The organism is Gordonia ajococcus (assembly GCF_012974285.1).
In the GTDB taxonomy this organism is placed as follows: domain Bacteria; phylum Actinomycetota; class Actinomycetes; order Mycobacteriales; family Mycobacteriaceae; genus Gordonia; species Gordonia amicalis.
The window spans coordinates 3,220,856-3,278,526 of record NZ_CP052884.1; the positions used below are offsets into that span (position 1 = coordinate 3,220,856).

A 57,671-nucleotide genomic window follows, 5' to 3' on the forward strand; every position below is an offset into this window, starting at 1 on the left:
GAGGCCGCTTACGTTCCCGCCGAAGCCTGTTGGAACTCGTTTCGCGATCCCTCGTGTCCCGACGTAATGGAGACCGTCTGGCAGGATCTCCAGGGGCCTTACAAGGAGCTCCAGCGGCAGGGGAACCGAGAAGAGTCCGTGCGGGAGATCGCTAAGGTCCATGCGGGTTGGGAGGAATGGTTGAGGCTCTGCATGGACGACCTGTCTGCAATCCGCCAGGGCATGTGGTGTCTCGAAGAAGCTCCGGGCTCGCGCGACCTTGCCCCCGCGGTCAAGCTTGTTCGTGAGGGGAAATAATGGAATGGCATCACGCACGTTGCGGCCGCAGACGGGCGACGCAACACGATCTGTCGATGCCCCGGTGCTAGTGTCCTCACTGAAAGTACTGGGGGCATAAGTGCTTAGCGGCGTCTTGCGCCGGGTCGGTTGATAGACCCACTCCTGCGGAGAAGTTGACACACGCGGATAAGCCGTTGTCGAAGAGGACCCAGTACGGATACTTGCGATTGTTGTCGATCGCCCGTTGCTTGACGGGCTTAAGCATATCCGGTGTGCTGGTCGCACTAAGTCCGGCAACTAGGTACTTGCAGGAGACGCGCCGGGCCTCGCTCACTCCCTGATTCGGAATCCTTCCCGTCACCTCCTCTGCGAGAGGGTGATTGAGATAGTCCTTCTTTGTCTGAAGCTGATCCTCGATGGCGGCGCTGTAGGCATCAGTCGAACCATCGCTCCCGGGTCCGGCGAGGAGCATCTGGGCTCGGTACGCCGCTTCGTATTCTGGCCATACTCTTCGAAGCTCGCCAACGGTCGGAATAGGGACGTCGGGGAGGTTGCACTGGTCGGTTTCCGCTCCTTGGCTACTGGCAGTTGCGGGTGGCTCACCGTCGTTGTGGCTGCCCGTCACGTCTGCGCTTGAACTGCACCCTGCAAACGCTACCGAGAAGAGTAGAAGTCCGGTGGTGATGCAACTGTGCCGCGTAGTCAAGTGGTCCGCCTTCTTTCAGCTTGTCCTCGTTCGGACCGAACTCTAGGACCAGCCGAGCTGAGTGGTGGCCCGACCGACGGCATTTCCCAGGTGGCAGAGTCACAATCGTTCGATCAGACGACTGGCCCGATAGTGCACCCTCGCTGTCCGTTTCCCGCGGGCGATTATCCGAGCGATGCAACCTGGTCTTCCCCGGGTCCCACTGCCAGCTTGCGTTTCTCCGGCGCACAGCTTGAACCGCATGTGCACCATCAGCCGCCGCCCAGCTCGGCGGCAGCGCTGTCGAGTGCAGTCGCGAGCTCGGCGCGGGTTGGCGCGTCCAACCCGTCGGCGAACCGGGTGCGCCCGATCGCGTCCCAGAGCGCAGCGAGCAACTGGGCGCCGGTAGTCCGGAGAGCGCTGACCGTGCTCGGGTGATCGAGCGGGTCCAGGACGACGCCGGAGGCGATGCCGTGGTCGATTGCGAAGGTGACTCCCTGCAGGTCGTGGTAACGCGCCGTCAACTCGGCCCCGGTTGCGGTGGCCGGCACCACCCTGTTGGGCTTGTACTCGGCGTTCTCGGCGATCAGGGCGCCGACCGCGGCGACGGCGTCAGCTAGCTGACTCATTGGTCCTCCCTCGGTGATGGGTGCGGATCTGCTCGAACAAGTCGGACAACATCGACCTCTTGTCCTCGGTGCCCGACTCCGCGGCGTCGGCGGCATGCTCGGCCACCCTCGTGAGTTTCTCGATGGCGCTCGCAAGGTCGGACACCATGCGCGCGGTGGGCAGATCCAGGGGCACCTGCTCTACCCCGTCCTTGGTGACAACGTTCTCCATTGTGTTGTCCCACAACCGTTCACGTAAATGGAGCGCGTCAGCTAGAGCCTGCTCGGCCAAGTGCTGCCGTTGTGCGCGCAACCGCTCGGCCTGGCTTGCCGCGCCGGCGGGCGTTGGACCCCACAGCAGACCGTGACGCTTGGACCACCGACTCAGCGACGGGCGGTCGAGTCCGAGTTCGCGAGCGGTCTGGCCCTGACTCAAGCCCTCGGCGTGGAGACGCCGGATCTCGGGCTCGTCGTCATCGACGGGCACGCGCGCGGACAGGTGGCGCGCCTCGGGCAGGTCCGGGTCAGCCGAGTCCGACACGGTGACCCCACTTCGCCTGTCGCGTCCAGAACACATCGACGAGCCGCCAGAACTCAGCGCGTGCCGCAGGGGCGCCGCTGGACTTGATGCGCGCATACGCCGCGGCCGCCTCCTCGACGGTGGCGTCCTGGGCGGCGAGGTACTCCTCGGCGGTCACGCACCCCACCGCCCGCCGTGGACCTTGCGCAAGCCCTCGCGGGCGACCGCGCGCTGACGGTTGCCGTCGGCGAGCTCGTCGCGGCTCTTGCGGCTCTTGCGCTCCCGGATCTCGTCGACGGCGCCCTCGGTGGCCTGCTGGCGACTGCGGGCCAGCATCCGCTTGCCCAGCGTGCTCAGCTTGGACTCGTTGACCGCGACGCGCTCAGAGCGGCACGTGGGGCACTGATCATCACCGGCATGGGGCTCGACCTCGAAGGCCTCGTCGCGGACCTCGCCGGCGACCTGGCGCAGGCGCAAACCCTTCTCGATGTCGCCGCTGCGACGGGCACGCCGCTGCAACCGCATCGCGTCGATCTCGGGGTCACTGACGGCCGCGGTGACCATCGAGGGATTGATGTCGGCGGCCGGGACGACGGTGGCGCACGCGGGGCACGGCCGCGTCGGGGTCGCGGGTTTGGTGGGCTTCTTCTTCGGGGTGGTCGGGTTGGTCATCGGATCTCCTTCGGGGTGGGGCGGGTAGTGTGGGGCGAGGGCGGTCACAAGAGTTCTTCGGCTACGTCGGTCAAAGTGTTTGTGAGGCAGCAGATCTCATCTGCGGTGAGGAACACGACCTGTCCGTCGACCTCGATCGAGACGCGGTCGGTGAGGCGGTGGACGATGATCGCCGCGGGATGGCCGTCCTCGTGCTCGCAGGCGATACGGCACCGACCTAGCGGAGTCATGACGTCCCCGCGAGTAAATCAGCGAGTTCGTTTGCGAGCGCGAGCGCCTCCTGTTTGGTCAACAGCCAGCGAGTGCCACTGGACGTCAGGCTGACGGGGTGCAGCTGGTCCCTCGGTTCGCGCGCAACGATGATGCGCGGACGCCCTGTCGGTCGGATCTTCACAGCTTGGCCTCTCTATCGAAAGTGTGTGTTCGCGTATGTGTTCGCGTGATTGGGATGCGGCCTCAGGCGACCACCCGCAACAACGTCGGGCGCAGGAGCGCCGCGGCCTCCTCGGACCGTCGTTCCACTCCCCGACCGTCGTCGGCCAGCAGGGTCAGCCGATTCACAACGTCGTCGTCAGCCTTGGCGAGAATCGACAACAGATCGGAGAACAGCACTGGTCGACCTGCTCGCGAGAGTTTGGGTGCGGTGTCCACGGCCAGCGGGTAGCAGCGATCGCAGTACGCCTTGTCGGCATGATCCATCGATGCCGAGCACCAGGCGCAGACGTCTGAGCCCTCGGCGCAATGCGAGTGCACCGATGCCCCCGCCGGTACGTCGGGCTTTCCGCATACGCGGCAGACGTACGCAGAACCACTTTCCCCGTACTGGCCAGAACCTGTCCTGCCTGCCCTGTCCCTTTCGGTTTTCGGATCGCTTACCGACTGGGTTTTCGAGTCGCTAACCGACTCGGTTTCCGTCCAGGTCTCGCGCGGCGGGCCAGCACTCGACTTCTTCGGACGTCCGCCCATGCGTCCGTTCTGCGCGTTGGCTGTCTGCTGGGCTATGACCTGCTCGCGAGTGCGCTGATACCCGGCGTGGTGCCGGATCACATAGGCGTCGCCATCCTCGGCCCAGTAGCCCGCGGCCACCAGTTCGCTCGCCGCCTCAGGGTGAGTCGCCCACTTGCCCATCCTGGCCTTGGGCAGTCGCAGATTAAACAGCTTGCGGTTGCTCCAGCACAGCCCCTCGACGTGTAGCCGGAACGCGTGATCCGACAGCCCATCGCAATCGTCGCTGAAATCGTCGCTCAACTTGGTCCAGGTCACGTGCCGCGCCCATCGTGCGCCGGCTTAGGCTCGCACAGGACGTGATCGTTAAGCGCGTCGCGGCGCCTCTGGTCCGACACTGGCCGCGACCTCAGGCTCAGCAGGCTCAGCTCGCCACAGGAGGCCGAAACGGCATCGACGGCATAGCGGAGAGCCAGGGCGGTCACGATGCGGCCCTGGGCGTCGGCTGAACAACGCGAGCGGCTATCCAAGCGTCGACGTCGGCGCGGCGGTAGCGAACGCGCCGGCCGTCCCGAACGAACGGAGGTCCCTGCCCGCGCCACCGCTCGGTATCCACGGCCTGACGGCTCATCCCGCGGTACGCCGCCAGCTCGTCGGTCGTCATCAGTCCTTGGTCGGCCATCGACCGCCCCTCTCTCGCCATCGGTTGTGATGACAAGAGTGGACCCGGAAACCATTGTGATGCAACGCTATCTGCGAGAACTACCGAGACGGAGTATGTGAGGCAAGCGGTAACCAACGTGACACCGGCGGCATCCAACATGAGCCGCCACACCTTCCGATCCAGCCTCAAAATGTGATGTATTTCATAACTAGCGTCAGCACTTCGATCGGCCCACTTGGTCGACGAATATTTGACGCTTAGGTGGAGATCTGGTGCGAGATCCGGTGATCCCGCGAGCGCTCCAGAGCGCCGAGTCTCTCTGCACCAGTGAGCGGTTGAGAGTTTGCGAAAGCTGTTGCGAGACCGGGCCTTCTAATCCCTAGGTCGCAGGTTCGAGTCCTGCCGGGGGCACTGTGACATCGTTCAGATGCCGAACGGTGCCGCATAGCGGACCATCCCAGACGGGATGTCGCTCCCGTCGAGGCTGAGCACCATCAGGGCCTCGTCGGGCACCTCGATGCTCAGCCGGACGCCGTGGTCGACGGCTCGTCGGAAGCCGAAACGCGGGTAGTAGTCGGCGTGGCCGAGCACGACGACGGTGCTCTCCCCCATCTCGCGGGCCGCGTCGAGGGCGGCGGTGATCGCGGCCGAACCGGCGCCCGTCCGCTGCAATGCGGTGACCACCGCGCACGGTGCGAGGCAGAGCGCCGGGGCATCACCGATGTGGCAGCGCGTCAGCAGTGCGTAGCCGACCGGTCGATCGTCGTCGTCGACGGAGACCATGGACAGTCCGTCGATCCATGCCGGGTCCGTCCGGAGCGCATCGACCAGCTCGGCCTCCGCCGGCGCCCCGAAGGCGTCGGCGTTGATCTCGTGGACGCGCGTGACGTCGTCGGCCCGCTCCGCCCGCGTACGCCAGGCCTGCTGCGGCATCGGTGTCTCCCTGTCCGGTGTGGCTGAGTGTCCCCAACGTAGCCCGCGGACACTTTCGCGGCGAAACCCTTTTCGGAACCGGCGAGGCGCGCCGCGCGTCCAAGAATCGCACCACCTCTCCGGGTGGTCGCAGTCCTCGAGGATCACGCCACGGAGGATCATGACGCTCCCGTTCACCATTCCCACTCTCCCACTTCGGATTCCATCCTCCGACCGCGGATACCGGTCGCCCGACGACACTTTCGGACTGTCGCCGGCCGAGATCGAGGGAGTCGTCACCGCGTGGCGCGCCAACGGCATCGCCGTCCACGCGATCGACACCGCTGCCATCGGCGACGCCCGGGGCTCGTCGAGTCGGGTCGCGCATGCACTTCGCGACACCGCCGAACCCGCACGACGCGCCGTCGAGTCGATCGGAAACCGCCTGACCGCGATGAGCGAGATCCTCGACGCATTCGTGTCGACGACGATCACCACCGACACCCGAGCCGCGTCGAAGCTCGACTCGCTGCGGAATCGCTGATGCGCCCGACGATCTCGGCGTTGCGCAGGTGGAACCCGCAGTCCTTCTGCGACGCGGGAACGGCGGCCGCAGTCACCGCCGAGGCCCTCGACACCGGACTCGACCGCGCCGTCGCGAGGTTCGATTCCGCCGCGGCGTGGCGTGGCCGAACCCACGACGCCGCGCATCGACGGATCTGGCAGGAGCACGATCACGCCGGCGAGGTCCGCAACGTCCTGCAGATGATCGCCGACGAGGCCTCCGACGCCGGGACCGATCTCACCCATGCCCGCGATCACGTCCTGCGACTCGTCGACGCCGCGACCGATGACGGGTTCCTCGTCGCCGACGACGGGACCGTCACCCATCCCGATCCCGTCCGCGACCCGACCGCCGCCGAGCTCACCGCCAGCATCGACTCGGGACTCATCACGATCGACACCCTCGACGAACGCTACGGCGCCCGACTCGTCGGGTTCGCCGCCGATCTCGCATCGATGGTCGACGGCCAACCCGAGGTCACCCTGCCCGGCAACCGGACGATGGACGCCGACGCCGCGGTGCGCACCCTCGAGAGCCTGACGCCGTCCCAGATCCGCACCGTTCTCGAACGGATGGCACCCGATGACGTACGCCGCCTGGTGCAGGCGAATCCACATGTGATGGGCAACCTTCCGGGCGTTCCCTTCGACCTCCGTATCCAAGCCAACGAGATCAACATCCGCAACGCCCTCGTCGACGAGATCCAGGCCGGCCGGGGCGAAGGCCGTCGAGCACGAACGCTGCGAGACATGTTGACGCAGACAAGCGATCCGACCGCTCCGGCGCCTCACGCCGGTGACGACGGCCTGGTCGAGCGGCAGTTCGTGACCTTCGTGAACACACCACAGGGTCGCGCCGTCGAGATGATCGGATCTCTGCGCCCCGGCATCAGGAACGTCGCCACGTACGTCCCGGGAACGGGCACCACCGTCGACACCGCCGGCGGCGACAACCGTCGTGCCGCAGCCGAACTCACCGCCCAGACCAACGGCCCGGTGTTCCTCTACCTCGACGGTGATCTGCCGAGAGACCTTCGCGCCGCCACGAGTCCGGCCTTCGCCGCCGCCATGGCGCATCGGCTCGCGCTGTTCGGATCCGAACTCGACGCCGAGATCGCCCACCACGCGCCCGGGGCGAGCACCACCTACATCGGCCATTCGTACGGCGGATCGGTCGTCGGCACGGCCGAACAACTCGGACTGACACCGGATCGCGTCATCTATGCGTCGTCGGCCGGCACCGGAGTGCACGATCTGCCCCACCCGGGCGGCGTCGAACGTTATTCACTGACCTTCCCGGGCGATCCGATCCACTATGTGCAATCCCTACCCGGCAACCCACATGGCTCCGACCCCGATTCCGCACCCGGCGTGCGGCGGTTGGACACCGGCACCGTCGAGATCGACGGCCGCCGGTATGACAGCGGGGTCAAGACCCATGGCGGCTACTGGAACGACCCGGACTCGACGGCCTTCCGGAACATGGTGAAGGTCATCACCGGTCAACCGCCCGAACTCTATGTCCCGCGTAAACCCGATGTGCCCGAGCTCCCGCCACCTCCACCCGGTGCCGCGTTCGCCCCGCTGTGGTGGCTGTATCTGCTCAACGACCGCGCCGACGGTGACGTGGACGTGCCGGGCCCCATCCCCGACATACCGCTGCGACTGCCGTGGTGACCGGCGACTACCAGACTTCGGTCGATCAGCTCTTGTCGGGGACCACTGTCCCCCGCCAGCCACCGATGATGCGCATGGAGTGATAGATCACCAGTGCGGCCACCGAACCCAGCGAGATCCCCGCGAACACGAGATCGCCGATCTGCCAGGTGTAGTCGGCGATGCCGATGATGAGCGGGATCGCGGCGGTGAACTGGTTGATCGGCTTGGAGAAGTCGACCTTGTTGCTCACCCAGATCTGGACGCCGATGATGCCGACCAGACCGTAGAGCGCGGTGGTGACGCCGCCCAGGACGCCCGGCGGGATGGCGGCGATCACGGCGCCGATCTTCGGCGAGAGGCCGAGCAGGATCGCGGCCGCACCGGCCACCCAGTAGGCCGCCGTCGAATACACCTTGGTCGCCGACATCACGCCGATGTTCTCGGCGTAGGTGGTCGTCGCCGACCCGCCACCGCTGCCCGCGAGCATCGTTGCCAGACCGTCGGCGGCGAGCGCACGGCCCATCGTGTCGTCGTAGTCCTTGCCGGTCATCATCGCCACCGACTTCACGTGACCGATGTTCTCCACCACGAGCACCAGGACCACGGGCAGGAACAGCGGCAGCACACCGAGATCGAAGGTCGGGGTCTGGAAGTCGGGCAGGCCGATCCACGCGGCGTCGGCGATCCCGGAGGTGTCGATGTAGTCGTTGTCGGAGTCGACCCAGTCGAGCAGGAGTGCCAGCAGATAACCGACGGCGACACTGAGGAAGATCGCGAGACGACCGAGCAACCCGCGGAACAACACCGCCGACGCCACGAGCAGGACGAGCACGATGGTCGCGAGGACGGGGTCGGCGACGAAATTGTTCTTCGCGGCCGGAGCGAGATTGAGTCCGATCAATGCCACGATCGCGCCGGTCACCACTGGCGGCATCAGCGTCTCGATCCACTTCACACCGGCGAAGTGGCTGATCAGGCCGATGATGACGAGCAGAGCGCCGACGGCGACGAGGCCACCGAGAGCCGACGACGCACCGTCGGAGGCGACCGCGGCCGTGACCGGAGCGATGATCGCGAAGCTCGAGCCGAGGTAGCTGGGCAGCCGATTGCGGGTGATCAGCAGGAAGAGGATGGTGCCGACACCCGAGAAGAACAGGGTCGTCGACGGCGGGAACCCGGTCAGCACCGGAACCAGGAAGGTCGCGCCGAACATCGCGACCACGTGCTGCAGTCCGATGCTCACGGTCCGCGGCCACGTCAGGCGTTCCTCCGGTGCCACCACGGTGTTCGTCGTGAGCGTCCACGACAGCAAGTTCTGGGATCTCGTCCCCGGTTCGGTCATGCGCAATAGTTTGCGGTACTCACGGCTCGCCCGCTCTCCTCACCCCGGCCGCGACTCCCGCGCATATGCAACAAGACTCATATACACCTTGTTGCATAGTGCACTGTTGCAGTGTTAGCGTGCCCACATGGCGCTCGAACATGCGATCCTCGTGTCGCTGGCGGAGCGGCCCGGCACGGGTTACGAGATCGGTCAGCAATTCGACCGATCCATCGGCTACTTCTGGTCGGCCACCCACCAGCAGATCTACCGGACGCTCAAGAAGCTCCTCGACGACGGACTGGTCAGCGTCGAGTCGATCAGCCAGGACGGCCGTCCGGACAAGAAGGTCTACACCATCTCCGATACCGGCCGGGATGCGTTGGCGCAGTGGGCGATGAGTCCGACTCCCATGCAGGCGCTGCGCTCCGACATCGGGGTGAAGCTTCGCGCCGCGGAGTTCGGCGACCTCGCCGCCATCATCGGCGAGTTCAAGGCACACCGCGACGAACACCTCGCGCTGCTGAAGCTGTACAGGGGTTTCCAGGCGGACTACTACCCCGAGCCCGATGCCCTGACGGGCCGCAAGCTGCACCGGTACCTCGTCTTGCGCGGCGGCATCCGCCAGGAGGAGAGCTACATCGATTGGTGCGACGAGGTCATCCCCGCACTCGAACGCGAACTCGCCGGCAGGTGAATCACGTCACCCGACGGCAACTGCACGACAGCAACACCCACCCGAAGCGATACGACGACACCGAGATGAAAGGTCGCGCCATGTCAGCCCACACGGCACAACCCAATCAGCACTACCCACATCTGTTCACCCCGCTGCAGATCGGCGGCATGACCATCGAGAACCGCCTCGTGATGGGGTCGATGCACACGGGTCTCGAGGATCGCCTCTGGGACACCGACAAGTTGGCCGCCTACTTCGCCGAGCGCGCCAAAGGCGGTGCAGGACTGATTATCACGGGCGGCTTCGGTACCAGCCGCACCGGTCTGCTCGCCTTCGCCGGCGGCAAGATGACCAACGTCGTCGACATGACCCGGCACAAGCGCGTGACCAAGGCCGTGCACGACGAGGGCGGCAAGATCGCCATGCAGCTGATCCACGCCGGCCGCTACGGCTACACGCCGTTCAAGGTCGCGCCGGGCAAAGAGCCGTCGCCGATCCACCCGTTCAAGCACCTGCGGATGACCGAGCCGATCATCAAGCACGTGATCAAGTCCTTCGGACAGTCGGCGAAGCTGGCCCGCCAGGCGGGTTACGACGCGATCGAGATCATGGGCGGCGAGGGCTACCTGATCAACCAGTTCCTGTGCCCGCACACCAACGACCGCACCGACAAGTGGGGCGGCAACACCGAGAACCGGCAGCGCTTCCTGGTCGAGGTCATCAAGGAGATCCGCCGCCAGGTCCCCCGCGACTTCCCGATCATCCTGCGCCAGTCCATCGCCGACCTGATCCGCAAGGGCCAGACCTGGGACGAGATCGCCCTGATGGCCCGCAAGGCCGAGGAGTACGGCGTCGACGCGATCAACACCGACATCGGCTGGCACGAGGCACAGGTTCCCACGATCGTGACCTCGGTCCCGCGTGGCGCCTTCGTGAAGTTCACCGAGCGGCTGCGCGACGAGGTGTCCATCCCGCTGATCGCCGCCAACCGCATCAACACCGCGGAGTTCGCCGAGGAGATCCTCGCCAACGGCCGCGTCGACGCTATCCAGATGGCCCGCCCGTTCCTCGCCGACCCGCATCTGGCGAACAAGGCCCGCGAGGGACGCGCCGACGAGATCAACACCTGCATCGGCTGCAACCAGGCCTGCCTCGACCACGCGTTCGTCGGCAAGAAGGTGTCGTGCCTGGTCAATCCGCGCGCCGGGCGTGAGACCACGCTGGTTCTCAGCCCGACGCGCAAGGCCAAGCGCGTGGCGGTCGTCGGCGCCGGTCCGGCCGGCCTGTCGGCTGCTGTGGCGAGCGCCGAACGCGGGCACAAGGTGACGCTGTTCGAGGGCGGCAAGTCCATCGGCGGCCAGTTCTCCATCGCTGCCCGCATCCCGGGCAAGGAGGAGTTCAACGAGACGATCCGCTACTTCACCCGCAAGCTCGAGGTCCTCGGCGTCGACGTCAGACTCAACACCCGGGTCGACGCGGACACGATCATCGCCGAGAAGTTCGACGACGTCATCGTCGCCACCGGTGTCGTGCCGCGGATCCCGACCTTCCCCGGCGTCGACCACCCGATGGCGATGTCCTACGCCGACGCCGTGCTCGGCCACCGCGAGATCGGCAAGCGCGTCGCCGTCATCGGTGCCGGCGGTATCGGCTTCGACGTCAGCGAATTCCTCACCACCGATGAGTCGCCGACGCTGAATCTGAAGGAATGGGAACAGGAATGGGGCGTCACCGACGATCCGGAGAAGCCCGGTTTCGTCACCAAGCCCCGTCCCCTGCCCGCCGTGCGTCAGGTGTACATGGTGCAGCGCAAGTCCGGTAAGCAGGGCAAGACGCTCGGCAAGACGACCGGCTGGGTGCACCGCGCCACGATGAAGATGAAGGGCGTCGAGCAGATCAGCGGCGCAACCTACGACAAGATCGACGACCAGGGACTACACCTCAGCTTCCGCGACGACGAGGGCAACGTGAAGGAGACCCGGGTCCTCGAGGTCGACAACGTGGTGATCTGCGCCGGCCAGGAATCGGTGCGCGAGCTCATCGATCCGCTGACCCTCGCCGGGGTCACGACCCATGTGATCGGCGGCGCCGACTACGCGGGCGAGCTCGACGCCAAGCGCGCGATCCGGCAGGGCACCGAGGTCGCCGCCGGTATCGACTGACCTCGCACGACATCGACGTCGCTGTGCTCCGGCTCTCCGGGCCGGAGCACAGCGACGGCTACGATTGGCCCCATGCCGGTACCGCCGCCTTCAGCAAACGCCCGCGCCGTCGTCACCGGAGCCTCGTCGGGCATCGGCCGCGAGCTCGCCCGGGCACTGGCCGCCCGCGGCCATTCGGTCATCCTCGTCGCCCGTCGCGGCGACCTCCTCGAAGAACTCGCCGGCGAGTTGCGCACAGCGCATCAGGTGGCCGTCGAGGTACGCGCCGTCGATCTGTCCGACCCCACCAATGTCGCGGTCCTCGCCGCGGAATTCGCCGTCCGCGAGATCTCGATCCTGTGCAACAACGCCGGCATCGCCACCTTCGGCCCCGTCGCCGACCTCGACGCCGAATACGAACGGGCCCAGGTCCTGCTGAACGTCAACGCCGTTCACGACCTGACACTCGCAGTGCTCCCCCAGATGGTCAAGCGCGGTTCCGGCGGCATCCTCATGGTGGGCTCGGCAGCCGGCAACATGCCGATCCCCAACAACGCCACCTATGCGGCGACGAAGGCCTTCGTGAACACCTTCAGCGAGTCGCTGCGCGGCGAGGTCTCCTCGCAGGGCGTCCACGTCACGCTTCTCGCACCCGGACCCGTCCGCACTCACACCCCGTCGCCCGACGAGGCGTCGATCGTGGACAAGGTCGTCCCCGATTTCCTCTGGCACTCGTCGGCCAAGGTCGCGGAGATGAGCCTGGACGCATTGGCGCACAACAAGATGCGTATCGTGCCGGGAACGCTGTCCAAGGCGATGTCGGTCGCCGGTGGGTACACCCCGCGCGCCGTCGTCGCACCCATCGTCGGCGGTTTCTACCGGAAGTTCAGCGCCGAGTAGCGAGACTCCTCACCGCCGGCGACGTCGACCCGTACCGAAGATCGCGCGACTGAACTCGCGTCCCGCGGCACTGGCCGCCGAACGCAGGAAGCTCTGGACCGGCTTGCTGGTCAGCACCTCGGTGATGATGTCCGGCTCCTCGGGTGCCGGCTTCGGTGCCTGCGTCGGTGCCGGAGCCCGCTTCGGTGCAGGGGCGGGTGACGGTACCGGCACGGGGGCCGGTGCGTCGGCGGACTCCCCGGGTGACAGGGTGTTCGCGGCGAGCACCTCGTAGGCCGACTCGCGATCTGTCGACTGCCCGTACTTGGCGTACAACGGACTCGTCGTGGCCGCAGCCGTGATCGCCTCCGCCCCGATGGCATCCATCGACGAACGCGGCGGGCGCACCACCGTCCACGCGACCGGTGTCGGCGCACCCTTCTCCGACAGCACCGTCACCACGGCCTCGCCCGTACCCAGCGACGTGAGGACCTGCTCGAGCTGGTAGATCTCCGAGACCGGATAGGTCTTGACCGTCTTCTTCAGCGCCTTCTGATCGTCAGGGGTGAAGGCGCGCAACGCATGCTGGATGCGGGCGCCGAGCTGCGAGAGCACCTCGTTGGGGATGTCGGTGGGCAGCTGAGAGCAGAAGAACACGCCCACGCCCTTCGAGCGGATCAGCTTCACCGTCTGCACGAGCTGATCGACGAACGCCTTGGACGCGTCGTCGAACAGCAGATGCGACTCGTCGAAGATGAAGACCAGCTTCGGCTTGTCGAGGTCGCCGACCTCCGGCAGGAACTCGAAGAGGTCGGCCAGAATCCACATGAGAAACGTCGAGAACAGGGCCGGGCGGGTGGCCTGCGCACTGAGTTCGAACAGCGTGATGATGCCGCGGCCGTCGGCCGCGAGCCGGATCAGATCGGCGGGTTCCACCTCGGGCTCACCGAAGAAGGTGTCGCCGCCGCCGGCCTCGAGATTGGTGAGCGCACGCAGGATCACGCCCGCGGTCTGGCGGGACACCCCGCCGATGTTCTTCAACTCCGCCTTGCCCTCGTCGCCGGTGAGGAAGGCGATGACCGACCGCAGATCCTTCAGGTCGAGCAGCGGCAGGCCCTTCTTGTCCGCCCAATGGAAGATGAGCCCGAGAGTGGACTCCTGGGTGTCGTTGAGTCCCAACACCTTCGAGAGCAGGATCGGACCGAACGACGTGATCGTCGCCCGGATGGGCACACCGATGCCGGTGGACCCGAGCGAGACGAACTCCACCGGATGGGAGGCCGGCCGCCAGGCATCGCCGGTCTGCTGTGCGCGTTCGACGATCTTGTCGCTGCCGACGCCCTCGCGACTCAGTCCTGACAGGTCGCCCTTGATGTCGGCCATCACCACGGGCACCCCGTTGGTGGAGAGCTGTTCGGCCAGCAACTGCAGCGTTTTCGTCTTGCCGGTACCCGTGGCCCCGGCGACCAGGCCGTGCCGGTTCATCATCGCGAGCGGGATGCGCACCGAGGCGGTGGCGTCGACCTGTCCGTCCACCGACACCGTCCCCAGTTCGAGCGAGGTCGAGGTGAAGGCGTAGCCGGCGGCGATCGTCTGAGCAGGGCTGAGGGCTTCGGTCACGAGGGACACGATAGCCCGGGTCGGTTCGCTGTTCCGCGTCTCACGCGGGCTTGTCGTGACGGTTGGCTAAGGTTGTCGGGTGCAGGACAAACTGGTGTGGATAGATTGCGAGATGACCGGCCTCCGACTCGAATCGGACAAGCTGATCGAGATCGCGGCCCTGGTCACCGACGGTGACCTCAACATCCTGGGTGACGGCGTCGACGTCGTCATCCACGCCGACGACGAGGCTCTCGCGTCGATGCCCGACGTCGTGACCAAGATGCATGCGGACTCCGGCCTCACCGACGAGGTACGCAAGTCCACCGTCACGCTCGCCGAGGCCGAGAAGATGGTCCTCGACTACATCCGCAAACACGTGACGACGCCCGGAGCCGTCCCGCTGGCCGGCAACTCGATCGCCACCGACCGCGGCTTCATCGCCCGCGACATGCCCGAACTCGACGCCTACCTGCACTATCGGATGGTCGACGTCAGTTCCATCAAGGAACTGTGCCGCCGCTGGTACCCGCGCGTGTACTTCGGCCAGCCCGAGAAGGGCCTCGCCCACCGCGCGCTCGCCGACATCCGCGAGTCGATCCGCGAGCTCCGTTACTACCGCGCGGCGGCGTTCGTGCCGACGCCCGGCCCCGACGTCGACACGTTGGCGAACATCGTCAAGGATCTCGGACCCGCCTGAAAGCCCAGGTCAGAAAACCGATTGGAGTTCTGAGGCATCGACCCGCTAGAGTGTTCTTGGCTCTGAGGCCCGGGCGAAAACCCAGGTTTCCGGCGCCGATGGTGGATGTAGTTCAGTTGGTAGAGCACCAGGTTGTGATCCTGGCTGTCGCGGGTTCGAGTCCCGTCATCCACCCCGACGAGTGGGAGGTCCGTTTTCGGACCTCCCACTTCTCGTTTCACAGGTCGCTGCGTCGGGAGCCGGTCCGTCGGGAAAACCAGTTGTCTGCGGCTGTCGATATCCGAGTCATCCGTACGTCACCATGGTGTCGGGCCACTCCGGTCCGGCGGCAGATGACTGGGGGAACGATGAAGTCGTGACCCGTCGAGCGGTGGAGGAAACCCACGATCCGGGACCGGTTGTGCGGGTGGGACGAGCCGTCGCCGTCGGCCGGGCGTTCGGTCCGACGCGCGGACTGGCGATGCTCGACCGCCTGGCGTCGAACCCCGCGCTCGACCGGTATCGCCCGTTCCACTCGCACGCGCGCTCACGCTCGAAGAGCTGGACGACCATGACTGTGCGGCCGACGCCTACCGACGCGCACTCGACCTGCCCGGCAACGAGGCCGAAGACGACTATCTGGCAAGCGCTCTCGCCGTGTTGGTGCAGACGGACCATCCTGGAGACGACTCACGGTGACAGCGAATCCCGTTGCGTGTCGGCCCGGTTCGCGAGTCAAGGCGCGACGGGACGGAACCGGCTACTCGGCGTCCGCCGAGTCCTCGGAACCCGACCGTGAGCCGGCCTTCTCCGCGGTGGGTACCGGGTCGGAGTCCTCGGGCTCGGACGCGTCGGCCTCCGGGGCGTCGGCGGTCAGCTCACTCGTTTCCGGTGCGCTCGTCTCTGGTGCCTCGGCAACGGGTGCGGGCTGCGAGGTCGTCGACGTCACCGGAACCGTGGGCTCCGGTAGAACGAACGTGAATCCCGATGTGCCCGAGGGCGTCCAGATGGCGCTACCCGCAGCGCTCGGCGCCGTGAACGCGACCCATCCGGTGTAGGTCCCGCCCGGCTCGAGGTGCGCCGGTAGCGGCGGCCCCTCGGCAGTGGCTTGTCCGGCCGCCTGTTGCACTCCCCCGACCAGCGGGGCGAAGTCGTCCCAGGCGATCGACGACAACCGTCCGTCGCCCTTGGCGTCGGATGTGGTGACCGTCATCTCGACCGCGATCGTCGCCTGAGCCCCGTCCGACGGTGCGGTGGACTCTATCTTCTGGAGGGTCGCCGTACCGAGATCGGCGCCGTCGGTGGCGATCACCGGGAAACGACTCCCTATCTCGACGACGGTCGGTGTTGTCGTCCCCTCCTTCAGAACCGGGGCATCTGCACTCTCGCCGGTGGAGGGTGTCGCCGACGAAGACCCCTTGGACTCCGAGTCGGCTGCCGAGGAACTCTCCGACCCTGAGGACGCGGATTCACTGTCGGGACTCGCCGGTTCCGAACTCTCCACACTGGAACTCGCCGCCGATTCCGAGGTTTCTGTGCTCGACGAACTCGGGGCGAGGCGGGCCATCCGTGCCGCCGCACTCTGGACGCCGGCGCTCGGAAGCGGTTCACCGATGCCGCATTCGGCGCGGACGAACTGGACAGTGACCGTCCACACGGTGGTCAGTGTGATCGCGGTCTTGATGTCCACGTCGAGGATCAGGGTGGACAGTGCATGCTTCGCGGTTGTAGTCACCACGCTCTTGAGGGTTCCCTGCACCCGAAATCCGACGGCGAGCGAATCGATGGTGGTGGTCTGGTTCGCGGACGGAACAGCGTAGGAGTTGGTGAGCCCGACCCGGAAGTTGCCCCCGGCCGGGGCCACTGCATTGGTGGAGACGGTCCCGCCCCAGTTGTTGGACGAGCAGCTCACCGAGGCCGAATACTGGCTGTTGTCGGTGTTCAGCACAGAGGCGAAGCCGGTCGGGAAGAGCTCGATGTTCTTGGCGTTCGACGCAGAGGTAGCCGTCACGACACTGCCGTTCATCGTGTACGTCGCCGACGACCGGCCGTCCGCCGCCACCGTTCCCAACAGCAGGATTCCGGTACTCGAGGCGTGGGTCCAGCCGGTCGCGCTGGGAACCAGGCTGGAGCCGGGATTCACGTGGGTGTGGGTGGCGTTTGTCGCCGTGAACTCGCCACTGGTGATCGCACGGTCTGTGTATGCGTGTGCGGTCGTCGACCGTGCATACCCCTCGAGATTGGCGGCCCGCGTGAAACTCGAGTTGCCCCAGACCTTGTCGTTCCACGCGGCCAGGACGCCGGTGGCCTGCGCGATGACGCCGAGGATCGCGACGACGCCGACTATGGCGACAAGGATCTTGCTGCGCTTGGTGAGATGCATGCTCATACGCCGTTGTGTTTCTGTGTTTGTGGTGTGCCGGTGAGGCGCCGGTCAGTGTTTGCGTCGAGCGGCCTCGGCTCTCGGCCAGAAGGCCCAGAGCACGAGGAGCGCGGCGCCCAGGGTGATGCCGCCCAGAACGTAGGGGTGCGACAACCAGACGACCTGCTTCGCGAGACCCGGTATGTGCCAGACGACTTTGCGCACCGTGCTCTCGCGGTACGGCTCCGGATCGGGATTGGGATTGGCGTCGCCCTGCATCGAGATGAGCGCCTCGCCGCCGCCCAGTTGCTCGACCGCGATCACGCGGTGGGTGATCGGCTTCAGGCCGGGTTCACGATCGACAGTGATGATGTCGCCGACCTTCACCTCGGTGGCCGGAATCTCGTGGACGACAGCGACCGACCCCTGCGGGATCGTCGGATCCATCGAGCCGGTCTTGAACAGGATGATCGTGTAGTTGCCGGCGAAGGCGAGCACGGTCAGCGCAATGCACAGGACGCCGAACACCGCGAGGATGTTCAGCACCCAATCTCCGAGCTTGGCGATCGCCGAGTGCGCGCCGGACCGGGGAACGGTAGCGGCGACCGGTGTTTCGGCAGTCTCCCCCGGGACCGCTGTCGGCGGGGATGTGACGGGAGAAAGCGGCTGGGTGACCGCGTCCGACGCGGGGATGAACATCCGAGGAGTCGACGGCCAGGCCGCGTTCGAATCGGGTGTCCCGATCCGCCTCGGGTCGGTCACGTTCCACGACTCGCGTATTCCGGTCTCCGGGGACTGGTCGGGTCGTGGGGTCGCGGTCGTCGTCATCGGACTGTCTCTCTGAAGTGTTTGCGGGTCGCGCCGACCCGAGATCGGTTGCGGGCGAGTCGGCCCCGGCCGGCGGAGGCCGAGGGGGAGCGCTCCGCCGGCTCGGGGCCGGTTCATCAGCCCCCGACGCTCTGTGCCCTCATTTCCCAGATCGCATTCACGCTGGTGTCAGCGATGGCGTTCGGGTTGGCATTCGCCGGGAGGGTCACCTCGAAGTCGATCTTCTTGGTGGCGCCCGCCGCGACCTGGAAGGTGGTCGCGGCCGTGGTGCTGCTCAGCGGCTGATCGCTGATCAAGTTCGTGGTCCCGTCCTTGACGGTCACCCGCAACGCCTGCCCGAGCGTGTTGGTGGCGTTGGACGGATGGATGGTGATGTCGGCAGCCAGGTTGCCCTTGGTCTCCTTCAGCCAGAAGCTGCCCTTGGTGGTTTGACCGGGCATCAGGTTTGCCGGGTCGACCCCGAGCTCCACCGGGAACGCGACGGTGCCACCGGGGCTGGTCTCGTACTCCAGGAAGTCCGTCCCGTTGACGCTGCCCTGCACGTTCCAGGCGGTGTCGCCGATACCGAACGTCCCGTTGCTGAACACGGTGTCGTTCCACGCGGCGAGGGTGACCACGGCGCCGATGCCGAGGACCGCGCCCGAGGCGAGGATGGCCTTGCGCTTCCGGTTCTTTCGGTTGCGCTCGTCGGCCAGAGGGGCACTGGTGGGGGTCTGGTTGTCAGTCATCTTCCGTCCATCGTTCTGCAGGAAGGCAGCCCATTGCTGCCGAGGAGAAATTTAGATCGTCTGGCGATTGTTATTGCCGGTTTCTCGACAATAGCCACGTGAAGTCGATCACCGCATCTAGGTCATTCGTTCCACTATTTCGGATACATCTGTCGCCCTTTTTGTAGATCGTTCGAACTAATCACCCAATGGACATTCGACCCAGTTCGTCAGTGGCCCAAAATTTGCGACAACACCCATTGCAATGATGACAACGCACAATGAAGAAGAGGCAATAAAACGTTGTGATCCATCTCCGTGACCATGGGTGAAATCGAGACAAAGGCCCCGAAAGATCGGGCCGAAGGGCCCACGCGGGCGCCTCCGGCCCGTGCCGATCCCTAGCCGGAACCGGCTCGCGACTTCGAGCCGGCCTTGTCGATGGCCTCCGCGAGCCATACCCCGAGCCAACCGATCGCGCTGCGACCGACCTCGTCCACGACCAACTTCGCGTAGTTCGTGTGCACGTTGCCCGAGTAGAAGTCCTTCGCCGTGACGGCGTCACGGATCAACGACGCCGGGTCGGTAAGAGCTTGCCTCGTGATGATCGCGGCCAGCTCCTTACCCAGTTTCTTGAACTCGGGCGAGATCAGCTCGGACAACACCCCGGTGTCCGACGCGCCGTCGTTCACCCCGTTGCCGGATACCTCGACCGACGAGTCCGAGACCAGCGACACCAACTCCTTCCCCAGGCCCAGGACCTGCTCGACCGAGACCTCGGATGTGGGCAGCGACGCGGCACCGACTCGTGCCCCCACCGCCCCTGCCGCAGTCCAGGTGAGCTCCTGAACCTCGCCGACGAGGTCCGCGGCACGCACGAAGTCGACGCGATCGAGCACCCGGCAGATCGAGGCGCCGACCTTCGCGAGACCGGTCTGGTCCGGGATGAGGTCGAGGACCCGTGCCGTTCGCGCGTAGTCAACCATGTCCGCGAGCTTGACGAACGGACGCATCCGAGTATTCAGACGGCCCGCCACCCGGTGGGCCCGACGGAGGTCTCCCATCCCGATGAGCTGCGGCAATCGGCCGATCTCGGCCCCGAGTGCGGCGTAGTCGATCCTCGTGATCGTGCCGATGACGTCGATGGCGGTCTCGACCGCGTCCGCAACCTCCTCCGCCCCCTCACTGAGAACCGTGCCGATCTTCCCCAGGACGGGATGCCGTCGCTTGTCTATCGAGCAGTACAGGTCGGCCGGGGCACAGATACTCGTCACCCTGCCGGACAGGTCCCCCATCCCTCTCGGGCGCGGGTCGGCGATCCCCGTGCCGCGAGCCGTCGGGCCGACCGTCTCCTGACCGGCGGTTCCGTTACCCGGGTCGGCCAGGAGACCGACTGCAAGAACCCGGTCGGCAGGGATCGGTCCTTCGCCATTGCCGATGGCCTCGGCCAGGTCGCCGGCGGCGTCGGCACCCTGGCTGTAGCCGCTGATCGTGAACTTCAGATCCGGGTCGGCCTCCGCACGGTCGGCGAGCACCCGCGATGCATTCGCGATCGCCGTGGCCTTGCTGTCACCGTATGTCCGCCCGTTGTCGAAGGCGCGCGCCATGTACGGCAGGAAGTAGATGGTGGCCGAGTCGCCGTGGCGGCGCGAGATCGAGTCGGCGACCGCTGCCAGCGCGCCGGTGGCGCGGGTCGGATCAGCAGCAGCATCCGTTTCCCATGTCCCGGGAATGAACAGATTGAAAGTGGGAACGGTCGGCGACGCGAGCGCAGCGCCGACGCCGCCGAATCCGGTCACCACGACGCTCGCGGTCATGGTCACCCCGATCAAGGCCGACGACAATTGTTTGATGGTGCCGCCTCGACGACGCCGCGACACATTTGCTGATGTGCCACATGCGTGAGGTGTGGCGTGGGTAGGGAAGCTGCAATTCATGAGTAGATGTCACAAATCTTCGCATCGATGAGTAGGAACGGGGCGGGTGCCCGAAGACGAGACATTTTCAACCTCCTATTTCTCGTCGTGTCACCGGCCAGCAAATATCAATTTGCGCGTCTTGCGGCACGATTCCAGGAATCGACAATTGCGGTTTCGGCATCCGAAACGCCCGCTGTCATATATGAAATCGAAACCCACTGCCACACAACGGGTCTCATCACCGACTAAACGGGTGCACACCTTGGACAAATGACCCCATGTGAGTGACATCACTTGAGTAATCTCGTCATTTCGGATGGCGAACCTGCGGTCGGAGCCATCCCGGCCGACGACGAAGGGCCCGGATCCCGCCGGTGGACAGCGGGTCCGGGCCCTCAGAGGAAGCGCTCGGTCAGTTCATCAGTCGCAGTTCACCGGGACGGTTGCCCACCTGGGGACAGATCGAGTCGGCGGAGCAATTGAGCGTTGAGCGCGACGACGACCGTCGACACCGACATCAGGATCGCGCCGACGCCCATGGGCAGCACGAATCCGACCGGCGCGAGGACGCCCGCGGCGAGCGGAACCGAGATCAGGTTGTACCCGGCTGCCCACCACAGGTTCTGCACCATCTTCCGGTAGCTCGCCCGCGACAGTTCGATCACCGACAGCACCGACCGAGGGTCCGAGGACGCCAGGATCACACCCGCGGAGGCGATGGCGACGTCGGTACCCGCGCCGATGGCAATACCCACGTCAGCCTGCGCAAGTGCCGGAGCGTCGTTCACCCCGTCCCCGACCATCGCGACCCGCTTGCCCTCGCGCTGCAATTCGGCCACCTTCTCGGCCTTGTCCTCGGGCCGGACACCCGCGTAGACGCGCTCGATCCCCAGATGGCGAGCCACGTCGTCGGCCACGGCACGGGCGTCCCCGGTGACCATCACCGCCTCGATCCCACGCCGACGCAGGCCGTCGACGGCGTCCCGCGATTCCGGACGCACCTCGTCGGTCAGCGCGAGGGCGCCGACAACCTCACCGTCGGCGACGACGTGCAGGATGATCGCCCCGTCGTTCCGCCAGGTCCCGGCGACCGGGAGTTCCACAGCCGCGTAACTGTCGAGCAATCTCGGCCCGCCGACCGCCACGACGACTCCGTCCACTCGTGCCGAGACACCCACGGCCGGTGACGAAGCGAAATCCTGTGCCGGCGAGACGATCAATCCCCGATCTCGTGCGGCCTTGACGATCGCGACAGCGAGCGGATGCTCACTGTCGGCCTCCGCCGACGCGGCCAGCGCCAGGACTTCGTCGGCCGTGCGGCCGTCGGCGGGTTCGACGTCGCGGACCGTCGGGGTTCCGCGGGTCAAGGTCCCGGTCTTGTCGAACAGAACGGCGTCGACCGACCGCATGCTCTCGAGGGCGAGCCGGTCGGAGATCAGCACTCCCCCACGCGCGGCACGCTCTGTCGCGATCGACACCACCAAGGGGATGGCAAGACCCAGCGCGTGTGGACAGGCGATGACGAGCACCGTGATCACACGTACGACCGCCGAGTCCGGCATTCCGACCGCGGTCCAGACCACGGCGGTGGCAGCCGCCGCCGCGACGGCGAACCAGAAAAGCCACCCGGCGGCGCGATCGGCAAGTCGTTGGGCACGCGACGATGAGGCCTGGGCCAGAGCGACGAGCCGTTCGATCCCGGCCAGCGCCGTGTCGTCACCAATTGCGGTGACCTGCACCCGAACCGCCGAATCGGTGGCTACCGTCCCGGCGACCACGTGCTCCCCGACCGATCGTCGCACCGGGCGCGACTCACCGGTGATCATCGACTCGTCGATGTCGGCGGCACCGTCGAGGATCTCACCGTCGGCCGGGATGGAAGCGCCCGGCCGGACCAGCACCACATCGCCCACCACCAGCTCGTCGACGGCGACGGCGACCGTTCCGGCGCCGTCGACCTTCTCTGCCTTGTCGGGCAGCAACGCGGCCAGCGAGTCGAGAGCCGATGTCGTCTGTGCCAGCGCACGCATCTCGACCCAATGCCCCAGCAGCATGATCACGACGAGGAGCGCCAACTCCCACCAGAAGTTCAGCTCGGCGGACAGCAGGTCCAGACTCGCACCCCACGACGCCACGAACGCGACGGTGATGGCCAGCCCGATCAGCAGCATCATCCCCGGGGCGCGGGAACGTATCTCTCCTACCGCGCCCATGAGGAACGGGCGACCGCCCCAGAGATAGATGACCGTGCCCAGCACCGGTGAGATCCACATGACCCACCCGTGATGCGGTAACGAGTAGCCGATCAGATGGGCGAACATCTCGTTGAACGCCACCGTCGGTACCGCGAGGACCAGCATGATCCAGAACAGTCGGCGGAACTGCCCGACATGGTCGGCGTGACCGCCGTGTTCGCCACCAGCATGCTGGTGACCTTCGTGCATCTTCGCTTCACGCCCGGAATGGGTCATCGTTGCACTCATGCCGTCGACTATATACCCCCTACCGGTATACCGTAAGGGTCATTTTTCTCGAGCCACTGGTCGGACACCTCCGACCCGGATGGGGATGCCCATATCACGCACCACCGACAATGCGGGATGGCTGGAATGGCGGCGATAGTCGTTGCACGGCAGCGTGATTGCGCGTACAGTCGAACACACATGGTCCTCTTGACGTTTTCGTGGGCCACTATTGGTGCGGCAGAACGGGACATGCACCGCCTCGGGTGAGGGTGGCCATGGCTGTGAGAGCTTCTGGGGAGTGAAATCCGTAGGCTCGTTTGGTCAGCGCTCTCAGGTGGGTGTTGGTGGCTTCGGCCCGGGCGTTCGATAAGCCCACGACAACCGAGTTGTAGATCTGGACCTGCTGCTGTCGTACCGATTTTGATAGACCGACGAATTCGATGATTCGACTGTGTTCTGCCCGATGCAGCCAGAGTTCGAGCCGTCGCCACGCACCAGAATGGGTCCCGGTGACGATGTGGCGGAGTTCCTCTTTCAGCTGGTAGGCGCGGGCGAGTTCGCTATTGGCGCGTTTGACGACCAGCTCGCATGTCCGCTGTTGAGCTGGCGTGAGGTTTTCGGGGTTCTTCAACAACGCCCATCTCAGATGCCGACGATCGGTGTTCGAGAGTCCGCGGACACGGTGGAGGACTCGGCTGCGGCACCGGTCCACGGCCCGCGTCGCCCACTGGACGACATGAAACGGATCCATGCATCGGATAGCGTCGGGAACACGTTCTGCGACAACAGTTTCGATGTATTGACCTGCGTCGGCACTCACGTGGGTCAGCTCTGCGCTGCGTGTGACGCCGAGCTCGTCGAAGAACTGGCGAAGAGTCTTCTTGGTTGCCCCCTCGCGTGCCCACACCAATCTTCCGGTGTCGTGATCGATGATCACCGTCATATAGCGTCGGCCCTTCCGATAGGCGATCTCATCGATCCCGATCCTGCGCAAGCCATTCAGCCGATCGGTGCGTCCGGTGTGATCGGCGACGACACGAGCGATGATGCGCTGTACCGTACGCCACGAGACCCGCATGTACTCACACACCGCTGAGGCCGGGCTGTGCGCAGCAAGCCAGGCGACCGTGTCGTCGAAGGCTCGGGTCATCTTGGCGGCGGGCCGTGCCCATGGCACGTGCTCAGTGACCACGCCATGGTGTGCGCAGTCCACGCGGTGAACATATCCCTGCAGGTAGCAGCGTGTTCCGCCCAGGTCGAGATGCCGCCAACGCCGGGGTTGGGTCCCACGGTCATAGCCCGGCCGGCGCCGTCGGCAGTGCGGGCACCGCGAGCTTTGTGCGCGATGTGCACGCACCGAGACAACTAATAGCCGGCCGTCATCATCGTCTTCAAAGGCAACGTCGAGCACCACCAGGTGCTCGATCTTCAGTAACTTCTGCAGTAGTCTGGTACCACGCAACGCCCTGCTCCTCGGTTTAGTCTTCGCAAACCAAACCTTATGTGAGACAGGGCGTTGCGCCCTTTAGGCGCACCGGAAAGCACCCACAGAACCGTCAAGAGTGCCACACACATTCGCATCAACGAGTTCCGGGGGTGACCGTCTTGACCGATATCTCCGAGTCCGGTGTCGCCGACGGCCCGCCCTCGCGCGCAAAGGAACTGGTGAGTGAACTCCATCGGATCACCGCCGAACTACAGACCGTCGACCTGACGCAGTGCTCGGATGCCGAACTGGTCGATGTCGCCGCCGACACCGAACGCGCCATCGCCCGACTCACTTTCGCCGGCGACCGGCAGATCGTCGAGATCGCCGACCGCGACCTGCCCCACAAAACCGGGCACCGCAGCATCACCCAGTTCATGACCCACCGCCTGCGCGTGGCCGACCCCATGCGCCGCACCAAACAACGCCACGCAACCGCCACCCACCTCAGCCCGACCGGCGAACCACTCGAACCCGAACACCCCGCTCTGGCAGAGGCATTGGCCGACGGCAAGATCAACACCTCCCACATCCGGGCGGTACTCGACGTGCTCGACCAGATCCCGCACGCCGTCGACCACGACGTGAAGCTCGCCGCCGAACGACAGATGACCGAAATCGCCGTCGACCACACCCCCGCCGACATCACCGCCCTCGGCGCCCGCCTGTTGGCCCACCTCGACCCCGACGGAACACTCGCCGACGACACCGACCGCAAACGCCGTCGCAAACTGTCGGTCAACCGGCAACGCGCCGACGGCACCGCCAAGATGTCCGCCGACCTCACCCCCGAACTCCTCGCGCGGATCACCATGCTGCTCGCGGTCTGGGCCAAACCCGGCATGAACAACCCCGACGACCCCGAATCACCGCACGGGTCGATCGAGAATGCCGACCCCGAGATGGTCGAAGCCGCTGCCGCACGTGATGATCGCAGCGATGCGCAGCGCAACCACGACGCGTTCAACGCCTTGCTGAAGGCTGTGCTCGAGGACGGCCTGCTCGGCAAGAGTCACCGCGGGTTGCCGATACAGGTGATCGTCAAAGCCGACCTCAACGATCTGATCCGCGAAGCCGGGTTCGCCACCACCGCCACCGGCACCCTGATCCCCATCCCCGATCTAATCGACATGGCCGCCGACGCCCAATCCTGGCTGGCGGTGTTCAAAGACGCCACCGCCGTCCCGCTGTACTTCGGGCGCGGCAAACGCCTGGCCACCCGCGAACAGCGACTGGTGTCCTTCGCCCGTCCCGACGGCGAGGCCTGCTCCACACCCGACTGCGACCTATCCGCCGCACACGTGGAAATGCACCACGCGCAACTGGATTGGGGTCTCGGTGGCCTCACCGACATCACCGACCTCGCCCCCGCATGCCCGAAACACAACCGCATGGTCGGCGATCAACCCGGACAATACACCACCCGCATGGTGCGGGAAGGACCCGATGAGGGCCGCTGCGTCTGGCGGCTCAACGCCGAACCCGGCGCACCCCCGAATCCCGAACGCATCAACCGGCGACCCGACCTACCCCGACGGTTCGCCGAGCACCTTGAACAGGTGCGCACCGAAATCCACGGACCCACAACGGCGTCCGGCGATCAGCCGCGCCTGCACCTGCGCCAGATCATCGACCTACGCAACGCCTCCGACGCCGAAGCCACCCTCGCCTCGATAATGCTCGCCGCCGCATACCCGCGCGCCTGAGAATCACGCTCGGGAAGAAATGGTGGACCGCCTTCGAAGATCACGTGCGATTCTGGAGCAAGCATGACCACGGACACCCCGCACGACGTCGAGGACTTCTTCGCAGGCTCGCCGGAGGGCCTGTCGATCCATGGCGCGGTCGAGGAAGCCATCCGTGATCTGGGAGACGACATCGCTGTCCGAGTCACCAAGAGCCAGATAGCTTTCCGACGCCGGACCGGCTTCGCCTACGTGTGGCGCCCCGGCATGTACGTGCGATCCGATGTGCCGGCGGTGTTGTCGATCGCCCTTCGGCACCGCGTCGACTCTGCTCGTTTCAAGGAGGTCGCGCACCCGTCACCGCACGTGTGGATGCATCATCTGGAGATGCGTGCCAGGGCGGACGTGGACGCGGAGGTCCGCCGGTGGCTCGGCGAGGCCTACGACGCCGCGGGCTGACCGTCGATCAGACCTGCGGCGCGGGGACGTCCAGCCCGAGGTCGAGCACCGTGACCGAATGCGTCAGTGCACCGACGGCGAGGTAGTCGACGCCGGTACGGGCATAGTCCTCGGCGACGTCGAGGGTCAGGCCGCCGGAGCTCTCCAGCTTGGTATGCGGCGAACGAGTGTTGCGTCGCTGCACGGCCATCTGGGTTTCCCACGGCTCGAAGTTGTCGAGAAGCACCAGCTGCGGTTCGAGGGGAAGGACCTCGTCGAGCTGGGCGAGCGAGTCGACCTCGACCTCTACGGGCAGACCCGGAGCCGCCGCACGAACGGCTTCCAACGCAGCCGCGACCGAACCGGCGGCGACGACGTGGTTGTCCTTGATCAGGGCGGCATCGCCGAGACCCATCCGGTGGTTGACTCCGCCACCGGCGCGCACCGCGTACTTCTGCAGCAGACGCAGACCTGGCAGCGTCTTACGCGAGTCACGGATCTGAGCGGACGTACCGGAGACCGCATCGACCCACGCCCGGGTCGCAGTCGCGATCCCGGACAGGTGGCAGATGAGGTTCAGCGCAGTGCGTTCGGCCGTCAGCAGAGCGGCCGTCGGAGCGTGGACGCGCAGGACGGTGTCGCCGGGTTGGACGACACTGCCGTCGGCGACAACGTCCGTCACCTCGAAATTGCCCTCGCCGATGACCTCGTCGAACACCGCGATCACCACCGGAACGCCGGCGATGACGCCATGTGCACGACTGACGATCGCGGCGTCGACGACGGAGCCGGCCGGGACGGTCGACGCGGTCGTGATGTCCGGTCCGTACCGCAGGTCCTCGTCGAGCGCGGTCCTGATCAGCGCACGGATCTCGTCGTCGACAACCAGTTCCAGCGCGCCGCCGGCCGACGCCTGACCGATGAAACCGTCACTCACCGCAGAGCTTCCGGTCACTCGCCCGAACCCGGGTTACCGATCGCGATCATCCGCTCGACGCTCTTCCGGGCCTTCTCCGCGACGTCGGTGTCGACGAACACCTCGTCGCGACCCTCACGCAGGCACCGCAGCAGCGCAGCCGGCGTGATCATCTTCATGTAGGGGCACGACGCGCGGTCGTTCACCGCCTGGAAGTCGACCCCGGGCGCGGCCTTGCGCAGCTGGTGCAGCATGCCGACCTCGGTGGCGACGAGAACCTGCTTGGCGCCGGTCTCGCGAGCAGCGTCGAGCATGCCGCCGGTCGACAGGATCTTGACTCGATCCTCGGGCACGGCACCCTCACCCGCCAGGTAGAGAGCCGAGGTCGCACAACCGCATTCGGGGTGGATGAAAAGGTCGGCATCGGGGTGCGACGCGGCCTGATCGGCCAGCTCGTCACCGTTGATGCCGGCGTGCACGTGGCACTCACCCGCCCAGATGTGGATGTTGTCGCGGCCGGTCTCACGCTTGACGTGCGCACCGAGGAACTGGTCCGGAAGGAACAGGACGTCGCGATCGGGGTCGATCGACGCGACGACGTCGACGGCGTTCGACGAGGTGCAGCAGATGTCGGTCAGACCCTTCACCTCGGCGGTGGTGTTCACGTAGGACACCACGACCGCATCGGGGAACTCGGCCTTCCAGGCGCGCAGTTCGTCGGCGGTGATCGAGTCGGCCAGCGAGCAACCGGCGCGCTCGTCCGGGATGAGGACGCGTTTCTCGGGGCTGAGGATCTTGGCGGTCTCCGCCATGAAGTGGACGCCGCAGAAGATGATCTCGTCGGAGTCGACCTCGGCCGCAATACGCGACAGGGCGAGAGAGTCACCGACGTGGTCGGCGACATCCTGGATGGCGGGAAGCTGATAGTTGTGCGCGAGCAGGGTCGCGTTGCGGGCACGTGCGAGGCGTCGGACCTCGTCCGCCCACTCCTGAGTCGGCTCCACACCGGCGTAGCCACCCGGTGCGTCGAACCATTCGGCATCGAGGAGCCCGGCTGCTGGCGCGGTCACGGCCGCCGGGCGATCACTGGTGATGCTCATTGCCACTCCTCTGGCTGTCCCGGGGGGCGTCTACGACCCCGGGTCATCGGGTCCCCGGAGCACGGGCCGTGTGTCCGAGGCATGGTTTTCGACTCATGGTCGAAAACACTATGCATCGTAACATTCACCACACCGGGTTCATTCCCGTCACCCTCGCGGCAGATCACGCACCCTCAGGCGCACATCAGGGCATCGAGGTAGCGTTCGGCGATCCGCGACTGCACCACTCGCCCGATCGGGCCGCCGATCCGCGTGAACCAACGACCTGGCCGGGAGAAGGCGACGACGTGCGCGATCACGGAATCGTCCGGAAGTCGCTGAACCCAGAACCGCTCCTCCCCGATCTCGGGATGCCCCGACAAGGTGCCGTACGCGAAGCCGCGTTCGGTCCCCGCATCGCTCGAGACCGAGTCGATCACCTCGATGACCCGGCACGCGGCGGAGATGCCCACCGGACCCAGCCCCAGACGCATCGTCACCACCGAGCCGACCGCGGCACGCGGGGTCGAGGCATCGACGCCCACTCCGGCACGACGATGCATGTCCCAGTTCAGGATTCGTTGCGCGGCCAGGTCGAAACATCCCTCGCCGGCACCGATCACACGCGAGCGGCGCAGATGGTGATAGCCCGCCGGTAGCTCTCCGGCGGTCGCACCGACCTCCTCGTAGGTGAGGTCCGACGGGCGCGGGGTCACCCGGCGCGCACCACCGCGGAGTCGAGTCCGGCGGCGTCGAGGACCGTGTCGGTGAACACCAGGGCCAGGTCGTCGAGGGAGGTGTTCAGCGACCGCGCGAGTGCAGCGATCGTGGCGAACGCGGGAGTCGGCATCCGGCCCGTCTCGATCTTGCGCAGCGTCTCCGGAGAGATGCCGGCGCTGACGGCGACCTCACCGAGGGACCGGTCGGCGCGGAGTTCGCGCAGCCGCGCGCCCAGACGGCGGCCGGCGGCGATCTGTTCCGGGGTCAACGGGTTGCGGACCATGCACAGAGCCTAGCGGATCTCCGGTATACATATACCGATTGCTGGTATTTCTATACCAGTCCACTCATCCGATCGCGAAGGGAACGAGAATGGTCGAGCTGAAGTCACCATCCGAGATAGGTGCCATGGGGGTGACCGGTGCGTTCATCGCCGATCTGCTCGCCGACCTCGCCGAACGAGCCGATGTCGGCGTCAACCTGCTCGATCTCGAGCAGCGCGCCCGTGACCTCATCGCCGAACGCGGCGCGCAGTCCTGCTACTGGGACTATTCCCCGTCCTTCGGCCGCGGCCCCTTCCGCAACGTCATCTGCCTGTCCGTGAACGACGCCGTGCTGCACGGGCTGCCCCACGACTACGTCCTGGCCGACGGCGATCTGCTGTCCATGGACATCGCGGTCTCGATCGACGGTTGGGTGGCCGACTCGGCCCGCAGCGTCATCGTCGGCACGCCCCGCCCCGAGGACCGGCGACTCGTACAGGCAACCGAGGAAGCGTTGGAAGCAGCCATCGACGCCGCCCGGCCCGACGCCCGGCTCGGCGACATCTCCGCGGCGATCGGGGCCATCGCCAAGTCGTACGGATACCGCGTCAACACCGAGTTCGGTGGCCACGGACTCGGCCGCACGATGCACGAGGACCCGCATGTCGCGAACATCGGCAAGGCCGGTCGCGGAATGAAACTGCAGCCCGGGTTGACGCTGGCGCTCGAGCCCTGGTTCACGCTCGGCTCCGAGCGGGTCAAGTTCGACGCCGACGGCTGGACGATCCGATCGTTCGACGGCTCTCGCGGCGCGCACAGCGAACACACCATCGCGATCACCGACGGCGCGGCGCGCGTGTTGACGTCTCCGATTGGCCGGTCGCCGGGCGTCTGACCCATACAATCGACGCCATGCCAGCCGCCGGGTCCGACCCCTCCAGCTCCGACGGCCCAGAAGTGGTCAACGGCCCCGAAGCGTTCAGTGGCCCCGAAGCGTTCAGTGGCCCCGAAGCGTTCAGTGGCTCCGGCGTTCTGCGGGTCGAGGTCCTCAGCGTCGTCTTCCAGGTCCGCACTCCGCCCTCTGCCGACGGCTCCGACGTCCGCCCCGCGCTCTGCGTCCTGCTCTCTCGGGCCGGTACCGACGCCGAGCCCGGCCGGTGGTCTCTTCCGGGCGGCGACGTCGCCGGTGACGAGAAGCTGTCGGTCGTCGCTCGACGCCTCGTCGCCGACAAGATGGACGTCCGCGACATCGCTCACCTCGAACAGCTGTCGGTCTTCTCCGATCCCGGACGCGTTCCCGGCATCCGCACGATCGCCTCGACGTACATGGGCCTCGTCCGCTCGGACAGCCCGGTGACCCTTCCCGACGGCGCGGCCTGGTTCGACGTGGACGCACTGCCCCCGGTGGCCTTCGACCACGCCGAGATCATCGACACCGCCCGGCACCGGCTGGCCGCCAAGCTCTCCTACACCAACATCGCCTTCGCGCTGGCACCGAAGCAGTTCCCGATGTCGGAGCTGTCGGAGATCTATTGCGCCGCACTCGGCTACGCGGTGGACACGACCAACCTGCTACGCATCCTGAGTCGACGCGCCGTGGTGGTGTCGACCGGCACCGTCGGCAAGACCGGGCGATCCGGCGGGCGGCCGCCGGCGCTCTATGCCTTCGCCGACAACGAGTTACGCGTCACGGATGAGTTCGCGACACTGCGTCCACCGATGTGACCTCGGACCCTGACGGATCGTCACCGGCACGGTGATCGACGTCGAGATCGCCGACGCCGAGGTCCGCCGTGCGTGAGGACAACACGCAGACCAGGTAGACCATCGCGAAGGCGAACGGCGCGCAGATGAGCAGGGTCCAGGGTGCGCTGTGTCCGGCGCGCGTACCGCCGTCGAGCCAGAGTTCGGGCAGCACGCGGTACACCGATTCGAGCGGGAGCCCGGCGATGTCGTCGTCGAATCGCAGGCCGGCCAACCACATTCCGACCTGCGCACCGATCGCGGACCCGGCCACCGTACCGAGCGCGGGGACGAGGAATCCGGTGACGCCGCGCCACGGCCGCGCCGCCGCCCATGCGACGAGTGCGGCGATGCCACCGTAGGCGAACATGATCAGCGCGAAGGCGCCGACAGCGTCGAATCCAGTCGGGATGTCCTCACGGGTCAGGCCCTTGACGACGACGCCGGTCGTGGGCGGTGTCACCAGCGCCCAGATCGCGCCGGCGACCGCGCCGAGCACGATCACCGCCGCGGTCGCGGTGAGCAGTGTCGCGACCGGCCGGGCGACATGCCGCCCGGACGCCGGACCGCTCACCGACGACCCAGTTCGGCCGAGTCGACCGTCCCGTGGCGGGAGCACCTGGCGCTCCAGCCGTCGGGTCGGACCTGCACGACCATGCGGCGCCCGCACTGCCCGCAGAAGCGCGGAGGTTCAAGCCCCAGACGCGCGGCCGGCGGGATGGCGTCGGGTGCCTGCAGTTCCAGTTCGAGGCCCGTGTACACGCCGTACCTGCACGGTTCGGCGAGCGGCCCCGGGACGGTGTCGATCATGAGAGAACACGCTACCGATCGTGGCGAGGATGTAGGAGAGGACCAGCGTCGATCGCGTCCCTCAGATGGTGTCGTTGAGTGACTTGATCGGCATCGACAGGTCGCTGAGCAGGTCGAGGTCGTCCTCCGCGGGCCGGCCGAGCGTCGTCAGGTAGTTGCCGACGATGACCGCGTTGATGCCGCCGAGGATGCCCTGCTTGGCGCCGAGGTCGCCCAGGGTGATCTCGCGGCCGCCGGCGAAACGCAGGATCGTGCGCGGCAGAGCGAGGCGGAAGGCCGCCACCGACTTCAGCGCCTCGGACGCGGGCAGCACGTCGAGGTCACCGAAGGGCGTACCCGGACGCGGGTTGAGGAAGTTCAGCGGGACTTCGTCGGGCTCGAGTGCGGCCAGGTCGGCGGCGAATTCGGCGCGCTGCTCGAGGCTCTCACCCATGCCGAGGATGCCGCCGCAGCACACCTCCATGCCGGCCTCGCGGACCATGCGCAGCGTGTCCCAGCGCTCCTCCCACGTGTGGGTGGTGACGACGTTCGGGAAGTGGCTGCGCGCCGTCTCGAGGTTGTGGTTGTAGCGGTGCACGCCCATGTCGCGGAGCTGGTCGACCTGCTCCTGGGTGAGCATGCCGAGGCTGCAGGCGATCTGGATGTCGACCTCGTTGCGGATGGCCTCGATGCCGGCGGCGACCTGGCTCAGCAGACGCTTGTCGGGTCCGCGGACGGCGGCGACGATGCAGAACTCGGTGGCACCGGTCTTGGCGGTCTGCTTGGCGGCCTCCACCAGCGACGGGATGTCGATCCAGGCACTGCGCACCGGCGAGGCGAACAGACCCGACTGCGAACAGAAATGGCAGTCCTCGGGGCAGCCACCGGTCTTCAGCGAGATGATGCCCTCGACCTCGACCTCCGGTCCGCACCAGCGCATGCGGACGTCGTGGGCCAACTGCAGCAACTCGGTCAACCGGTCGTCGTCCAGGCGCAGCACCGCCAGGACCTGGTCGCGGTCGAGCGGTTCACCGCGCTCGAGCACCTGCTCGCGGGCGATGGCGAGGATGTCGTCGGACGTCTGTGCGTCGCGGGCGGTGTCGACGGTTGCCTGTGTCACGGGCTGAACTCCTTGTACTGGAACTGATTGGGCGGGCTGGAAAAAACGGTCTATGAGGTCCCGGCGAGCGATGCCGGATGGTTGGTGAGGGAGCCGGCGAGCCAGTCGGGGTCGAACCAGGTCGGCGCGGTCCGGCGGAACCGGGCGGGATCGAGGGCGGCGGCACCCGCGGGCAGCACGCCGATCACCGGGACGCCGGTGATCCGCGGCAGGTCGGATCGGTTGCAGCGCATGGCGAGGTCGGGGTCCGGCGGCCACCACCCGATGACGAGTCCGGCGGGCCGGAGGCCTCGAGCGCGCACGGCGTTCACGGTCAGCTCGGCATGGTTGAGCGCACCGAGGCCCGGTGCGACGACGATGACGACGCCGTCGTTCGTCCCGGGTGCCAGTGTCGCTGCGGCGACGTCGAGGATCGTAGCGGACTCCCCCAGTCGCACCAGCACACCGCCGGCGCCTTCGACGAGGGTCAGGTCATGCTTGGCCGCGAGGTCGTCGACCGCCCGCACGATGACGTCAGGATCGGCGAGCGGCATCCCCGCGCGTCGCGCCGCGGTGTCCGGGGCGAGCGGTTCGGGATAGCGGTAGGACTCGACCGTGGTCACCTCACCCGCAAGACGCGCGACTTCGGCGAGATCGCCGGGTTCGCCTGGTGCGACGCCGGTTTGGACGGGTTTGCAGACGGCGACGGCGCTGTTCGCACAAACGGCGGCGGCGAGGGCCGCCGTCGCGACCGTCTTGCCGACGTCGGTCGAGGTGCCGGTGACGGCGAGAACGCGTCCGCGTTCCGGTGATGGTGTCGTCGCGCTCATCGTGCACCCACCTCACGCAGTGCGGCGTCGACGACCTCGGCGACGTGGTCGAGGGTCGCGGCATCGAGGTCGGCGCGCACGGTGATGCGCAGCCGGGAGGTGCCCGGCGGGACCGATGGCGGGCGAAAACACCCGACGAGCACTCCGCGGTCACGGCAGGCCGCAGCCGCGTCGACGGCGCGTTGCGGGTCGCCGACGATGATCGAGATCACCGCTGCGGCGGGTTCCTCGGCGCCGCATGCGCGGGCCAGGCGACGGGCGTTGCCGCGCAATCGGTCCGGTAGCGCGGGATCGGAACGCAGGACACGCAGTGCGGCCCGAGCCGCGCCGACCGCCGCCGGATTCAGTCCGGTGTCGAAGATGAACGGACGCGCACAGTCGATCAGGTGTGACCGTAGGATCTCCGGCCCGAGGACCACTCCGCCCTGCGATCCGAACGACTTGGACAGCACGGTGGTGACCACGAGGTCCGGCGCGCCGGAAAGTCCTTGTTCGGCAACGAGTCCACGCCCGCCGGGACCACGGACGCCGACGGCATGGGCCTCGTCGACGAGCAGCACCGCACCGTGCGCGCGAGCAGCCGCATACAGATCGGCGACGGGGGCCGGTTCGCCGTCGATGCTGTACACCGAGTCGGTGACGACGAGTGCGCGTTCCTCGGTGCGTTCGGCGAGGGCGGCCCGCACGCCCTCATGATCCCCACGATCCACCACGACGACCCGTGCCCGTGACAGCCGGCACCCGTCGATCAGCGACGCATGCGAACCGGTGTCACTCACGATGAGATCGCCGGAGTCATCCGGCCCGCTCGCTCTGCTCCCGGCGCCGCGCCCAGCGAGTGCGGTGACCGCGCCGACATTGGCCAGATAGCCGGAGGAAAAGACAAGTGCGGCAGGGAAACCGAGGAAGTCGGCGAGTTCCGTCTCGAGGTCGACGTGCGCCTGCGTGGTGCCGACGACCAGCCTCGACGCCGTCGATCCGCCACCCCACTGCGCGGCCGCGGCCCGCGCGCCGGCGACGACGTCGGGGTGCGTCGACAGACCGAGGTAGTCGTTGGAGCCGAGATTGATCGCGTCGGCACCGACTCGGCGGACGTGCGGCTCGCGATGCAGTCCGGCGGCGGCGCGGTCGCGTGCGGCCCCGGCAAGCCAGGCGAGTCCGACCTCGCCCGAAGCCACCCCACCCGAGGCGATGTCGTCGGCCTGGCCGGTCGTGGGCTGTCCCGAGGTGATGGTCATGACCGTGCTCCCACGAGTTCGGTGGTCGTCGAGTTCTCGTCGCCGAGGGTCGCCCGCACCGCGGCCGAGATACCGCGAACGATCGTCGAGATGTCGTCGGGCGTGGAGATGAACGGCGGCATCGTGTAGACGAGGTTGCGGAAGGGCCGCAGCCACGCACCGGCGTCGACGGCGGCCGCGGTGGCCGCGGACATGTCGACGGGACGGTCGAGTTCGACGACCCCGATCGCGCCGTGGATCCGCACGTCGACGACGCCGTCGAGCTCCTGCAGTGGCGCCAGGCCGTCGGAGAGACCTCTCTCGATCTCCGCCACGCGTTCGGCCCAGGGCGTCTCCAGCAACAACTCGATGGCGGCGACCGCCACCGCGCAGGCGAGCGGGTTGGCCATGAAGGTCGGGCCGTGGGCGAGTCCGCCGGCCTCCCCCGCACTGATGACCTCGGCGAGGTGTGAGGTGCAGAGTGTGGCGGCAAGCGTCATGTACCCGCCCGTCAGCGCCTTGCCGACGCACATGATGTCGGGGGCGACGTCCGCGGCGTCGGCGGCGAAGAGCGTCCCGGTCCGACCGAAACCGGTGGCGATCTCGTCGAAGATCAGCAGGACGCCGTGGCGGTCGCAGATGTCGCGCAGGGCGGACAGATATGCCGGGTCGTGGAAGCGCATGCCGCCGGCGCCCTGGACGACCGGTTCGACGATGACGGCGGCGAGCTCGTCGCGGTGCTCGCGGATCGAGGCCTCCAGCGTGGCGACGTACTCGGGTCGATACTCGGCGGGCGGAGCGTCGACGAAAACCTGCCGCGTGAGGACCGCCGACCACATCGAGTGCATGCCGCCCTCGGGGTCGCAGACGCTCATCGGGGTGAAGGTGTCGCCGTGGTAACCACCACGCCAGGTCAGCAGGCGTGTGCGCTGCGACTGGCCGCGGCTGCGCCAGTACTGCAGCGCCATCTTCACCGCGACCTCCACCGAGACCGAGCCCGAGTCGCAGAAGAACACCTTCTGCAGCGGTTCGGGGGTGAGTTCGACGAGGAGTTGTGCGAGCCGGGCGGCGGGTTCGTGGGTGAGCCCACCGAACATCACGTGCGACATCCGTCCCATCTGAACCGCGGCCGCGGCATCGAGGCGCGGGTGCCGGTAGCCGTGGATCGCCGCCCACCAGGAACTCATGCCGTCGACGACGGAGCGCCCGTCGGCGAGTTCGAGGTGAACTCCCGACGCCGACGACACCACCAGGGGGTCGGTCGTCGCGGGCAACGCCCCGTAGGGATGCCAGATGTGCTCCGCGTCGACACGGCTGATCTCGCCCTGGTCCACGGCGCGCTCCTCCTTCTTCAACCCCGGGGATCACCTGGACACCGTCCAGGATTCCTGAACACCGTACAGGGAGGCCTGGACGGTGTACAGGTGGCTCGCGCGGGCCGGCGTCGAACCGGTGACTACGCTGACCGCGTGAGCAACAGCCGGACCGACGTCCTCCGCGCTGCCCGCGACATCCTGCGCGAGCACAGCCTGGCCGACCTGTCGATGCGCCGGCTCGCCACCGAGCTCGGAGTGCGTCCCAACGCCCTGTACTGGCATTTCCCCAACAAACAGACCCTGTTGGCCGCACTTGCCGACGACATCCTGGGTGCCGTCTCGATTCCGGCCACCGACCTGGCGTGGGACGAGCGGCTACGTCTGCTCGCCACCGGGATGCGTGCCGCCCTGCTCGATGTGCCCGACAGTGCCGAGGTCGTGTCGTCGAGCTGGGCGAGCGGCCTGTCCACGAAGGCGATCACCGCCGACATCGTCTCGGCCGGACATGCCGGCGGGTTGTCGCTCCGCGACGCGGAGGCCGTCAGCACTGCCGTCTGTCAGCTCGTCATCGGTCTGACCATCGAGGAACAGACCCGCGCGCAGATGGAACGCCTCGGCGTCACCGGACCGTCGGGCCGGGACTTCGACGGCGAATTCGTGGACGGGCTGACGATCATCCTCGACGGGGCACGCACCCGTGCGCGTCGGTGAGATCCCCCGACCCGTGACCGAGTCCACCGACCGTCCCGGGCGGTGCGAATCGAGAAATCACAGGTTCGACGGGTAGATTGCTACGCGGCCGAACCGCCCGTCCCCGACCCGAAAGACTTCCCTGTGGCATCGACGACCCGAGTAGTGGCGCCGGAGTCGGCCCCCTCGACGCCGACGACCCCTGCCTACCGCACCGACCTCGACGGTCTGCGCGGTATCGCGATCACCCTCGTGGCCTGTTTTCACGTGTGGTTCGGCAAGGTCTCCGGCGGCGTCGACGTCTTCCTCACCCTGTCGGGGTACTTCTTCCTCGGTTCACTACTGCGACATGCGATCTACGTCCAGAAGCCGAACGTCACCTTCCGCGACACCCTCAACCCGTGGCCGCGACTGAAGCGACTGCTGAAGCGCCTACTGCCCGCGCTGGTCACCGTGCTCCTGGCCGTCACCGTCCTCACCGTCGTGGTCCTGCCGCAGACGCGCTGGGCCAACATCGGGCAGGAGGTCGTCGCGAGCGCGCTGTACTACCAGAACTGGTATCTCGCGTTGAATTCGCAGGACTACCTGGCCGCGAGTTCGGCGAACAGCCCGCTGCAGCACATCTGGTCGATGTCGATGCAGGGACAGTTCTTCGTTCTGACCCTGCTCGTCGCGCTGGCCTTCGCCGGGTTCCTGAAAGTCGCCGCCCGGTTCGCGCGTCCGTTCGCCGACTCTCGCGTCATCAAGTTCCTCGTCGGCGCCGCGGTGTTCGTGGTCGCGCTGGGGTCGTTCTACTGGGCACATCGTGGGATGGCCATCAACCAGCCGTACAACTACTACTCCACGATCTCGCGGCTCTGGGAGCCGCTCGCCGGCGGCCTTCTGGCGATCTGGCTGCCGAGTTTGCGGGTGCCGAACTGGGTGCGCAACGCCGCGACCGTCGTGGCCCTGGCACTGATCATCACCTGCGGCTTCTGGATCGACGGCGTCGACGAGTACCCGGGTCCGATGGCGCTGGTCCCGGTCGGCGCGACACTGCTCATCATCTGGGCCGGCGCGACCGCGCTGCAGAAGCCGGCGCGAGGCGGTCACGCGGCGCCGGACACGATGCCCGCGGTCAACCGGATACTGGCGAGCACCTGGCCGGTGTGGCTGGGAACCATCGCCTACTCGCTGTACCTGTGGCACTGGCCGTTCCTGATCTTCTATCTCACCTGGCGTGACAAGAACCACGCGAACTTCCTCGAGGGCGTCGGGATTCTCGGGTTCTCGATCGGTGTGGCCTGGCTCACGAAACGCTACATCGAGGACCCGCTCCGCGGCGGTGACCGGTCGGCCCTCACTCGAGGCACCCGCGACGGCCGGTCGCGCTGGCTCTCCTACACGTCGGTGGTGACCTCGATCCTGCTGCTCGGCACCGTCGTGGCCGGCGTCGGTATTAAGCTGTGGGAGAACCACGTCGACAACATCGTCGTCGACACCAAGAATCTCGACCCGCGGTCGTACCCGGGTGCGCGCGCACTGCTCGACGGGTGGCCCGTCCCCGCGCTCGACCCGCAGCCGTCGGCCCTGGAGGTGATCCAGGACTTCCCGGAGACCTCGACCGACGGGTACATGAGCGACTTCACCGACAACGAGATCCACGTCGGCGTCTACGGCGACCCGAATGCGACCCGCACGATCGCTCTGGCCGGCGGTTCCCACGCGGAGATGTGGATCTCCGCGCTCGACACCCTCGGCAAGCGCAACGGGTTCAAGGTCAAGACCTATCTGAAGATGGGTTGCCCGCTGTCGACCAACAAGATCCCCAAGCAGCGCGGCGTCCCCTATCCCGAGTGCTACGACTGGGGCCAGCGGGTCATCGACCGGGTGATCTCCGAGAAACCCGACGCCGTCTTCACCAATTCGACGCGTCCGCGCGACTACCAGCCCGGCGACTGGATGCCGCCGGACTACTCCCCGATCTTCGATCGCTTCCTCGACGCCGGCATCCCGGTGCTCGGCATGCGGGACACCCCGTGGCCGAAGAACGGCAAGGGCACCATCGACACCCCGATCTGCCTCGCCGACGGCGGCGACGCGGAGAGCTGTGGTTCGCGGCGCGCTGCCGTCCTCGCTCCAGAGGACCCGGCGCGCGAACTCGCCGCCACCCGCCGAGACTTCCACCCGCTGGACATGTCGAACGGCATCTGCACCGACGACTTCTGCCCGGCGATCGTCGGCAACATCACCGTGTACAAGGATCCCCATCACCTCTCGGCGACGTATGTCCGGAGTCTCACCGACGAACTCGGCCGGCAGATGGAGGCCCAACTGCCGTGGACCGGCCCACTGGTTCCATGACCTGTGTCTTCCGCATCGCGGTCCACCCGCGGACACGCGAACGGTGGACGTGACCGCTTTGCCCGATGATGCCCTGTCCGAGATGACCGCCTGACGCAACACGACTAGTGTCGACCCATGACGTCGTCTCCGAAGGTGGGCACTACCGCTTCGCCAACCACGGGTGAACACCCGGACCCGAGCACGACCGACACCCCGCCGGTCCCCATGCCGGAGGATCCGGTTCAGGCCGACGCGCTCGTCGAACCCGAACCCGCGCCGATCCCCGTCTGGCCGGGCACCCCGTTCCCGCTCGGCGCGACCTACGACGGTGCGGGGACGAACTTCTCGTTGTTCTCCGAGGTCGCCGAAGCCGTCGAGCTGTGCCTCATCGACCGCGAGGGCAAAGAACGGCGCATCCGCCTCGAAGAGGTCGACGGCTATTGTTGGCACTGCTATCTGCCGAATGTGGTGCCCGGACAGTTCTACGGTTTCCGCGTCTACGGCCCCTATGATCCCGCCCGCGGCCTGAGGTGTGACCCGAGCAAACTCCTTCTCGACCCGTACGGCAAGGCTTTTCACGGCGACTTCGACGGCGACGCCTCGCTCTTCTCCTATCCCCTGCCGACGCACGACGACACGGAGGAGTCGCCCGAGGCGTCGGACGCGGACGCCGCCGGAGCCGATGACACCGGAGCCGATGACACCGACACCGGGGACACCGGAGCAGAGGATTCGGGGGCCGAGGATTCGGGAACGGAGGATTCCGGCGCTGAGGATTCCGGCGCTGAGGATTCCGGCGCTGAGGATTCCGACGCTGAGGATTCCGGCGCCGACGGCGCACCGGCCCCAGAAGCGACTGTGCTGGAACCACTTCCGGAGAACCAGCCCGCGCCCGAGAACCCGATGCCCGCGCTCGACTCGCTGGGACACACGATGGTCTCGGTGGTCATCAACCCGTACTTCGACTGGCAGAACGACCGGTCGCCCAACCGGCCCTACCACCAGACGGTCATCTACGAGGCCCACGTCAAGGGTATGACCGCCACCCATCCCGGGGTGCCCGAGCATCTGCGCGGCACCTACGCCGGTCTCTGCCACCCGGTGATCATCGACCACCTGAAGTCGTTGGGTGTCACCGCGATCGAACTGATGCCGGTCCACCAGTTCATGCAGGACTTCGTCCTCCGCGACAAGGGACTGCGAAACTACTGGGGGTACAACACCTTCGGGTTCCTGGCACCGCACATCGAGTACTCCTCGACGCCCGACCAGCCCGCGAGTGCGGTGACCGAGTTCAAGGCGATGGTACGGGAGTTCCACAACGCGGACATCGAGGTCATCCTCGACGTGGTCTACAACCACACCGCCGAGGGCAACCACCTCGGCCCGACGATCAGCTTCCGCGGCATCGACAACGCGGCCTACTACCGACTCGTCGACGACGACCCCGAGATGTACATGGATTACACGGGGACCGGGAACAGTCTCAACGGACGGCATCCGCACACGCTGCAGCTCATCATGGACTCGCTGCGCTACTGGATCCTGGAGATGCACGTCGACGGTTTCCGCTTCGACCTCGCCTCCACGCTGGCCCGCGAACTCCACGACGTCGACCGTCTGTCGGCGTTCTTCGATCTGGTGCAACAGGATCCGGTGGTGAGCCAGGTCAAGCTGATCGCCGAACCGTGGGACATCGGCGAAGGCGGCTATCAGGTCGGCAACTTCCCGCCGTTGTGGACCGAATGGAACGGGAAGTACCGCGACACGGTCCGCGACTACTGGCGCGGGGAACCGTCCACGCTGGGCGAGTTCGCGTCCCGGCTCACCGGGTCGTCGGATCTCTACGAGGCGACCGGCCGACGACCGCTGGCGAGCATCAACTTCGTGATCGCACACGACGGCTTCACGCTGCGCGACCTGGTGTCGTACAACGAGAAACACAACATGGCCAACGGCGAGGACAACCGCGACGGCGAAAGCCACAACCGGTCCTGGAACTGCGGCGTCGAGGGTCCGACCGACGACCCCGAGATCAACGCGCTGCGCGCCCGGCAGCAGCGCAACATCCTGGCGACCCTGTTCTTGTCGCAGGGCACACCGATGCTGGCCCACGGCGACGAGATCGGCCGCACCCAGCAGGGCAACAACAACGTGTACTGCCAGGACTCCGAATTGTCCTGGGTGGACTGGTCACTCGCCGAGGAGAACGCCGACCTGCTGGAGTTCACCCGCAAGGCCATCGCCCTGCGCACCGCGCATCCGGTGTTCCGTCGACGCCGCTTCTTCGGCGGCAAGCCGATCCGGTGGGGCGACCAGTCCCTCGACATCGCGTGGCTCACCCCCGCCGGCGTGGAGATGACCAGCGCGGACTGGGACAGCGGATTCGGGAAGAGTCTCGCGGTGTTCCTCAACGGGAAGGGACTCGGCGAGAAGGACGAACGAGGCGAGTGGGTCGTCGACGACTCGTTCTTCATCTGCTTCAACGCCCATTACGAGCCCATCGACTTCCACCTCCCGCCGGAGCAGTACGGGCTCGAATGGTCCGGTGAACTCGACACCACCCACCCGACCGGCGACTCGGATCTGACTGCCGCGTCCGGTGATTCGGTGACGGTCGGCGGCCGGTCCGTACTCGTCCTGCGGAAGACGTCCTGACACGATGAGCACACGTCCGACGCCTCGGGCCACGTACCGCTTCCAACTCAACGCCGACTTCGGGTTCGCCGACGTCGCGAAGACGCTCGACCATCTCGTCGAGCTCGGGGTCAGTCACGTCTACCTCTCTCCCATCGGCACCGCCTCGGCCGGGTCGACCCACGGCTACGACTGGCTCCCGCCACCGGCCGTGTCCGACCTCCTCGGCGGTGTCGACGGTCTGCGTGCGCTTCGCAGGGCCGCAACCGACCGCGGCCTCGGCCTCATCATCGACATCGTCCCCAACCACACCGGCGTGGCGGATGCTCTAGCCAACCCGTGGTTCGCGGACCTGTTGCGTCACGGCGTCCATTCGCCCTACGCCTCGTTCTTCGACATCGACCTCAGCGACGACAACGGTGCCGGCGGCAAGATCGCACTCCCGGTCGTCGCCGCCGACGGTGACCTGAGTCCGCTCGAGATCGACGAGCAGGGCAACCTGCGCTACTACGACCACGCTTTCCCGGTGGCACCCGGCACCGAGGACGGCACCCCCGCGGAAATCCATGCGCGACAGCACTACAAGCTCGTGCCGTGGAACAGCGGCCTGATCGGGTACCGCCGATTCTTCACCGTCAACGAGCTCGCGGGCCTTCGGCAGGAGGACCCCGCGGTCTACGACGCCACGCACGAGTGGCTGCGCGAACTCCTCGCCGAGGACCTCATCGACGGTGTCCGCGTCGACCATCCGGACGGACTCTGGGACCCCCAGCAGTACCTCCACCGACTCCGCTCCGATGTCGGCGACGACCGACTGCTCTACATCGAGAAGATCCTCGCTCCGGACGAACCCCTGGAACCGACCCTCCCCGTCGAGGGCACCACTGGCTACGACCAGATGCGCGTCATCGACGCCCTGTTCGTCGCTCCGTCAGGCGTCGTCCAGCTCACCGAACTCAACGAGCACCTCACCGGTGACACCGGCGATGCGCAGTGGATGGCATCGGTGGAACACCAGCGCAAGCTGACGACTCTGCGCGAATCCTTCCCCACCGAACTCCGGCGACTCGTCCGCGCGATCACCCACTCCGACCCCGCCGCCGACGCCGACGCCATCGCCGAGGCGTGCGCCGAGCTGATCGCCTCCCTCGGCGTCTACCGGGCGGACTATCCGTCGCTACGGCCGCGACTGGAGATCACAGCCGTACGGATCGCGACCGAGAAGCCTTCGCTGACACGAGCGCTCGACACGATCGTGCGGGCGACACGCAGTCCGGGCGCGGCCACCTCACGCCTGGCGCAGACCTGCGGTGCGGTGACCGCGAAGAGCGTCGAGGACAGCCTTTTCTACCGCACCGCGCGCCTGGTGTCGGCGCAGGAGGTCGGCGGCGATCCGGCGAACCCGTCGGTGTCGCTCAACGCTTTCCACGATCACAACATCGATCGGTCCCGCCGCTGGCCGCTCGCGATGACCGCGACGTCGACCCACGACACCAAACGCGGTGAGGACGTCCGCGCTCGTATCGCCCTCCTCGCCCAGGTGCCCGAGCGGTGGTCCCTGCTCATCGAACGCGTCTGGCTGGGCACGGACATCCCGGACAACCTGACGTGCTATTTCCTGCTGCAGAACATCTTCGGGGTGTGGCCGGCCGTCGGGCCCCGGCCCGGCGCAGAACTCGCCGACGGGGTGGTCACCGACGAGTTGCGCACCCGCATCGTCGATTACGCCCGCAAGGCTGCCCGTGAGGCCGGTCTTCGTACCACCTGGACCGAGGTCGACGAGGACTTCGAAGCCGCGATCGAACGCTGGATCACCCAGGTCACCACCGAACCGATCGCGAGCGCGGTCGGTGAACTCGTCGCCCGGACCGAATCCGCCTGGCGGCAGGAAAGCCTCGCGCGCAAGGCGATAGCTCTACTCGGTCCCGGCGTCCCGGACATCTATCAGGGCACCGAGTGGTGGGAGGACTCGCTCGTCGACCCCGACAACCGGCGGCCCGTGGACTTCGGTCAATCCCTGGATCACCCGAAAGCGGAGCTGGTACGGACCGCGCTCGGTGTCCGTGCCCGATACCCGGACGCGTTCGGTGCCACGAGCACCTATGACCGCCTTCCCGTCGACGGTCCGGCCTCCGACCGCACCGTCGCATTCACCCGCGGTTCCGGCGAGGTCGCCGAGGTCGTCGTGATCACCGCACGGTTCACGCACAGTCTCGACCCGGACGCGGCGGTCGACACCGTCATCGGACTGCCCTCGGGGGTGCACTGGCGCGATGTCCGCACCGGTGCGGTCTACGACGAGACCGTCGACCTGGCCACGGCCAGGGCCGACCATTCGGTCGCGATCCTCGTCCGGGACTGAGTTCCCGCACGGTTGGAGTGCAACCCGCGGTCGGTCAGCCGGCGGGAGCGGGAGCCGGCGCGGGAGTCGGCGCAGGTGCGGGTGCCCCACCGGCCCCCGGCAACGACTGCGACGGGTCGATCTGACCGCTCGGGCTACCGGGCGGACCGTCGACCTTCGAGACCAGCCACTTGCCGTCTTCCTTGCTCAGGTCGAGCCGGAACACCATGAGACTGGTTCCCCCGCTGGGCAGTTTGACGCTGCGTCCGGTCACCTCCGCCATCACGACCGTCTGGGCGGCGTCGGTGTCCACGGTCTCGACCGCGACGACACTGATCTTCGACGAGACCTCGATCTTGAGCGACTCGACGTTCTGCTCGGTGTCCGCGCGCTCCTGCTCGAGACGCTGACGCAGCTCACCGGTCGACAGCGGACCGAGTAGCTCCTTGGAGTTGCCCGCATTGTCTGCGTTGAGGGTCGTCACCAGCTTGGTGACGAAATCCGCCGACGCGGTCTTTGCGTCGGCGAAGGCATTCGCCTCGCTCTGCAGCGTGTAGGTCCGCCAGCCGAGGAACACGCCGGCCACGATCAGCACGACGATCACCAACGCACCGAGTGCGCGCTTGATCCCGCTCGCGGTGACCGTCAGCGAGAACTCCCTCTTGCCGGCGGCCGCGGGGCCGGGCTCGGGATCGGGCTCGCTGACCGCCGCTCCGGAACCGGTGCGACGAGCCGACTTTCCGCGCGGAGTCGTGGCAGCGTCCGTGGTCTGCCGCGCTGCGGTGGTCTTCTCCTCGGCTCCCGATGCGCCGGCGCCGAGTTCGTCCGTGCCGCTCTCCTCGCCGGTGGCGCTGTCCGCGGTCACGTCGGTGTTCTTGTCGAGATCTGGATTCTCACGGTCTGTCATCTACAGGTCACGCAACTTGTCTGGTCGTCATTTGTCGAGCGGCACTGTGCGGGCATTCGGGTCGTAACCCGGTGGCGGCCCGGCAGTGTCGTCGCCCGGCGGTCGTGGTGCGTTGGCCGAGCCACGGATCTGCTGGTTCGGATCCTCGGTCACACAGTACAGATTGGTCGGGATGGTCAGCTCGAGGACTTTGGTCGGCCGACGCGGGGTGACCGGGTAGTTGCAGCTCGGCCGCGGATACACCGAACCGAAAGTCCACCACGCGCCGTCGTGGAACATGGTGAGGCTCTTGATGCTCGCGTCCCGGATCGACGGCATCAGCGTCGCCAGAGCCGGTGCTCGCAGCGCGCCCTGCTCGGCGATGTCGAGGAACTGCTTCATCACGTCGGTCACCGGATCGGTGAGCTGATTGATCGAACCGGCGAGGCTGGTCATCTGCGACGGGCCGCGATCGAGCAGGGTGCGCAGTTCCCTGTCGGAGGCGGCGGCGTTGTTGATCAGGTCGCTCAGCGACGACACCGTGTTCCCGAAGTCGGGCTGGATGTCGGCGGTCGTCTTGAAGATGGTGCCCGCGTTCTGGATCAGCCTCGTGGTCTCGGGCAATGCGGTGTACAGCCGCGCGAAGATCGTGCCGCCCGAGTCGAACAGCACTTCCAGATCGTTGGAGCCGTCCTCGGAATACAGCGCGACCTTCAGATTGTCCACCGCCGAGCGGAGTTCGGCCGGATCGATCTGCTGGATGAGATCCAGGGAGGACTCGAGAAGGTCGGAGAACGGCACGGTGACCTTGGTCTGGCCGGCCTTGATCACGTCGCCGTCCTTCAGGTACGGCCCCTCGGAGGTGGTCGGCTGGAAGTCGACGTACTGCTCGCCCGCCGCCGACAACCCCAGCGCCGCAACGGTGCTGTCGCGGTTGATCTTGTACCGGTCGTCGACCGTCACCTTCACCGTCACCGAATCCGGTTCCACGCGGATGGTGTCGACCTCGCCGATACGCGCACCGCGCAGCGTCACACCCGAGGTCTCCTGCAGACCACCGGAGATCGGGAACTCGACGGTCAGCTTGTACTTGTCCGCGAACGGTTCCCACCGCAACGTGCCGAGCGCCAGGTAACCGAGTCCGACGACCATGACCAGCACGAGCCCGATGTTCCCGACGAGCACCGAATTTCTACGCAGGAAACCGAATACGCCGCTCATCCGCAGCACCCCTTGGTTCCGGTGAGTCGGGCCAGCAACCGGGTGAGGGTCTGCTGGAGCGCTGCCGAGCCCGAGTCGATGTCCTCGAGCTCGGGAAGCCTGCTCGCCGAATCGAACCCGACGCCCGGGTTGAGCCAGTAGACCTTCGACGACACCGCGGCCGCGCTACCCGGTGTGGACTTGATCCACTTGGGGGTCAACGTGTGCAGATTGTCGGCCAGCGAACCGAGCGGACCCGCCGCCTGTCGCAGACCGGCCAGGACGGTCGACAGATGACCGAGCATCTCGACGAAATTGTCCTGGTCGGTACGCAGGAAGTCATTGGTCGCCGAGGTCACCTGCTGGGTCTTGTCCAGCGCGGTCAGGATCGAGCCGATCTGACCGTTCAGCGACTCGAGGGCGGGGCCGAGCTTGTTGATCGACGCCATGATCTGGGCACGACCGTCGGCCAGTTGTCCGGTCAGGATCCGGGTGTTCGCCAGTGACCGGTCGACCTGCGCCGAACTCTGGTTGAGCTTGCGAATACCGGTCGTCAGTCCGCGGATCGCGCCGTTGAGGTCCGACGGGTTGGTCGCGACCGCGGCACTCAGTTCGGTCAGGATGACCGTGAGCGAGTTCAGCGAGCCGCTGTCCACCACACCGCTCATGCTGATGAGCAGGTCCTCGACCGTCGCCGCCGCGGAGGTGGGTCCGGTCAGGGTGTCCCCGTCGACCATGAAACCCTTCGGCGCGTTGGGCGGCGGCAGCAGGGCCACGAACACGTCTCCGAGCGGCGTCGCCTGTCGGAGTTCGGCGCCCGTGCCCACGGGCAGCTTGGTCTTCTTGCTGACGTCCATCGTGACGATCGCGGAGTAGTCCTTGGCGACGATGGTGTCGACCTGCCCCACGTCGGTGCCGTTGAGCTTCACCTTCGCGCGCGTCGGCAGGTTCAGGGCGTTGTCGAAATTCGCCGTCAGCCTGATGGAGTCGCCGATGCCACCGGGGGCCGGCAGCGGGATCTGCTCGACGGTCAGCCCGGGCAGCACCCCACAACCGGTGAGCCCCATCAGCGCGCTGAGGAGCAACGCCGTCACCGCGCCGCGTCGCATGCGGGAGCGGCGTCGTGCCGGTTCAGCGACCGTGCGACCCAGGGAAGCGCTTGTCACCGCTCTCATTTCGTCAGCTCCAGCATCGCGGAGTAGATGCCCATGTCCGGACCGAAGTCCTTCAGCTTGCCGGTGCGGCAGCCGTCTTTCTGCAGGTTGATCGCCTCACAGAACTCGGCGAGCAGCTCGTTGTCGACGAGCGACTTGTCCAGCAGGACCTGGGCGCGCCAGGTGCCCTGCTCGGCGGAGATCGAGTTGCCAAGGTTCTGGAAGAGCAGCGGACCGACGTCGATGGTCTCCACCACCTGCCGTGAGTAGTCGCTCAGGTTCGCGGTCAGCGCGGCGAGCCGGTCGAAGGAGACCGAGATCGTGTTGGTGTTGTTCTGCAGGAAGGCCGTGGTGTTCTGCAGGGTCTGGTTGAGGTTGCGCAGCGTGGCGACGAGACCGGGTGACTGGCTGCCGAGCAGCTCGGACACCTCGTTGACCGACTTCGAGAAGGCGGTCATCTTCGGGTAGTTCTTCACCAGCGTGGTGGTGAGTCCCTCGATGGTCTCGATGATGTCGACGAGTGCATCGCTGTTGCCCGACACCACGTTCGACGCCTGGCCCAGCTGGTCGAGGGCGGCGCGGATCTCCTCGCCGTTGCCGGTGGCGATCCCCGAGGTGATGTCGATCATGTCCGCGAGCGGGCCGGAGCCCGGGCCCTCGCCCTTCAGGGACACGACGAGACCGTCGATGGCGTCGAACAGTTCCCCGACGGACACCGGGGCCTTGGTCTCCTTCAGCACCGAACCGTCCTCCAGCCTGGGTCCGCCCTCGTAGGCGGGGGTGAGCTCGACGTGGCGCGTGGTCACGATGGAGGTGTTGACGATGGCGGCCGTGGCGTCGGCGGGCACCGGCACGTCGTTGTCGATGGTCATGGTGACCTTGACCCGGTCACCCTGCGGCTCCACCGCGGTCACCTGACCGACCGGCATGCCGAGCACCGCGACGTCGTTGCTGACGTAGAGGCCGGCGACGTTGTCGAAGTACGCGGTGACCTCGATCGCCTGCCCGAATGCGGCCTTCCAGCTTCCCGGGATCATCGAACATCCCGACAGCCCCAGGATGCCGAGCAGGGAGACGCACACGAGGAGCGTCGAACGACGCAGTCTCTGCGGGTTCAGCATCCGTCCACCACCCGGGCCAGGCACAACCAGTTGTCGGGGAAGATGCCCCAGGGCAGGTAGCCGTTCACGTACGGCCCGTCGCCGATGACGTTGTTGGTCAGTCGAGCCGTCACGGGCAGGATCTCCAGCAGCTTGCGCAGGTTGTTGCGGTTCTTCTCGAGACCCTGCGTGATCGTGTTGAGGTTCGCCATGATCGGGGCGAACTGGTTGGCGTTCTCACCCGCCACCGCACTGGCCTGTTCGGTCAGTTCGGCGATGCCGTCGAGCAGGCGGGTGACCAATTCCTCACGGGCCACGATCTTCTGGGTCAGGTCGCGACCCTGGCCGACGATCACCGCGAGCTGCGCCTGATTGTCGTTGACGATGATGGTGATCGTCTTGGTGTCGGCGATCAGCTGGTTGATCTGGTCCTTGCGGTTGGTGATCACCTCGGACATCTGCGTCAGGGCCTCGAATGTCGGTTCGGTGATCGCGGGAACACCGGCGAGCTGACGGTTGAGGGTGCGGATGCTCTGCGAGAGGGTCTTGTCGTCGACGCCGGTCAGGATCGGCGCCCCCTCCTCGATGGTGCGGTTGAGGTCGTAGGGCACCGCGGTCCGCTCGATGTGACCGTCGGGTGCCTCCTCGGGCGAATCGCCCAGCGACACATCGACGTAGCGCTGACCCAGCAGCGTCGACATCTTGATCTCGGCCATACCGTTCGACGTCACCCGCACGTCGGTGTCGACCTTCATCGTCAGCGCGACGTGGTTCCCGGCGAGTTCGGTCTCGGTGACCTCACCGACGTCGATGCCGGCCACCCGCACTTTGTCCCCGGGCCGGATTCCGCCGGCCTGGGCGAAGTCCGCGGTGAGCGTCTTCTTGCCGAGATGCGCGCCCGCCAGTGCCGTCACGCCCAGCAGGAGGGCGACGATGACGACCGCGCCGATCACGCCGTACCAGATCCGGGTGTTGCTGCGGAAGTTCTTACGGAACCAGTTCATCGGCACACCACCGAATGATTCGTGCCACCGATCTTGTTGAAGATCCCCGGCGGCAGCAGGACGTCACCGATCGCGACGTCGAGGTCACAGGCATAGATGTTCAGGTACGCACCCTCTCCGAGTACCAGCGGGAAGTGACCGAGGAAGACCGGCGCGTCGACGGCCATCCGGTCGAGCTTGGAGCCGTTCTGGATGAGCGTCTTGGTGGCGATCCGTCCGTCGGTCGCGGCGGCGGCGAGGCTGTCCCGGCTGCGGCTCAGGACGTCGGCGAAACCGCTTGCGGTGCGTCCGATGTCGGAGACCGCACTGCCGAACGCCGCCGAGTTCGAGTTGAGGTTCGCGATCAGATCGGACATCGACCCGATGACCGTGCCGAGCTGACCGCCCTGGCGGGACAGGTCACGCATCACGGTGCTCAGGTTGTTGATGATCGCGCCGATCACGATGTCGCGGTTGGCGGTGTCCTCGGCGAGCCTGCCCACCTCGGCGACCGTGTAGCTCAGCGAGACCGAATTGCCCTGGAAGGCCTCGAGAAGACCCTGCGAGAGTGCGTTGACCTGCTCGGCGTCGAGTGTCTCGAACACCGGCTGGAACCCGGCGAGCAGCTTGGTGACGTCGAAGGAGTCCTCGGACGGCAACTCCAGTGTCGACCCGGGCGACAACGGCTTGCTGTCCCGGCCCTCCACCAGCGTCAGGTTGAGGTACCGCTGACCGATGAGGTTCTGGTAGCGGATCGCGGCACGGGTGTTGGTGTAGACCTGCTGGTCGTTCTGCACCTCGAATTCGACTCGGGCGCGGCCGTTGTCGAGTTCGATCTTGTCGACGCGGCCGACGCGGACACCGGCCATCCGGACGTCGTCGCCGCTGGAGAGACCCGAGGCGTCGGTGAAGAACGTCGTGTACTTGTTCGTCGATCCCGACACCGATCGTTCCAGGGTCGAGAAGATCACATACGACACGAGCAACGCGGCGATGGCGAAGATCGGGAAGCCGATCAACGGTTTTCGGATCGAATCCGAGGCCGCGCTCATCGTCCCCCTCCGTGGTCGGTGGCAGCATCACGCGCGTCGATCGACTGGACCAGCGGTCCGAGCATGACCGTGTCGGCGGCCGACGGCTCCCGGCGCCGCACCGCACCGAGGGTCTTGTTGTCGGAGTCGGTGGTCACCATGCCCACCGGCCGGTTCTTGCGCATGCCGTCGGACGGGTAGATCTGCAGCGGACCCGACATCGTCGGTCCGGTACCGGTTCCCGGCCCGACACATCCCGGGCCGCGCAAGGTCCCGTACGGGCCGCCGTTGTAGACCGGGCAGTTCTGCCGGGTGTAGCGCACGAACGCACCGAAGCTCACACCGAGGTTGAGCTTGACGTGTCCGTTGGTCCCGGTGAAGACCGTGAGCACCCGGGCGGCCAGGTTGTTGAGCGCGATGACCGCCTGCGGCAGCGAGTTCGGTTCGAGGACGGTGGCACCGAGCATGCGGTTGAGGTCGGTGACGAGTCGCTGACCGCCGTTTCCGTTGCGGGCGAACATCAGCTGCGTCTGGTCGAGCAGTCCCTGGCTGCCGGAGAGCAGTGCTGCGAGGTCGCGCTGCTTCTCGGCGAGCGTCACCGCCGGTATCACGCTGCGCCCCAGGGTGTCGAGCAGTTCCGGCGCGGACTCCGCGAGGCCGCTGATCGCGGCGTCGAAGTTGTCGAACCCCGGGGGTGCACCCGGCGGGAACTGCGCGTTGATCGAGTCGAAGTAGTTGCGCAGCACGCCGACGAACGAACCGAACACCGAACCGCCGCCCTTGAGGGCGTCGGCGATGACACCGAGCACCTGGGCGAGTTCCTCCGGCGGCACCGCGTCGAGGATGGCACTCAACTCGTTCTGCGCGTCCTGCAGTTTGATCGTCTCGAGAGACTTGTCGGCGGGGACGGAATCGCCCGACGACAGCCGCTCGGTGCCCGGTTCGGCGGGCCGCACCAGTTCGACCGAGTTGACGCCGAACAGGTTCGACGGCACGGTCCGCGCGGTCACCGATGCCGGGATGCCCTCGGCCTGCGCGGGCACGATGTCGATCTCGACCTTCTTGATCACCTTCGTCGCGTCGGTCTCGCCGGTGTCGGCGACCGAGATCGACTTCACCGAGCCGACGATGAGCCCGTTGTACCGGACGTCGGCACCCGACGTCAGACCGTCACCGACATCGACGAGGTCGGCGGTCACGGCCACCGTCTTGCTGAATGTGCCCTGGTACCGCATGAACAGCAGCACGAAGATCACCAGCAGGACCAGCAGGAAGGCGACGCCCCGCAGCACGTACTGCAGCAGCGATGGGTTGCGCCCATCGGTCGCGATGTTCACCGGCTCCCCCTCAGCCCGAGATCTTGATTCCGGGCGAGGTGCCCCAGAACACGAGGGTCATGATCAGATTCGCGAACACGATGACGATGATCGCGAGTCGGATGGCATGTCCGGCAGCAACTCCCACACCTTCGGGCCCCCCAGAGGCGAAGTATCCGTAGTAGCACTGGATGAACGTCGTCAGCAGCACGAAGACGATCACCTTGATGAACGAGAACACCATGTCCCACGACACGATGAACTGGTTGAAGTAGTACAGGTAGGTGCCCTCGCCCTGGCCGCTCTGGACCATGAACATGAACTGGCACGCAAGGTAGTTGGCGGCCAGCGACACCGAGTACAGCGGGATGATCGCGAGCACCGCGGCCAGCATGCGGGTGGTGACCAGGTACGGCAGCGGCCGGATCGCGATCGCCTCGAGGGCGTCGATCTCCTCGGCGATGCGCATCGAACCGAGCTGTGCGGTGAAGCGGCAGCCCGACTGCGCGGTGAACGCCGTGGCCGCGAGGAGCGGGGCGATCTCACGCGTCGTCGCGAACGCCGACAGTCCGCCGGTCACCGGCGACATGCCGAGCAGGTTCAGCGCGGTGTAGCCCTCGATCCCCACGGTCGCACCGCCCATGATCCCGAGGATCACCATGACACCGACCGTGCCGCCGCCCACGACGATGGCGCCGTTGCCCCACGCGACGTCGGCGAGCAGCCGCCAGACCTCTTTGCTGTAGTGCCGGAAGGCCAGCGGGACGGCACCGATGGACCGGACCAGGAAGGTGATGAGGTGACCCATCGCCGCGAGCGCGTCGCGCGGCCCCCGATAGACGGCTTTGGCGGCCTCCACGGGCCTGAGCGCGGGTGGCACATACCGTGACGCGGTCATCTCACACCACCTTCGACGGGAAGAGGATCGCGAACAACTGCGTGAGGATCACGTTCACGGTGAACAGGAGCAGAACCGAGTTGACCACCGCAGCATTCACCGAGTTCGCGACACCGGCGGGACCGCCCTTCGTCGAGAGGCCGCGATCGCAGGCGACGATCGCCACGATCGCGCCGAATATGACCGCTTTCGCCAACGCGAACATCAGGTCCGCGGTCGTCGCGAACGATGCGAAAGTGCCCGTGTAACTGCCTGGCGTACCGCCCTGGAAGTACACGTTGAAGACGTAGCCGGTGATGAAACCGACGAAGCACACGAAGCCGCAGAGCAGGAAGCTGACCACCATGGTGGCGAGGAGTCGCGGCGAGATCAGCCGCTCGATGGGGTTGACGCCCATCACCTTCATGGCGTCGATCTCGTCGCGGATGGTGCGCGAACCCAGATCGGCGGCGATGGCCGAGCCGACCGCGCCCGCGAGGAGCAACGAGGTGACCAGGGGTGCGCCCTGCCGGATCACGCCGAGACCGGTGGCGGCACCGGAGAACGACGTGGCGCCGACCTGGCCGGCGATGTTGGACACCTGGATCGAGACGATGACGCCGATCGGGATGGCGACGAGGAGGGTCGGGAACACCGACGTGGTCGCCATGAAAGCGCACTGGCGGATGAACTCACCGAACGGGAACCGCCGCTTGGCGAGGTCGACGAAGAGCGTGCGGAACACCTCGACGAACATGCCCAGCTGGCGTCCGAAGGTGTCGAAGGACGCGACGACATGCTTGTCGAACCACGCCCGAACCGCATTCGGTCTCTTCCGACCGACCTCCTCGTCGTCCGAGGTGACTGCGTCTGTGCTCAATCCCTACCCTTGCGTCTCGGCTCACCCGTTCACCGGCCGTCAGGTCGCCGAGCACGTGATGCGCCAACTCGTGCGCATCGGCTCGGCTGATCTGCTCGAGGTGCCCCCTTGGACATGAGCGTCGCCGTAATATACCCCGCTTTCGTCCGGCGATTGTGATCGGCCTCACAGTATCGCGCGATGCGCCTTCGAGAGCCCCGACATACCTTGCATGATGTGAGGAATTCCCCGACGACGTCCGCGACTGATGACCAGAGCACCAAAACTTGGTCAGTCGACCAACGGGAACAATACCTACCACTTCGTTCCAATGTGGGCCCTTACCACCCGCCACGCTCGGTGAACGAGATCCGGGTGTGGGCGCCCGAGGCCGGGAAGGTGGACCTCGTCGTACGATCCGGCGGTCCCGGCTCCCCCACCCGGTCGGTGCCGATGTCCGCCGGCGCCGGCGGGTGGTGGCAGGTCCCGTCGGACAACGCGATCGAGACCGGCCCGGACCTGCGCTACGGGTTCTCGCTGGATGACGGCCCGGCCCGGCCCGACCCGCGTTCCGTCCGCCAGCCCGACGGGGTCCACGAATTGTCCGCACTCTTCGGCGTCGACGAGAGCCGGTGGACCGACGACGACTGGGCCGGCCGCGACGCGCACGGGGCCGTGATCTACGAACTGCACCTCGGGAACTTCACCCCCGCAGGCACTCTCGACTCCGCGATCGAACGGCTCGACCACCTCGTCACCCTCGGCGTCGATCTGGTCGAGCTGATGCCGGTGAACGCATTCAACGGCACCCACAACTGGGGGTACGACGGCGTCGGCTGGTACGCGGTGCACGAGACCTACGGCGGCCCGGCCGCACTCGCCCGCTTCGTCGACGCCTGTCACGCCAAGGGACTCGGCGTCGTCCTCGACGTCGTCTACAACCACCTGGGACCGTCCGGCAACTATCTGCCGGACTTCGGACCGTATCTCAGTGAGGGCACGACGTCGTGGGGGTCGTCGGTGAACCTGTCGGGACCCGATTCCGACGAGGTGCGCGCTTTCATCGCCGGCACCGCCCTACGCTGGTTCACCGAATTCCACATCGACGGACTGCGTCTCGACGCCGTCCACGCCCTCGCCGACCATCGTGCGGTCCACATCCTCGAAGAACTCGCCGCGGCGACCGACGCCCTCTCGGCCGAGCTCGGGCGCCCGCTGTCACTCATCGCGGAGAGCGATCTCAACGACCCCCGGATGATCATGCCGCGATCTCGCGGCGGTCTCGGGCTGGCGGCCCAGTGGGACGACGACATCCACCACGCCGTCCACACGCTCGTCTCCGGCGAGCGACAGGGCTACTACGCCGATTTCGGCAGCTTCGGCTGCCTCGCGAAGGTCCTGACCGGTGGGTTCTTCCACGACGGCACCTACTCGTCGTTCCGGCGCCGCTGCCACGGCCGGCCGATCCCGACCGACCTCGTGCCCGCGTCGTCGTTGCTGGCCTACACGTGCACCCACGACCAGGTGGGCAACCGGGCGATCGGTGACCGGCCGAGTGCCTACCTGGACGGCGGGCAACTCGCCATCAAGGCCGCCCTGGTCCTGTTGTCCCCCTACACCCCGATGCTGTTCATGGGCGAGGAATGGGGCGCGGCAACGCCTTTCCAGTTCTTCACCTCGCACCCCGAACCGGAGCTGGGCCGGGCGACCGCGCAGGGCCGGAAGGCGGAGTTCGCCGAACACGGGTGGGACAGTGAGGACGTGCCCGACCCGCAGGACCCGGAGACCTTCGAACGGTCGAAGCTGGACTGGTCGGAGCTCACCCGTACCGACCACGCGCGGGTGCTCGACTTCTACCGGTCACTGATCGCATTACGGAAAGCCGAACCGGCCCTCCATGATCCGGCATTCGCCTCGGTCGACGCCGAATTCGACGAGGCGGCAGGGTGGTTCGCGATGCATCGCGCCGACTGGTCGGTGGTGTGCGTCCCCGGCGGCGCGTCCGTGACACTCCCCTGGCCACTCGACGTCCGGCTGGCCTGGGAGCAACCGGACGACGGAGTGTCACCCGGACACAACGTGATCGTCGGCGTCCGGCGCGATTCATAGCCCGAAGCCGCGCCGGGCGGGTCCCGGCCATAAACGATCAGGTCAGGTACTCGTAGGCCGGCGACCCCGGCTCGAGGCGTTCGCAGTGCAGGCGGGAACGCGACATCCGGTCCATCAGATCGCCCAGGTCATCCGGGGTGCCGAGTTCGACACCGACCAGTGCGGCACCGGTCTCGCGGTTGTTGCGCTTGACGTACTCGAACAGCGTGATGTCGTCATCCGGTCCCAGGACCTCGTCGAGGAAACGGCGCAGCGCACCCGGCTCCTGAGGGAAGTCGACCAGGAAGTAGTGCTTGAGGCCCCGGTGCACCAGCGAGCGTTCGATGATCTCGCCGTAGCGGGACACGTCGTTGTTGCCGCCGGACACCAGACATACGACGACCGCGTCGGCGGGCAGCCGCAGCTTGTCGAGTGCAGCGACCGCCAGCGCTCCCGCGGGTTCGGCGATGATGCCCTCGTTCTGGTACAGCTCCAGCATCGCCGAGCAGATGGCGCCCTCGTCCACATGTGTGATGTGGGCGGAGCCCGGGGTCGGCGACACCGGGCCGTCGGGGATGACCCGGACGGCCGGGTTCGCCGAGATGCTCGCCAGGACCGGATGATCGCTGACGCTCGCGCCGAGCTCGGACATCACCCGGTGTCCGATGGTGCCGATCCGCTTCACCGCCGCGCCGTCGACGAAGGGGTCGATGTCGTCGAGGGTGACCGGCCCGCCGTTGACGAGCGCCGCGCTCAGTGACACGGCGCCGGTCGGTTCGACGCCGACGATCGCCACCTCGGCGGAGAGCCCACGCAGGTAGGTCGCCATGCCGGCCAGGCAGCCGCCGCCGCCGACCGGTGCGACGACGACGTCGGGCATCCGGCCGAGCTGCTCGACGATCTCGCGTGCGATGGTTCCCTGACCGGCCGCGGTCCGCGGGTCGTCGAAGGCATGGATCCACGCGGACCCGGTGCGCATCACATCGGCCTGTGCGGCGGCAGCGGCCGCATCGTAGGTGTCCCCGATCGCTTTCAGCTCGACGAATTCACCGCCGTGCCAGGCGATCCGGTCGCGCTTCTGTTTCGGGGTGGTGGTCGGGACGTAGATCCGTCCCGGCACCTTCATGCTCCGGCACGCGAATGCGACTCCCTGCGCGTGGTTTCCGGCACTGGCCGCGACCACACCTCGGGACAGTTCGTCGGCCGAGAGCTGCGCCATCACGTTGTAGGCGCCGCGGATCTTGTAGGAGCGGACGGTCTGCAGGTCCTCGCGCTTGAGGTAGATCTGCGCGCCCGACGTCGACAGTCGCGGGCAGGCCTCGAGCGGGGTACGCGCCACCGCGTCGGCGATTCGCGTCGACGCCGACTCGATGGCGTCGAGGGTCAGTGCCGGACCGTGCTGGTGAACGGGGACGTGGTGCGTACTCACGACTGCCATGTTCTCACTGCGCAGGATCGTTCGGACCGTCCGGGTGCACCGATTCCGACACGGCGGGTGGGTGCCGGGGTTGCCCTG

The 57,671-nt window shown here is 66.8% G+C and carries 53 protein-coding genes, 1 tRNA gene and 1 pseudogene; 18 read left to right on the plus strand and 37 right to left on the minus strand.

What is annotated here, in order from left to right; genetic code table 11:
* Positions 1 to 373 precede the first annotated feature (373 nt).
* The 9 genes from GAA2_RS14595 to GAA2_RS14635 form a co-directional block, all read right to left on the minus strand.
* Positions 374 to 751, minus strand: coding sequence for a hypothetical protein (locus GAA2_RS14595; protein ID WP_024498561.1), 378 nt, complete (start codon positions 749 to 751; stop codon positions 374 to 376).
* A 485-nt stretch (positions 752 to 1,236) separates the two neighbouring features.
* Complete coding sequence (locus tag GAA2_RS14600) at positions 1,237 to 1,593, minus strand: hypothetical protein (protein ID WP_024498562.1); 357 nt, start codon at positions 1,591 to 1,593, stop codon at positions 1,237 to 1,239.
* Positions 1,577 to 2,113, minus strand: coding sequence for a helix-turn-helix domain-containing protein (locus GAA2_RS14605; protein WP_024498563.1), 537 nt, complete (start codon positions 2,111 to 2,113; stop codon positions 1,577 to 1,579). Before GAA2_RS14605 ends, GAA2_RS14600 begins: the two co-directional genes overlap by 17 nt.
* Positions 2,097 to 2,270 carry a hypothetical protein gene (locus GAA2_RS14610; RefSeq protein WP_157753382.1) on the minus strand — a complete coding sequence of 58 codons (174 nt, stop codon included), beginning with the start codon at positions 2,268 to 2,270 and terminating at the stop codon, positions 2,097 to 2,099. The genes GAA2_RS14605 and GAA2_RS14610 overlap by 17 nt, the downstream gene beginning before the upstream one ends.
* Positions 2,267 to 2,764, minus strand: coding sequence for a hypothetical protein (locus GAA2_RS14615; protein WP_157753381.1), 498 nt, complete (start codon positions 2,762 to 2,764; stop codon positions 2,267 to 2,269). The genes GAA2_RS14610 and GAA2_RS14615 overlap by 4 nt, the downstream gene beginning before the upstream one ends.
* A gap of 44 nt (positions 2,765 to 2,808) precedes the next feature.
* On the minus strand, positions 2,809 to 2,994 hold the full coding sequence (locus GAA2_RS14620; RefSeq protein WP_024498565.1) for a hypothetical protein: 186 nt from the start codon (positions 2,992 to 2,994) through the stop codon (positions 2,809 to 2,811).
* A gap of 226 nt (positions 2,995 to 3,220) precedes the next feature.
* Positions 3,221 to 4,027: a hypothetical protein gene (locus GAA2_RS14625; protein WP_024498566.1), complete on the minus strand. Its 807-nt coding sequence runs from the start codon at positions 4,025 to 4,027 to the stop codon at positions 3,221 to 3,223.
* Positions 4,028 to 4,190: 163 nt separating this feature from the next.
* Entirely contained in the window at positions 4,191 to 4,532 is a 342-nt protein-coding gene (locus GAA2_RS23460) for a helix-turn-helix domain-containing protein (RefSeq protein WP_396349860.1), read from the minus strand.
* Between the two features lie 264 nt (positions 4,533 to 4,796).
* The gene (locus GAA2_RS14635; protein ID WP_024498568.1) at positions 4,797 to 5,306 is read right to left on the minus strand and encodes a GNAT family N-acetyltransferase; all 510 of its coding nucleotides are present in this window, start codon (positions 5,304 to 5,306) and stop codon (positions 4,797 to 4,799) included.
* Positions 5,307 to 5,466: 160 nt separating this feature from the next.
* Here GAA2_RS14635 and GAA2_RS14640 point away from each other — a divergent pair, with 160 nt between their 5' ends.
* Positions 5,467 to 5,829 (plus strand): hypothetical protein, encoded by a 363-nt coding sequence (locus GAA2_RS14640; RefSeq protein WP_024498569.1) that lies wholly within the window; start codon positions 5,467 to 5,469, stop codon positions 5,827 to 5,829.
* Complete coding sequence (locus GAA2_RS14645) at positions 5,829 to 7,526, plus strand: hypothetical protein (RefSeq protein ID WP_024498570.1); 1,698 nt, start codon at positions 5,829 to 5,831, stop codon at positions 7,524 to 7,526. Before GAA2_RS14640 ends, GAA2_RS14645 begins: the two co-directional genes overlap by 1 nt.
* 25 nt (positions 7,527 to 7,551) lie before the next feature.
* Here the strand turns inward: GAA2_RS14645 and GAA2_RS14650 are convergent, their stop codons facing one another.
* On the minus strand, positions 7,552 to 8,850 hold the full coding sequence (locus GAA2_RS14650; RefSeq protein ID WP_024498571.1) for a uracil-xanthine permease family protein: 1,299 nt from the start codon (positions 8,848 to 8,850) through the stop codon (positions 7,552 to 7,554).
* A gap of 127 nt (positions 8,851 to 8,977) precedes the next feature.
* Here GAA2_RS14650 and GAA2_RS14655 point away from each other — a divergent pair, with 127 nt between their 5' ends.
* The 3 genes from GAA2_RS14655 (at position 8,978) to cmrA (ending at position 12,549) form a co-directional block, all read left to right on the plus strand.
* Positions 8,978 to 9,526, plus strand: a complete 549-nt coding sequence (locus tag GAA2_RS14655) for a PadR family transcriptional regulator (protein WP_024498572.1) — start codon at positions 8,978 to 8,980, stop codon at positions 9,524 to 9,526.
* A gap of 80 nt (positions 9,527 to 9,606) precedes the next feature.
* Positions 9,607 to 11,670, plus strand: coding sequence for an NADPH-dependent 2,4-dienoyl-CoA reductase (locus tag GAA2_RS14660; protein ID WP_024498573.1), 2,064 nt, complete (start codon positions 9,607 to 9,609; stop codon positions 11,668 to 11,670).
* Between the two features lie 72 nt (positions 11,671 to 11,742).
* On the plus strand, positions 11,743 to 12,549 hold the full coding sequence (cmrA, locus tag GAA2_RS14665; RefSeq protein ID WP_024498574.1) for a mycolate reductase: 807 nt from the start codon (positions 11,743 to 11,745) through the stop codon (positions 12,547 to 12,549).
* Between the two features lie 9 nt (positions 12,550 to 12,558).
* Here the strand turns inward: cmrA and GAA2_RS14670 are convergent, their stop codons facing one another.
* Positions 12,559 to 14,157 carry a helicase HerA-like domain-containing protein gene (locus GAA2_RS14670; protein ID WP_191834434.1) on the minus strand — a complete coding sequence of 533 codons (1,599 nt, stop codon included), beginning with the start codon at positions 14,155 to 14,157 and terminating at the stop codon, positions 12,559 to 12,561.
* 70 nt (positions 14,158 to 14,227) lie between these two features.
* On the opposite strand from GAA2_RS14670, the gene orn reads away from it, so the two are divergent.
* The 3 genes and pseudogenes from orn to GAA2_RS23225 form a co-directional block, all read left to right on the plus strand.
* Positions 14,228 to 14,827: an oligoribonuclease gene (orn, locus tag GAA2_RS14675; RefSeq protein WP_024498576.1), complete on the plus strand. Its 600-nt coding sequence runs from the start codon at positions 14,228 to 14,230 to the stop codon at positions 14,825 to 14,827.
* Positions 14,828 to 14,928: 101 nt separating this feature from the next.
* Positions 14,929 to 15,001, plus strand: a tRNA-His gene (locus GAA2_RS14680).
* A 202-nt stretch (positions 15,002 to 15,203) separates the two neighbouring features.
* Positions 15,204 to 15,505 (plus strand): annotated as a pseudogene (locus GAA2_RS23225) (RNA polymerase sigma factor); the annotation flags it as partial.
* 61 nt (positions 15,506 to 15,566) lie between these two features.
* Here GAA2_RS23225 and GAA2_RS14685 read toward each other — a convergent pair.
* A complete protein-coding gene (locus tag GAA2_RS14685) occupies positions 15,567 to 17,195 on the minus strand; it encodes a hypothetical protein (protein WP_081712425.1) in 1,629 nt (542 codons plus the stop codon).
* Positions 17,196 to 17,240: 45 nt separating this feature from the next.
* Entirely contained in the window at positions 17,241 to 17,714 is a 474-nt protein-coding gene (locus GAA2_RS14690) for a signal peptidase I (RefSeq protein ID WP_232513097.1), read from the minus strand.
* Between the two features lie 124 nt (positions 17,715 to 17,838).
* Between GAA2_RS14690 and GAA2_RS14695 the strand changes: the two genes are divergently transcribed.
* The gene (locus tag GAA2_RS14695; protein WP_191835044.1) at positions 17,839 to 18,012 is read left to right on the plus strand and encodes a hypothetical protein; all 174 of its coding nucleotides are present in this window, start codon (positions 17,839 to 17,841) and stop codon (positions 18,010 to 18,012) included.
* Between the two features lie 100 nt (positions 18,013 to 18,112).
* Here the strand turns inward: GAA2_RS14695 and GAA2_RS14700 are convergent, their stop codons facing one another.
* The 4 genes from GAA2_RS14700 to GAA2_RS14715 all read right to left on the minus strand — a co-directional run bounded on the left by GAA2_RS14700 (position 18,113) and on the right by GAA2_RS14715 (position 24,549).
* On the minus strand, positions 18,113 to 18,724 hold the full coding sequence (locus GAA2_RS14700; protein ID WP_024498579.1) for a SipW-dependent-type signal peptide-containing protein: 612 nt from the start codon (positions 18,722 to 18,724) through the stop codon (positions 18,113 to 18,115).
* A gap of 380 nt (positions 18,725 to 19,104) precedes the next feature.
* Positions 19,105 to 20,520, minus strand: a complete 1,416-nt coding sequence (locus GAA2_RS14705; RefSeq protein WP_232513096.1) for a cutinase family protein — start codon at positions 20,518 to 20,520, stop codon at positions 19,105 to 19,107.
* A gap of 533 nt (positions 20,521 to 21,053) precedes the next feature.
* Positions 21,054 to 23,093, minus strand: coding sequence for a heavy metal translocating P-type ATPase (locus GAA2_RS14710; RefSeq protein WP_375295610.1), 2,040 nt, complete (start codon positions 23,091 to 23,093; stop codon positions 21,054 to 21,056).
* A gap of 220 nt (positions 23,094 to 23,313) precedes the next feature.
* The gene (locus tag GAA2_RS14715; RefSeq protein WP_191834435.1) at positions 23,314 to 24,549 is read right to left on the minus strand and encodes an ISL3 family transposase; all 1,236 of its coding nucleotides are present in this window, start codon (positions 24,547 to 24,549) and stop codon (positions 23,314 to 23,316) included.
* Positions 24,550 to 24,692: 143 nt separating this feature from the next.
* Here GAA2_RS14715 and GAA2_RS14720 point away from each other — a divergent pair, with 143 nt between their 5' ends.
* Positions 24,693 to 26,279, plus strand: coding sequence for a DUF222 domain-containing protein (locus GAA2_RS14720; protein WP_191835010.1), 1,587 nt, complete (start codon positions 24,693 to 24,695; stop codon positions 26,277 to 26,279).
* A gap of 63 nt (positions 26,280 to 26,342) precedes the next feature.
* Entirely contained in the window at positions 26,343 to 26,717 is a 375-nt protein-coding gene (locus GAA2_RS14725; protein ID WP_024500327.1) for a DUF5655 domain-containing protein, read from the plus strand.
* Positions 26,718 to 26,724: 7 nt separating this feature from the next.
* Here GAA2_RS14725 and nadC read toward each other — a convergent pair whose 3' ends face one another.
* From nadC to GAA2_RS14745, 4 genes are all read right to left on the minus strand, one after another.
* Positions 26,725 to 27,633 (minus strand): carboxylating nicotinate-nucleotide diphosphorylase, encoded by a 909-nt coding sequence (gene nadC, locus GAA2_RS14730; RefSeq protein WP_024500328.1) that lies wholly within the window; start codon positions 27,631 to 27,633, stop codon positions 26,725 to 26,727.
* 14 nt (positions 27,634 to 27,647) lie between these two features.
* On the minus strand, positions 27,648 to 28,712 hold the full coding sequence (nadA, locus tag GAA2_RS14735; protein WP_024500329.1) for a quinolinate synthase NadA: 1,065 nt from the start codon (positions 28,710 to 28,712) through the stop codon (positions 27,648 to 27,650).
* 173 nt (positions 28,713 to 28,885) lie between these two features.
* Positions 28,886 to 29,407 (minus strand): DUF1990 family protein, encoded by a 522-nt coding sequence (locus GAA2_RS14740; protein ID WP_024500330.1) that lies wholly within the window; start codon positions 29,405 to 29,407, stop codon positions 28,886 to 28,888.
* Complete coding sequence (locus tag GAA2_RS14745; protein WP_024500331.1) at positions 29,404 to 29,694, minus strand: helix-turn-helix transcriptional regulator; 291 nt, start codon at positions 29,692 to 29,694, stop codon at positions 29,404 to 29,406. The genes GAA2_RS14740 and GAA2_RS14745 overlap by 4 nt, the downstream gene beginning before the upstream one ends.
* A gap of 89 nt (positions 29,695 to 29,783) precedes the next feature.
* On the opposite strand from GAA2_RS14745, the gene map reads away from it, so the two are divergent.
* Together map and GAA2_RS14755 are read left to right on the plus strand one after the other, a co-directional pair.
* Positions 29,784 to 30,569: a type I methionyl aminopeptidase gene (gene map, locus GAA2_RS14750; RefSeq protein WP_024500332.1), complete on the plus strand. Its 786-nt coding sequence runs from the start codon at positions 29,784 to 29,786 to the stop codon at positions 30,567 to 30,569.
* 17 nt (positions 30,570 to 30,586) lie between these two features.
* Entirely contained in the window at positions 30,587 to 31,399 is an 813-nt protein-coding gene (locus GAA2_RS14755) for an NUDIX hydrolase (RefSeq protein WP_024500333.1), read from the plus strand.
* On the opposite strand, the gene GAA2_RS14760 is transcribed toward GAA2_RS14755, so the two are convergent.
* The 6 genes from GAA2_RS14760 to GAA2_RS14785 form a co-directional block, all read right to left on the minus strand.
* Positions 31,362 to 31,991 carry a DUF2567 domain-containing protein gene (locus GAA2_RS14760; protein WP_024500334.1) on the minus strand — a complete coding sequence of 210 codons (630 nt, stop codon included), beginning with the start codon at positions 31,989 to 31,991 and terminating at the stop codon, positions 31,362 to 31,364. The genes GAA2_RS14755 and GAA2_RS14760 overlap by 38 nt on opposite strands.
* Entirely contained in the window at positions 31,988 to 32,227 is a 240-nt protein-coding gene (locus tag GAA2_RS14765; protein WP_006438557.1) for a hypothetical protein, read from the minus strand. The genes GAA2_RS14760 and GAA2_RS14765 overlap by 4 nt, the downstream gene beginning before the upstream one ends.
* A gap of 61 nt (positions 32,228 to 32,288) precedes the next feature.
* Positions 32,289 to 33,326, minus strand: coding sequence for a biotin synthase BioB (bioB, locus tag GAA2_RS14770; protein WP_024500335.1), 1,038 nt, complete (start codon positions 33,324 to 33,326; stop codon positions 32,289 to 32,291).
* A gap of 50 nt (positions 33,327 to 33,376) precedes the next feature.
* The gene (gene bioD, locus GAA2_RS14775; protein WP_024500336.1) at positions 33,377 to 34,135 is read right to left on the minus strand and encodes a dethiobiotin synthase; all 759 of its coding nucleotides are present in this window, start codon (positions 34,133 to 34,135) and stop codon (positions 33,377 to 33,379) included.
* Entirely contained in the window at positions 34,132 to 35,373 is a 1,242-nt protein-coding gene (locus GAA2_RS14780; protein ID WP_024500337.1) for an 8-amino-7-oxononanoate synthase, read from the minus strand. Before GAA2_RS14780 ends, bioD begins: the two co-directional genes overlap by 4 nt.
* Positions 35,370 to 36,686 (minus strand): adenosylmethionine--8-amino-7-oxononanoate transaminase, encoded by a 1,317-nt coding sequence (locus GAA2_RS14785; protein WP_024500338.1) that lies wholly within the window; start codon positions 36,684 to 36,686, stop codon positions 35,370 to 35,372. Before GAA2_RS14785 ends, GAA2_RS14780 begins: the two co-directional genes overlap by 4 nt.
* Positions 36,687 to 36,821: 135 nt before the next feature.
* Here GAA2_RS14785 and GAA2_RS14790 point away from each other — a divergent pair, with 135 nt between their 5' ends.
* The 4 genes from GAA2_RS14790 to treY all read left to right on the plus strand — a co-directional run bounded on the left by GAA2_RS14790 (position 36,822) and on the right by treY (position 44,682).
* A complete protein-coding gene (locus GAA2_RS14790; protein ID WP_006438552.1) occupies positions 36,822 to 37,379 on the plus strand; it encodes a TetR family transcriptional regulator in 558 nt (185 codons plus the stop codon).
* A 144-nt stretch (positions 37,380 to 37,523) separates the two neighbouring features.
* Positions 37,524 to 39,701, plus strand: a complete 2,178-nt coding sequence (locus GAA2_RS14795) for an acyltransferase family protein (RefSeq protein ID WP_024500339.1) — start codon at positions 37,524 to 37,526, stop codon at positions 39,699 to 39,701.
* Between the two features lie 117 nt (positions 39,702 to 39,818).
* On the plus strand, positions 39,819 to 42,341 hold the full coding sequence (glgX, locus tag GAA2_RS14800; protein WP_024500340.1) for a glycogen debranching protein GlgX: 2,523 nt from the start codon (positions 39,819 to 39,821) through the stop codon (positions 42,339 to 42,341).
* Positions 42,342 to 42,345: 4 nt separating this feature from the next.
* The gene (treY, locus tag GAA2_RS14805) at positions 42,346 to 44,682 is read left to right on the plus strand and encodes a malto-oligosyltrehalose synthase (RefSeq protein WP_096274080.1); all 2,337 of its coding nucleotides are present in this window, start codon (positions 42,346 to 42,348) and stop codon (positions 44,680 to 44,682) included.
* 34 nt (positions 44,683 to 44,716) lie between these two features.
* Here the strand turns inward: treY and GAA2_RS14810 are convergent, their stop codons facing one another.
* The 9 genes from GAA2_RS14810 to GAA2_RS14850 are packed head-to-tail and all read right to left on the minus strand — an operon-like array spanning position 44,717 to position 54,088.
* Complete coding sequence (locus GAA2_RS14810) at positions 44,717 to 45,568, minus strand: hypothetical protein (RefSeq protein ID WP_024500342.1); 852 nt, start codon at positions 45,566 to 45,568, stop codon at positions 44,717 to 44,719.
* Positions 45,569 to 45,595: 27 nt separating this feature from the next.
* Complete coding sequence (locus tag GAA2_RS14815; protein ID WP_096274968.1) at positions 45,596 to 46,768, minus strand: MlaD family protein; 1,173 nt, start codon at positions 46,766 to 46,768, stop codon at positions 45,596 to 45,598.
* A complete protein-coding gene (locus tag GAA2_RS14820; RefSeq protein ID WP_210737803.1) occupies positions 46,765 to 47,922 on the minus strand; it encodes an MlaD family protein in 1,158 nt (385 codons plus the stop codon). The genes GAA2_RS14815 and GAA2_RS14820 overlap by 4 nt, the downstream gene beginning before the upstream one ends.
* Positions 47,919 to 49,022: an MCE family protein gene (locus GAA2_RS14825; protein WP_006438545.1), complete on the minus strand. Its 1,104-nt coding sequence runs from the start codon at positions 49,020 to 49,022 to the stop codon at positions 47,919 to 47,921. The genes GAA2_RS14820 and GAA2_RS14825 overlap by 4 nt, the downstream gene beginning before the upstream one ends.
* Positions 49,016 to 50,005, minus strand: a complete 990-nt coding sequence (locus GAA2_RS14830; protein ID WP_006438544.1) for an MCE family protein — start codon at positions 50,003 to 50,005, stop codon at positions 49,016 to 49,018. Before GAA2_RS14830 ends, GAA2_RS14825 begins: the two co-directional genes overlap by 7 nt.
* On the minus strand, positions 50,002 to 51,036 hold the full coding sequence (locus GAA2_RS14835) for an MCE family protein (RefSeq protein ID WP_006438543.1): 1,035 nt from the start codon (positions 51,034 to 51,036) through the stop codon (positions 50,002 to 50,004). Before GAA2_RS14835 ends, GAA2_RS14830 begins: the two co-directional genes overlap by 4 nt.
* Positions 51,033 to 52,352 (minus strand): MlaD family protein, encoded by a 1,320-nt coding sequence (locus GAA2_RS14840; protein ID WP_096274082.1) that lies wholly within the window; start codon positions 52,350 to 52,352, stop codon positions 51,033 to 51,035. The genes GAA2_RS14835 and GAA2_RS14840 overlap by 4 nt, the downstream gene beginning before the upstream one ends.
* A 10-nt stretch (positions 52,353 to 52,362) precedes the next feature.
* Entirely contained in the window at positions 52,363 to 53,229 is an 867-nt protein-coding gene (locus GAA2_RS14845) for an MlaE family ABC transporter permease (protein ID WP_096274084.1), read from the minus strand.
* Between the two features lies 1 nt (position 53,230).
* Positions 53,231 to 54,088 (minus strand): MlaE family ABC transporter permease, encoded by an 858-nt coding sequence (locus GAA2_RS14850; protein WP_006438540.1) that lies wholly within the window; start codon positions 54,086 to 54,088, stop codon positions 53,231 to 53,233.
* Positions 54,089 to 54,442: 354 nt separating this feature from the next.
* On the opposite strand from GAA2_RS14850, the gene treZ reads away from it, so the two are divergent.
* The gene (gene treZ, locus GAA2_RS14855) at positions 54,443 to 56,176 is read left to right on the plus strand and encodes a malto-oligosyltrehalose trehalohydrolase (RefSeq protein WP_006438539.1); all 1,734 of its coding nucleotides are present in this window, start codon (positions 54,443 to 54,445) and stop codon (positions 56,174 to 56,176) included.
* 37 nt (positions 56,177 to 56,213) lie between these two features.
* Here the strand turns inward: treZ and ilvA are convergent, their stop codons facing one another.
* Positions 56,214 to 57,593: a threonine ammonia-lyase IlvA gene (ilvA, locus tag GAA2_RS14860; RefSeq protein ID WP_006438538.1), complete on the minus strand. Its 1,380-nt coding sequence runs from the start codon at positions 57,591 to 57,593 to the stop codon at positions 56,214 to 56,216.
* Positions 57,594 to 57,671 lie beyond the last annotated feature (78 nt).

Excerpts from the sequence above, each read along its gene's own strand:
- GAA2_RS14595 (WP_024498561.1), bottom strand. The coding sequence starts at position 751 with ATGCTCCTCGCCGGACCCGGGAGCGATGGTTCGACTGATGCCTACAGC.
- GAA2_RS14600 (WP_024498562.1), bottom strand. The coding sequence starts at position 1,593 with ATGAGTCAGCTAGCTGACGCCGTCGCCGCGGTCGGCGCCCTGATCGCC.
- GAA2_RS14615 (WP_157753381.1), bottom strand. The coding sequence starts at position 2,764 with ATGACCAACCCGACCACCCCGAAGAAGAAGCCCACCAAACCCGCGACC.
- GAA2_RS14620 (WP_024498565.1), bottom strand. The coding sequence starts at position 2,994 with ATGACTCCGCTAGGTCGGTGCCGTATCGCCTGCGAGCACGAGGACGGC.
- GAA2_RS23460 (WP_396349860.1), bottom strand. The coding sequence starts at position 4,532 with ATGTTGGATGCCGCCGGTGTCACGTTGGTTACCGCTTGCCTCACATAC.
- GAA2_RS14635 (WP_024498568.1), bottom strand. The coding sequence starts at position 5,306 with ATGCCGCAGCAGGCCTGGCGTACGCGGGCGGAGCGGGCCGACGACGTC.
- GAA2_RS14640 (WP_024498569.1), top strand. The coding sequence starts at position 5,467 with ATGACGCTCCCGTTCACCATTCCCACTCTCCCACTTCGGATTCCATCC.
- GAA2_RS14645 (WP_024498570.1), top strand. The coding sequence starts at position 5,829 with ATGCGCCCGACGATCTCGGCGTTGCGCAGGTGGAACCCGCAGTCCTTC.
- GAA2_RS14650 (WP_024498571.1), bottom strand. The coding sequence starts at position 8,850 with ATGACCGAACCGGGGACGAGATCCCAGAACTTGCTGTCGTGGACGCTC.
- GAA2_RS14655 (WP_024498572.1), top strand. The coding sequence starts at position 8,978 with ATGGCGCTCGAACATGCGATCCTCGTGTCGCTGGCGGAGCGGCCCGGC.
- GAA2_RS14660 (WP_024498573.1), top strand. The coding sequence starts at position 9,607 with ATGTCAGCCCACACGGCACAACCCAATCAGCACTACCCACATCTGTTC.
- cmrA (WP_024498574.1), top strand. The coding sequence starts at position 11,743 with ATGCCGGTACCGCCGCCTTCAGCAAACGCCCGCGCCGTCGTCACCGGA.
- GAA2_RS14685 (WP_081712425.1), bottom strand. The coding sequence starts at position 17,195 with ATGAGCATGCATCTCACCAAGCGCAGCAAGATCCTTGTCGCCATAGTC.
- GAA2_RS14700 (WP_024498579.1), bottom strand. The coding sequence starts at position 18,724 with ATGACTGACAACCAGACCCCCACCAGTGCCCCTCTGGCCGACGAGCGC.
- GAA2_RS14705 (WP_232513096.1), bottom strand. The coding sequence starts at position 20,520 with ATGACCGCGAGCGTCGTGGTGACCGGATTCGGCGGCGTCGGCGCTGCG.
- GAA2_RS14710 (WP_375295610.1), bottom strand. The coding sequence starts at position 23,093 with ATGACCCATTCCGGGCGTGAAGCGAAGATGCACGAAGGTCACCAGCAT.
- GAA2_RS14725 (WP_024500327.1), top strand. The coding sequence starts at position 26,343 with ATGACCACGGACACCCCGCACGACGTCGAGGACTTCTTCGCAGGCTCG.
- nadA (WP_024500329.1), bottom strand. The coding sequence starts at position 28,712 with ATGAGCATCACCAGTGATCGCCCGGCGGCCGTGACCGCGCCAGCAGCC.
- GAA2_RS14745 (WP_024500331.1), bottom strand. The coding sequence starts at position 29,694 with ATGGTCCGCAACCCGTTGACCCCGGAACAGATCGCCGCCGGCCGCCGT.
- map (WP_024500332.1), top strand. The coding sequence starts at position 29,784 with ATGGTCGAGCTGAAGTCACCATCCGAGATAGGTGCCATGGGGGTGACC.
- GAA2_RS14755 (WP_024500333.1), top strand. The coding sequence starts at position 30,587 with ATGCCAGCCGCCGGGTCCGACCCCTCCAGCTCCGACGGCCCAGAAGTG.
- GAA2_RS14765 (WP_006438557.1), bottom strand. The coding sequence starts at position 32,227 with ATGATCGACACCGTCCCGGGGCCGCTCGCCGAACCGTGCAGGTACGGC.
- bioD (WP_024500336.1), bottom strand. The coding sequence starts at position 34,135 with ATGAGCGCGACGACACCATCACCGGAACGCGGACGCGTTCTCGCCGTC.
- GAA2_RS14780 (WP_024500337.1), bottom strand. The coding sequence starts at position 35,373 with ATGACCATCACCTCGGGACAGCCCACGACCGGCCAGGCCGACGACATC.
- glgX (WP_024500340.1), top strand. The coding sequence starts at position 39,819 with ATGACGTCGTCTCCGAAGGTGGGCACTACCGCTTCGCCAACCACGGGT.
- treY (WP_096274080.1), top strand. The coding sequence starts at position 42,346 with ATGAGCACACGTCCGACGCCTCGGGCCACGTACCGCTTCCAACTCAAC.
- GAA2_RS14810 (WP_024500342.1), bottom strand. The coding sequence starts at position 45,568 with ATGACAGACCGTGAGAATCCAGATCTCGACAAGAACACCGACGTGACC.
- GAA2_RS14815 (WP_096274968.1), bottom strand. The coding sequence starts at position 46,768 with ATGAGCGGCGTATTCGGTTTCCTGCGTAGAAATTCGGTGCTCGTCGGG.
- GAA2_RS14820 (WP_210737803.1), bottom strand. The coding sequence starts at position 47,922 with ATGAGAGCGGTGACAAGCGCTTCCCTGGGTCGCACGGTCGCTGAACCG.
- GAA2_RS14825 (WP_006438545.1), bottom strand. The coding sequence starts at position 49,022 with ATGCTGAACCCGCAGAGACTGCGTCGTTCGACGCTCCTCGTGTGCGTC.
- GAA2_RS14830 (WP_006438544.1), bottom strand. The coding sequence starts at position 50,005 with ATGAACTGGTTCCGTAAGAACTTCCGCAGCAACACCCGGATCTGGTAC.
- GAA2_RS14835 (WP_006438543.1), bottom strand. The coding sequence starts at position 51,036 with ATGAGCGCGGCCTCGGATTCGATCCGAAAACCGTTGATCGGCTTCCCG.
- GAA2_RS14845 (WP_096274084.1), bottom strand. The coding sequence starts at position 53,229 with ATGACCGCGTCACGGTATGTGCCACCCGCGCTCAGGCCCGTGGAGGCC.
- ilvA (WP_006438538.1), bottom strand. The coding sequence starts at position 57,593 with ATGGCAGTCGTGAGTACGCACCACGTCCCCGTTCACCAGCACGGTCCG.